General features: G+C 53.1%; 54 protein-coding genes and 2 pseudogenes (1 of these 56 running past the window's edge). 20 read left to right on the top strand and 36 right to left on the bottom strand.

The features are described 5' to 3' along the window. Positions 1–232: 232 nt before the first annotated feature. The 4 genes from RC73_RS08585 to RC73_RS08600 form a co-directional block, all read right to left on the bottom strand. Positions 233–613: a hypothetical protein gene (locus tag RC73_RS08585; protein ID WP_039034266.1), complete on the bottom strand. Its 381-nt coding sequence runs from the start codon at positions 611–613 to the stop codon at positions 233–235. Positions 614–714: 101 nt separating this feature from the next. Continuing rightward, positions 715–1,113 carry an SMI1/KNR4 family protein gene (locus RC73_RS08590; protein WP_039034267.1) on the bottom strand — a complete coding sequence of 133 codons (399 nt, stop codon included), beginning with the start codon at positions 1,111–1,113 and terminating at the stop codon, positions 715–717. A 70-nt stretch (positions 1,114–1,183) separates the two neighbouring features. Then, positions 1,184–1,441 (bottom strand): hypothetical protein, encoded by a 258-nt coding sequence (locus RC73_RS08595; protein WP_039034268.1) that lies wholly within the window; start codon positions 1,439–1,441, stop codon positions 1,184–1,186. 170 nt (positions 1,442–1,611) lie between these two features. Next, positions 1,612–1,998 carry a hypothetical protein gene (locus RC73_RS08600; RefSeq protein ID WP_039034269.1) on the bottom strand — a complete coding sequence of 129 codons (387 nt, stop codon included), beginning with the start codon at positions 1,996–1,998 and terminating at the stop codon, positions 1,612–1,614. 962 nt (positions 1,999–2,960) lie between these two features. On the opposite strand from RC73_RS08600, the gene RC73_RS08610 reads away from it, so the two are divergent. Both RC73_RS08610 and ybaK read left to right on the top strand, forming a co-directional pair. Continuing rightward, a complete protein-coding gene (locus RC73_RS08610) occupies positions 2,961–3,254 on the top strand; it encodes a DUF3144 domain-containing protein (RefSeq protein WP_025009906.1) in 294 nt (97 codons plus the stop codon). Positions 3,255–3,648: 394 nt separating this feature from the next. Beyond that, positions 3,649–4,122: a Cys-tRNA(Pro) deacylase gene (ybaK, locus tag RC73_RS08615; protein WP_028780679.1), complete on the top strand. Its 474-nt coding sequence runs from the start codon at positions 3,649–3,651 to the stop codon at positions 4,120–4,122. Between the two features lie 83 nt (positions 4,123–4,205). On the opposite strand, the gene RC73_RS08620 is transcribed toward ybaK, so the two are convergent. The 4 genes from RC73_RS08620 to RC73_RS08635 all read right to left on the bottom strand — a co-directional run bounded on the left by RC73_RS08620 (position 4,206) and on the right by RC73_RS08635 (position 10,791). Then, positions 4,206–5,465, bottom strand: a complete 1,260-nt coding sequence (locus RC73_RS08620; protein ID WP_039034271.1) for a glutamate-5-semialdehyde dehydrogenase — start codon at positions 5,463–5,465, stop codon at positions 4,206–4,208. Beyond that, positions 5,462–6,580 carry a glutamate 5-kinase gene (gene proB, locus RC73_RS08625; RefSeq protein WP_039034272.1) on the bottom strand — a complete coding sequence of 373 codons (1,119 nt, stop codon included), beginning with the start codon at positions 6,578–6,580 and terminating at the stop codon, positions 5,462–5,464. The genes RC73_RS08620 and proB overlap by 4 nt, the downstream gene beginning before the upstream one ends. A gap of 185 nt (positions 6,581–6,765) precedes the next feature. Further along, the gene (locus RC73_RS08630) at positions 6,766–8,058 is read right to left on the bottom strand and encodes an NCS2 family permease (protein ID WP_039034273.1); all 1,293 of its coding nucleotides are present in this window, start codon (positions 8,056–8,058) and stop codon (positions 6,766–6,768) included. Between the two features lie 1,206 nt (positions 8,059–9,264). Continuing rightward, the gene (locus tag RC73_RS08635; protein WP_039034274.1) at positions 9,265–10,791 is read right to left on the bottom strand and encodes a peptidase M17; all 1,527 of its coding nucleotides are present in this window, start codon (positions 10,789–10,791) and stop codon (positions 9,265–9,267) included. 211 nt (positions 10,792–11,002) lie between these two features. Here RC73_RS08635 and RC73_RS08640 point away from each other — a divergent pair, with 211 nt between their 5' ends. Beyond that, a complete protein-coding gene (locus tag RC73_RS08640) occupies positions 11,003–12,463 on the top strand; it encodes an aminoacyl-histidine dipeptidase (protein WP_039034275.1) in 1,461 nt (486 codons plus the stop codon). 221 nt (positions 12,464–12,684) lie between these two features. Here RC73_RS08640 and RC73_RS08645 read toward each other — a convergent pair whose 3' ends face one another. After that, positions 12,685–13,179, bottom strand: coding sequence for a Dps family protein (locus tag RC73_RS08645; RefSeq protein WP_039034276.1), 495 nt, complete (start codon positions 13,177–13,179; stop codon positions 12,685–12,687). Positions 13,180–13,540: 361 nt separating this feature from the next. Here RC73_RS08645 and RC73_RS08650 point away from each other — a divergent pair, with 361 nt between their 5' ends. Next, positions 13,541–14,923, top strand: coding sequence for a DUF3300 domain-containing protein (locus RC73_RS08650; RefSeq protein ID WP_039034277.1), 1,383 nt, complete (start codon positions 13,541–13,543; stop codon positions 14,921–14,923). A 142-nt stretch (positions 14,924–15,065) separates the two neighbouring features. On the opposite strand, the gene grxB is transcribed toward RC73_RS08650, so the two are convergent. The 3 genes from grxB to RC73_RS08665 are packed head-to-tail and all read right to left on the bottom strand — an operon-like array spanning position 15,066 to position 17,719. Further along, positions 15,066–15,716: a glutaredoxin 2 gene (gene grxB / locus RC73_RS08655; protein WP_039034278.1), complete on the bottom strand. Its 651-nt coding sequence runs from the start codon at positions 15,714–15,716 to the stop codon at positions 15,066–15,068. After that, complete coding sequence (locus RC73_RS08660) at positions 15,716–16,636, bottom strand: sterol desaturase family protein (RefSeq protein ID WP_052248094.1); 921 nt, start codon at positions 16,634–16,636, stop codon at positions 15,716–15,718. Before RC73_RS08660 ends, grxB begins: the two co-directional genes overlap by 1 nt. Before the next feature lie 21 nt (positions 16,637–16,657). Then, entirely contained in the window at positions 16,658–17,719 is a 1,062-nt protein-coding gene (locus tag RC73_RS08665) for a DUF2804 domain-containing protein (RefSeq protein ID WP_052248095.1), read from the bottom strand. Positions 17,720–18,060: 341 nt separating this feature from the next. On the opposite strand from RC73_RS08665, the gene RC73_RS08670 reads away from it, so the two are divergent. The 4 genes from RC73_RS08670 (at position 18,061) to RC73_RS08685 (ending at position 21,512) form a co-directional block, all read left to right on the top strand. Continuing rightward, complete coding sequence (locus RC73_RS08670) at positions 18,061–18,627, top strand: YajG family lipoprotein (RefSeq protein WP_039034334.1); 567 nt, start codon at positions 18,061–18,063, stop codon at positions 18,625–18,627. 65 nt (positions 18,628–18,692) lie between these two features. Further along, a complete protein-coding gene (locus tag RC73_RS08675) occupies positions 18,693–19,277 on the top strand; it encodes a peptidylprolyl isomerase (protein WP_028779732.1) in 585 nt (194 codons plus the stop codon). 67 nt (positions 19,278–19,344) lie between these two features. Next, a complete protein-coding gene (locus RC73_RS08680; RefSeq protein WP_025011704.1) occupies positions 19,345–19,665 on the top strand; it encodes a hypothetical protein in 321 nt (106 codons plus the stop codon). A 161-nt stretch (positions 19,666–19,826) separates the two neighbouring features. Then, positions 19,827–21,512 (top strand): MFS transporter, encoded by a 1,686-nt coding sequence (locus RC73_RS08685; protein ID WP_039034279.1) that lies wholly within the window; start codon positions 19,827–19,829, stop codon positions 21,510–21,512. Here the strand turns inward: RC73_RS08685 and RC73_RS08690 are convergent. Further along, entirely contained in the window at positions 21,509–21,994 is a 486-nt protein-coding gene (locus RC73_RS08690; RefSeq protein ID WP_039034280.1) for a YajQ family cyclic di-GMP-binding protein, read from the bottom strand. The two genes, RC73_RS08685 and RC73_RS08690, sit on opposite strands and share 4 nt — an antisense overlap. Before the next feature lie 145 nt (positions 21,995–22,139). On the opposite strand from RC73_RS08690, the gene RC73_RS08695 reads away from it, so the two are divergent. Together RC73_RS08695 and RC73_RS08700 are read left to right on the top strand one after the other, a co-directional pair. Beyond that, a complete protein-coding gene (locus tag RC73_RS08695; RefSeq protein ID WP_039034281.1) occupies positions 22,140–22,499 on the top strand; it encodes a VanZ family protein in 360 nt (119 codons plus the stop codon). A 4-nt stretch (positions 22,500–22,503) separates the two neighbouring features. Further along, positions 22,504–23,430 (top strand): ketopantoate reductase family protein, encoded by a 927-nt coding sequence (locus tag RC73_RS08700; RefSeq protein ID WP_039034282.1) that lies wholly within the window; start codon positions 22,504–22,506, stop codon positions 23,428–23,430. A 1-nt stretch (position 23,431) separates the two neighbouring features. Here RC73_RS08700 and RC73_RS08705 read toward each other — a convergent pair. From RC73_RS08705 to hemA, 8 genes and pseudogenes are all read right to left on the bottom strand, one after another. Then, a pseudogene (locus RC73_RS08705) lies at positions 23,432–23,881 on the bottom strand (EamA family transporter); the annotation flags it as partial. 152 nt (positions 23,882–24,033) lie between these two features. Next, positions 24,034–24,882, bottom strand: coding sequence for a 3-deoxy-8-phosphooctulonate synthase (kdsA, locus tag RC73_RS08710; RefSeq protein WP_039034283.1), 849 nt, complete (start codon positions 24,880–24,882; stop codon positions 24,034–24,036). 44 nt (positions 24,883–24,926) lie between these two features. Beyond that, positions 24,927–26,198, bottom strand: coding sequence for a DUF819 family protein (locus tag RC73_RS08715; protein ID WP_372239362.1), 1,272 nt, complete (start codon positions 26,196–26,198; stop codon positions 24,927–24,929). A 79-nt stretch (positions 26,199–26,277) separates the two neighbouring features. Further along, positions 26,278–27,069: a transglutaminase family protein gene (locus RC73_RS08720; protein ID WP_039034284.1), complete on the bottom strand. Its 792-nt coding sequence runs from the start codon at positions 27,067–27,069 to the stop codon at positions 26,278–26,280. Continuing rightward, on the bottom strand, positions 27,069–27,464 hold the full coding sequence (locus RC73_RS08725) for a SirB2 family protein (RefSeq protein ID WP_039034285.1): 396 nt from the start codon (positions 27,462–27,464) through the stop codon (positions 27,069–27,071). The genes RC73_RS08720 and RC73_RS08725 overlap by 1 nt, the downstream gene beginning before the upstream one ends. Before the next feature lie 156 nt (positions 27,465–27,620). Next, positions 27,621–28,466, bottom strand: a complete 846-nt coding sequence (prmC, locus tag RC73_RS08730) for a peptide chain release factor N(5)-glutamine methyltransferase (protein WP_039034286.1) — start codon at positions 28,464–28,466, stop codon at positions 27,621–27,623. 11 nt (positions 28,467–28,477) lie between these two features. Beyond that, complete coding sequence (gene prfA / locus RC73_RS08735) at positions 28,478–29,563, bottom strand: peptide chain release factor 1 (RefSeq protein ID WP_039034287.1); 1,086 nt, start codon at positions 29,561–29,563, stop codon at positions 28,478–28,480. A gap of 14 nt (positions 29,564–29,577) precedes the next feature. Further along, positions 29,578–30,828, bottom strand: a complete 1,251-nt coding sequence (gene hemA, locus RC73_RS08740) for a glutamyl-tRNA reductase (RefSeq protein WP_039034337.1) — start codon at positions 30,826–30,828, stop codon at positions 29,578–29,580. A 247-nt stretch (positions 30,829–31,075) separates the two neighbouring features. Between hemA and lolB the strand changes: the two genes are divergently transcribed. The 3 genes from lolB (at position 31,076) to RC73_RS08755 (ending at position 33,639) form a co-directional block, all read left to right on the top strand. Continuing rightward, positions 31,076–31,738, top strand: coding sequence for a lipoprotein insertase outer membrane protein LolB (lolB, locus tag RC73_RS08745; protein WP_411911935.1), 663 nt, complete (start codon positions 31,076–31,078; stop codon positions 31,736–31,738). Beyond that, positions 31,735–32,613, top strand: a complete 879-nt coding sequence (gene ispE, locus RC73_RS08750; protein ID WP_039034288.1) for a 4-(cytidine 5'-diphospho)-2-C-methyl-D-erythritol kinase — start codon at positions 31,735–31,737, stop codon at positions 32,611–32,613. Before lolB ends, ispE begins: the two co-directional genes overlap by 4 nt. A 78-nt stretch (positions 32,614–32,691) precedes the next feature. After that, on the top strand, positions 32,692–33,639 hold the full coding sequence (locus RC73_RS08755; protein WP_028779717.1) for a ribose-phosphate pyrophosphokinase: 948 nt from the start codon (positions 32,692–32,694) through the stop codon (positions 33,637–33,639). Positions 33,640–33,822: 183 nt separating this feature from the next. Here the strand turns inward: RC73_RS08755 and RC73_RS08760 are convergent, their stop codons facing one another. The 3 genes and pseudogenes from RC73_RS08760 to RC73_RS08770 form a co-directional block, all read right to left on the bottom strand. Next, entirely contained in the window at positions 33,823–34,113 is a 291-nt protein-coding gene (locus tag RC73_RS08760; RefSeq protein ID WP_039034289.1) for a hypothetical protein, read from the bottom strand. Between the two features lie 96 nt (positions 34,114–34,209). Then, positions 34,210–35,019 carry a hypothetical protein gene (locus RC73_RS08765; protein WP_039034290.1) on the bottom strand — a complete coding sequence of 270 codons (810 nt, stop codon included), beginning with the start codon at positions 35,017–35,019 and terminating at the stop codon, positions 34,210–34,212. Positions 35,020–35,036: 17 nt separating this feature from the next. Further along, positions 35,037–35,127: pseudogene (locus RC73_RS08770) on the bottom strand. Positions 35,128–37,598: 2,471 nt separating this feature from the next. On the opposite strand from RC73_RS08770, the gene RC73_RS08775 reads away from it, so the two are divergent. The 5 genes from RC73_RS08775 to RC73_RS21430 all read left to right on the top strand — a co-directional run bounded on the left by RC73_RS08775 (position 37,599) and on the right by RC73_RS21430 (position 42,046). After that, complete coding sequence (locus RC73_RS08775; protein ID WP_235369980.1) at positions 37,599–38,225, top strand: NADAR family protein; 627 nt, start codon at positions 37,599–37,601, stop codon at positions 38,223–38,225. Between the two features lie 112 nt (positions 38,226–38,337). After that, positions 38,338–39,471, top strand: coding sequence for a pyridoxal phosphate-dependent aminotransferase (locus tag RC73_RS08780; protein WP_039034291.1), 1,134 nt, complete (start codon positions 38,338–38,340; stop codon positions 39,469–39,471). A gap of 106 nt (positions 39,472–39,577) precedes the next feature. Further along, the gene (locus tag RC73_RS08785; RefSeq protein WP_039034292.1) at positions 39,578–40,036 is read left to right on the top strand and encodes a hypothetical protein; all 459 of its coding nucleotides are present in this window, start codon (positions 39,578–39,580) and stop codon (positions 40,034–40,036) included. After that, positions 40,033–40,443 carry a hypothetical protein gene (locus RC73_RS08790; protein ID WP_039034293.1) on the top strand — a complete coding sequence of 137 codons (411 nt, stop codon included), beginning with the start codon at positions 40,033–40,035 and terminating at the stop codon, positions 40,441–40,443. Before RC73_RS08785 ends, RC73_RS08790 begins: the two co-directional genes overlap by 4 nt. Positions 40,444–40,732: 289 nt before the next feature. Beyond that, entirely contained in the window at positions 40,733–42,046 is a 1,314-nt protein-coding gene (locus tag RC73_RS21430) for a methyl-accepting chemotaxis protein (protein ID WP_039034294.1), read from the top strand. Positions 42,047–42,310: 264 nt separating this feature from the next. Here RC73_RS21430 and gabT read toward each other — a convergent pair whose 3' ends face one another. From gabT to RC73_RS08850, 11 genes are all read right to left on the bottom strand, one after another. Beyond that, positions 42,311–43,582, bottom strand: a complete 1,272-nt coding sequence (gabT, locus tag RC73_RS08800) for a 4-aminobutyrate--2-oxoglutarate transaminase (RefSeq protein ID WP_039034295.1) — start codon at positions 43,580–43,582, stop codon at positions 42,311–42,313. Positions 43,583–43,629: 47 nt separating this feature from the next. Further along, a complete protein-coding gene (gene gabD, locus RC73_RS08805; protein ID WP_039034296.1) occupies positions 43,630–45,072 on the bottom strand; it encodes an NADP-dependent succinate-semialdehyde dehydrogenase in 1,443 nt (480 codons plus the stop codon). Positions 45,073–45,118: 46 nt separating this feature from the next. Continuing rightward, positions 45,119–46,405: an NAD(P)/FAD-dependent oxidoreductase gene (locus tag RC73_RS08810; RefSeq protein ID WP_039034297.1), complete on the bottom strand. Its 1,287-nt coding sequence runs from the start codon at positions 46,403–46,405 to the stop codon at positions 45,119–45,121. A 164-nt stretch (positions 46,406–46,569) separates the two neighbouring features. Next, positions 46,570–47,385, bottom strand: a complete 816-nt coding sequence (locus RC73_RS08815; protein ID WP_039034298.1) for an ABC transporter permease subunit — start codon at positions 47,383–47,385, stop codon at positions 46,570–46,572. Next, positions 47,382–48,281 carry an ABC transporter permease subunit gene (locus RC73_RS08820; RefSeq protein ID WP_037436682.1) on the bottom strand — a complete coding sequence of 300 codons (900 nt, stop codon included), beginning with the start codon at positions 48,279–48,281 and terminating at the stop codon, positions 47,382–47,384. Before RC73_RS08820 ends, RC73_RS08815 begins: the two co-directional genes overlap by 4 nt. Next, positions 48,278–49,414 carry a polyamine ABC transporter ATP-binding protein gene (potA, locus tag RC73_RS08825; protein ID WP_025009894.1) on the bottom strand — a complete coding sequence of 379 codons (1,137 nt, stop codon included), beginning with the start codon at positions 49,412–49,414 and terminating at the stop codon, positions 48,278–48,280. Before potA ends, RC73_RS08820 begins: the two co-directional genes overlap by 4 nt. 118 nt (positions 49,415–49,532) lie before the next feature. Then, positions 49,533–50,630, bottom strand: a complete 1,098-nt coding sequence (locus RC73_RS08830) for a polyamine ABC transporter substrate-binding protein (RefSeq protein ID WP_039034299.1) — start codon at positions 50,628–50,630, stop codon at positions 49,533–49,535. Between the two features lie 155 nt (positions 50,631–50,785). After that, positions 50,786–52,159 carry an aspartate aminotransferase family protein gene (locus RC73_RS08835; RefSeq protein ID WP_039034300.1) on the bottom strand — a complete coding sequence of 458 codons (1,374 nt, stop codon included), beginning with the start codon at positions 52,157–52,159 and terminating at the stop codon, positions 50,786–50,788. Positions 52,160–52,169: 10 nt separating this feature from the next. Beyond that, complete coding sequence (locus tag RC73_RS08840; protein WP_028780689.1) at positions 52,170–53,519, bottom strand: glutamine synthetase family protein; 1,350 nt, start codon at positions 53,517–53,519, stop codon at positions 52,170–52,172. Position 53,520: 1 nt separating this feature from the next. Continuing rightward, positions 53,521–54,285, bottom strand: coding sequence for a gamma-glutamyl-gamma-aminobutyrate hydrolase family protein (locus RC73_RS08845; protein WP_039034301.1), 765 nt, complete (start codon positions 54,283–54,285; stop codon positions 53,521–53,523). A 369-nt stretch (positions 54,286–54,654) separates the two neighbouring features. Next, on the bottom strand, positions 54,655–55,203 hold the full coding sequence (locus tag RC73_RS08850; protein WP_039034340.1) for a cupin domain-containing protein: 549 nt from the start codon (positions 55,201–55,203) through the stop codon (positions 54,655–54,657). A 209-nt stretch (positions 55,204–55,412) separates the two neighbouring features. On the opposite strand from RC73_RS08850, the gene RC73_RS08855 reads away from it, so the two are divergent. Beyond that, positions 55,413–56,720 (top strand): NAD(P)/FAD-dependent oxidoreductase, encoded by a 1,308-nt coding sequence (locus tag RC73_RS08855; RefSeq protein ID WP_039034341.1) that lies wholly within the window; start codon positions 55,413–55,415, stop codon positions 56,718–56,720. Positions 56,721–56,808: 88 nt separating this feature from the next. Continuing rightward, positions 56,809–57,030, top strand: coding sequence for a hypothetical protein (locus RC73_RS08860; RefSeq protein ID WP_039034302.1), 222 nt, complete (start codon positions 56,809–56,811; stop codon positions 57,028–57,030). A gap of 54 nt (positions 57,031–57,084) precedes the next feature. On the opposite strand, the gene RC73_RS08865 is transcribed toward RC73_RS08860, so the two are convergent. After that, on the bottom strand, positions 57,085–57,671 hold the final stretch of the coding sequence (locus RC73_RS08865) for an aldehyde dehydrogenase (protein WP_039034303.1). It continues 910 nt past the right edge of the window; only the last 587 of its 1,497 coding nucleotides appear in the window; its start codon lies off the right edge, out of view — the gene reads right to left on this strand; the stop codon is at positions 57,085–57,087.

Here is a 57,671-nt window from a genome sequence, read left to right on the forward strand (position 1 = left end):
TCTGTGATTTTTAACGTGACACAGAATTTTGAACACCCTCCATATGGCGTCCGACTTAGGGGCTTTAAAGTTGGTAATTTTGGTTGTTTTGTACTGCCTAACCATTACAGCAACAAATTAGGAATAACTCAGCCATAACATCACTTCATATTCTGGATAGCTAAATACCGCTGAAACCCTTGCCACACCTTAAACTGACCAAACCAACCAAAAGAGCCAATATCTCTAAACTTCATATATCATCAATTATCGCCTCCATTGTTAAGCTAAGCAAATTACCACCTTTCGCTTCAATATAACCACCATCAAGGTAATAGCAGAACAATTCTGAATCACGCATTAGATCGATAAAAACTGGATTGCCATTATCAGTTCCGATCGTAATGCAAGATCTGCATTGTTCAATGGTTAAAGGAGAACTACCGGAAACTTCCAATTGAGTTTTGATGAAGGCATAAAGCTGATTAAAGGTGTTGACAGTGTTTTTATCTATCGTGATTTCATCAATAAGCTCACTCTCCGGGAACAAATAGAACTCACTCCCTCTGTAACAGACAGCTTCAGCCGTATCAATACTATTGAGCCATTCCGCATAATAACTTGGCAATATCACAATTACTCCCCTTCAAAAAACAACATCTAAGCAATGTAAACAATTTTAACGAACAAAATAAATGACGCGTTGCGATTCAAACTTAATGCCATAGCCAGTTCTTAAACATTTAATCTACTCTCCGGCGAAACTTGATCACTTATCAGTTCAACAAGAGATTTAGCAACAAATTTGGCCTCGTCCCAGCCTAAATCACCACAATTAGCGATGTAATAGCCAGAAATTTCTCGCTGTTCAATTTTTGCTACGCAAATATTACCATTTCCATCCATACAAATAGGTATTGAGTTAGGCATATATTTCTTTAACTCGTATATATCCTCACCGAGTATTTCTATGATTGAGAAAAATTGCAGCTCTTTAAAACCAAAAAAGATGTCCGCCCCATTACTGTTCTGCCACCAATCATAAAACTCACTTGGTAAGCTCACACCAAAAGCCCCTTCAAGCTCTCTAATCGATTCTCTACTTACTCCCGGTGGTTTGTTTACGTATTCCATATCGTCCTTTATGCGTCACGCCGACAACAGCTAATCGTAGCGAGGTTAAGCCCAGAATGGGCAATACTAATTAGCCTATTATTGTATTTTTTTTACATATTTCATCAATTTCTTCTAGAACCAAGCTTAGAGAAGAGTTTTGTTCATTTTGCTTGAGTCTTTCTGCCAATGCTTTCTGAAGCGTTAGCAGCTCCTCTTTTCTGCAACGCAAATGCCAGATATCAGCCTTTGATGGTGCTCCCATTATTTTTGATTCTAGTAAGTTTGAAAGCTTAAAATTCCGGTGCAGGATCAGTGCGCCTATTTGTGAAATACTGAAATCTACCATTTGCTCTCTTTAACAAAAATCAAGCTATCCATTATAGAATGAAAAATTAATCTTCTTTCTGTCTGCATCCAAGCAGCGCTATATGGTTTAAGCTCTTTGAAATCGAAAGAGAGCCTTGAGTTGTAGAGCTTTGATGAAATCGAACTTATTTCAGTCGTGCTAACCTCTACCTAGGATTCATTGTCCACGTTTTTAAGCTTGGGTTTACTTGTTTTTTCCTTGCTTTTCATCCCGTTTTTTTGAGCTATAAAATACCTCAATGGACTAACCCTCAATTCTGTGATGATCAAAGAGGTAAACCCGAAAGCACTGACTGCAATCAGAAAAACATTCACAAAACTGATGGAAACTAAGGCTCCGTAAAGAGAAATAGAAAATAGAAACGTGTAGATGATACCGAGAGGTAAATCTCTAGTACCAACATCATATTGGCCTTTTGCCCAATCATAGGTAACCGATACCGGGTTGGTTAAGCCTCCTAAACGAATAATTATCGTATTACCTTGAATCTTGATATTGTACCCTTTGCTTTCTAGTTCATTGGCCAGTTCATTCATCAAGAAACTCCTTTTCCCAATTAAGGCATCAAAAAAATCTAGCAACCCACTAAAAGTTTATTTTTCGCTCAAACATTATTTGGTACTTGAGCATTCTTTGGTCAAAATCTAGTGTTCAACTATTGTTAGATATCCATTTTTCCTTTGAGCTCGGCGAAGACGTGTTAACACCGGGCAGAAGTTGGGCGCTTTAAACGCCGCAAACTCTCCTTTTTCGTATGCGATACCAGTTAACTCTGCTAGTTCAAACAAGACTGCTTCGCTATCAGCAACAAGCTCAGAATACCTCATGACCCAATTCAAACCTACTAACAGCTGTAGGGTAAGCATACGCGGTTTCCAAAGCTATTATCCACTAGGAATACGTATATCATTATGACTTTATTGATGTTTTCAATTTCACCAGCAGATTAACGCGAAAACCGTCGATAACAGGCGCGCTTTTGCGGAGCATTTTGCTGCAAGCATAGCTACCGCACGGATACGAAACTGACTTCGTCCCTGAAGATCCCCCAAAACCGCCGAGAGCAGCCCTGGAACTGTGTCAAGACAATATTCCCTATATGGCCTACTACACCAGGAGTTATAATCGCTTGCCGTTAAGAGAAAAAGCCTAAAATAAGCGGTTGAATTGTATCTACAATAACCAGATTGGGTGAGCGAAACAATCGCCAATCGGAAGAAATTAAGTAAAAGCGAAAAAAGGGAAAAGCACAACAAACAGGTCTGTCTGCCGACCCAGAGCACATAAGGGACTTGGTCGCACCTTCCTTAGCCTAGGGCACCTAAATGATTGGCTATTTGGGATAGTTAGTTGCTCTCTTTTGCGATTCAACTCATGCTTGTTTAGCTTTAGCAATCAGGAATGTGAAGCGGATTACAGCAGTTTGCAGCAAAACACTCTAGGGTAAGTTAACCCTAACAACGAGAGGCAAGCTCTCGGCTTTAAACAGGAATCTCAGATGTCTGATACAGATAAGGCGTTTTTTCAGCGTGCCAGTGAACTCATCGAGTTGGCTAACAAACAGAACCAGAATACTGAAGTCCAGACCGGTGAAGTCAGTGCCTCTTTCATGTATGCCCTGGCTCGTTACAATGCCTGGTTCGGCTCTACCGGTTTTGCCACCAAGGAGCAGATGCAGTCGAAGAAGCAAGAGATGATGGATTACTATATGGAGCGCTACAAGGAGATGCTCGAAGGCTCGATGGACGACTATATCGAGAATTTCGACCACTACCGCGCAACGCAGAAGTAAAGCCGCCATAGTCTTTCAAAATGCCCGGCCAGATGCCGGGCGTTTTATTTTGGAAAAATGGGTTAACTCATGTTTAAAGCCCTTCCCTGGCCTATCGATTTTACCAGCCTCGGATTAGCCCCTAACTCAGATAATCAGTAGCCGCTGATATCTGGGCTCATGTCTAAGCTATTTTCCAGACAATTGCTTGAGTTAATACTTAAGCTTTTATGCCGCTTTGTGGTCTTGCTCCTAAACTGAGTCTTAAAAGAGTGACCCGCAGTCTCGACCCTGAAAGGCTTGAGGCTTATGCTATGACACCTGTTTTGATAGTTAGACAGGTTTTGGCGCAACAGATATCCGGATTAAAACGCGATACGAAACTCTGCTCACGCTACAACCTAAGGAGACACTTGTGACACCCGCAATCGATCTCGCCACCAAGGCGGGGATCTCTTTTACCGTTCACGAATATCACCATGACAAGAATGCCCCTTCCTACGGCGAAGAGGCCGCCAGTGCGCTTGGACTGGATCCCAACAGGGTATTCAAGACTCTACTGGTCAGCAGCGATGAAAAGTCACCGCCACTGGCGGTGGCCCTGGTGCCGGTGAATCATCAACTTAGCTTGAAATGCGTTGCCAAGGCGATTAAGGCCAAGAAGTTGGTGATGGCCAATCCGCAATTGGCGCAGCGTTCATCCGGCTATCTGGTGGGTGGCATCAGCCCTCTGGGGCAGAAAAAGCAGTTACCCACAGTGATAGATGCCAGCGCCCAGGAGTTTGACAGCATCTATGTCAGCGCCGGTCGCCGTGGGCTGGAGATCTGTCTTGCCGCAGAGGACTTGGCCAAGCTCTGCCGCGGCAGTTTTGCGGCGATTAAGAGCTGAATCGTAAGCGGCCAAAGCAAAAGCCCCGCAACTGCGGGGCTTTGTTATATGTGGCTCTGAATACCTTTTACAAGAAGTAAACACTAACTTCTGGCGGTGTAATCACCGACACCCAACCACTTGTAGGTGGTCAGTGCTTCCAGCCCCATGGGGCCTCTGGCATGCAGTTTCTGAGTACTGACAGCCACCTCGGCGCCCAGGCCAAACTGGCCGCCATCGGTGAAACGGGTGCTGGCATTGAGATAAACCGCCGCCGAATTCACCTGGTTCATAAACTCGGTAGCGGCGATGATATCATCCGTGAGGATAGCCTCGGAGTGACCGCTGGAATAGCGGCGAATATGACCTATGGCCTGCTGGATATCATCGACCACCCGGATCCCCAGATTGAGGGATAACCACTCGGTAGCAAAGCTATCCTCGCTGGCGGCGGCCACTTGCTCAGCCCCAAGAATCGCCACAGTCTCAGGGCAGCCTACCAGCTTAACTCCGGCATCGACTAAGGCCTTGGCCACCTTGGGCAATGCCTCCTTGGCTATCTGCTTGTGCACCAACAGAGTATCCAGGGCGTTACATACGGTTGGCCGCTGCACCTTGGCATTGAGGATGACAGGAATGCCCTTCTCCAGATCGGCCGCCTTATCCAGATAGAGATGGCAGATGCCGATACCGCCGAGAATAACCGGGATAGTTGCCTGCTCGGCGCAGAGCCGCTGCAGCTTATCGCCGCCGCGGGGCACTATCATATCCACATATTGATCCAGCTTGAGCAGGCCGGTAACCAGGGTACGATCCGGGTTATCTATAAGCTGCACCGCATCTTCCGGCAAGCCACTGGCTTTAACGCCCTGGCGAATCGCCTTGGCCAGCGCCAGGTTGGATTTCAGGGTTTCCTTGCCGCCACGGAGGATCACCGCATTACCGGTTTTAAGGGCCAGCACGGCGATATCCACAGTCACATTGGGCCTGGCCTCATAGATAACGCCTATCACCCCCAGTGGCACGGCGCGGCGACACAGGCGCAAGCCGTTATCCAACACCCGGCTGTCATACTCGCGGCCAATGGGGTCGGCAAGGGCAATCACATTGTCGATATCGGCTATCACTCCGGCCAAGCGCGACTTATCCAGCAGCAGTCTGTCTATCATGGCCGCGTTGAGACCGGCCTCTTTGGCCGCGGCGACATCCTGCTCATTGGCCGCGAGAATAGCCGCTTCATCGGCCTTGAGAGCGGCAACGATATTGTGCAGCAATTGCTGCTTGGCGGTGCCGGAAAGATTGGCCAGGGCAAAGCTGGATTCCTTGGCCTTTTGCCCCAGTTGTTGCAGATATTCAGCTGTCATAAAACCACCATGTCGTTGCGGTGCACTATTGCATCACCATAGTCATAGCCGAGCAAGGATTCAATGTTATCTGAATGCTGGCCCGCGATACGTTTGAGGGCCACGGCGCTGTAGCGACAGATCCCCCGCGCCAGTTTACGGCCCTTGGGATCCAATAGTTGCACCGTGGCGCCACGTTCAAACTCGCCCTCGACAGCAATAATCCCCTTGGACAGCAGACTGCGGCCCTTTTCGGTTACCGCCCGCACCGCGCCTTCATCCAAAGTCAGTTTCCCCTTGGCCTTGGGTCCGGCAAGGATCCACTGTTTGCGGCTCTCCAGCGGGGTTTCGATGGCGCAGAAGTGAGTCCCCACTGACTCGCCGGCAACGATTTTTTCTATGGCGTCCGGATGATGGCCCGAGGCGATAACCACCTCGATACCGGCGCGGCGAGCTATGTCGGCCGCCTCCAGCTTGGTAGCCATGCCGCCGGTACCCAAACCGGAAACCGAGCCGCCGGCCAGTTGCCGCAGGCTGTCATCGATATTGACCACTTCGCTGATCAGATGAGCATTGGGATTATGGCGCGGATCGGCATCGAACAAGCCTTTTTGGTCTGTCAGCAGGATCAGCAAGTCGGCATCGCACAAAAGCGCTGCGCGGGCAGACAGGTTGTCGTTGTCCCCTACCTTGATCTCATTGGTGGCAACGGCGTCGTTTTCATTGATGATGGGGATAATATTCTGTTTCAGCAGCGCATTCAGGGTATCTCTGGCGTTGAGATAGCGCTCGCGATCGTGCAGATCCGCCCGGGTCAGCAGCAACTGCCCCACGTGCAGACCATAAATACTGAACAACTGAGCCCAGGCCAGGATCAACTGGCTCTGGCCCACGGCCGCGAGCAACTGTTTGTTGGCCATGGTATCCGGCAACTCCGGATACATCAGGTGCTCGCGCCCTGCGGCAATGGCGCCGGAAGTACACAAAACCACTTCGATACCGGCGCGCATTAAGGTCGCCATCTGCCTGGCCAGCTCGACCATATGGGCCTTGTCCAGGCGCTTGCTGCCGGAGGTAAGCACACTGGTACCCAGTTTTACCACTACCCGGCGGTAGCGTGTGTCACTCAAGTTCATCACTTGTATTTACTTAAAAAAGTCGGGGATAAATCTTATACCCAATCCGTCGCCGGATTCCTAGCGGCAGTCGGCATTCAAGCGGACAAAATCGTTATTTATTGCGATATCTCATACAAAAAGGGCCATACAAAGTATGACCCTTAATAAATGCAGTTTATAAAGCAGATGCTCGCGCTTTAGCCTTAACCGCCGTAGGCAAACTTGAGAATAAACAGCAGCGCCAGTGCCACCACCCCGGCATTGAGATCGCGAAAACGGCCGCAAAGAAGTTTAATCGCCGCAAAGGCGATAAAGCCAAAGGCGATCCCCGTGGCTATTGAGAAGGTCAATGGCATCAGCAGGCAGACCACCACCACAGGGGCGGCTTCGGTCAAATCTTCCCACTCCACATGCACCAGGCCAGACATCATCAGAATCGCCACATAAAAGAGGGTGCCCGCGGTTGCATAAGCAGGCACCATACCGGCCAGCGGCGAGATAAAGAGTGAAGCCAAAAACAGCAGCCCGACCACGACGGCGGTCAAGCCGGTACGGCCACCGGCGCTGACGCCTGAGGTACTCTCGACATAACTTGTGGTGGTCGAAGTACCCAGCATGGCCCCGGCAATAGTGGCAGCGCTGTCGGCGGTCAGGGCGCGATTGAGTCTTGGCAGGCGGCCCTTATCATCCAGGAAACCACCACGCTGCGCCACGGCCACCAAGGTGCCAGAGGTATCGAACAAATCCACAAATAAAAAGGCGAACACTACGGAAATCATGCTGATCTCCAGCATGCCGGAGAGATCCATCTTCATAAAGGTAGGCGCAATGGAGGGCGGCATGGATACCAGGCCACTATATTGCACATCACCAAAGGCCAGCCCTAGCAGAGTGATGGCCAGAATGCTGAGGATCACCGCCGCCTTATATCCACGCTGAACAAAAGCGATGATCAAGAAGAACCCCAATACCGACATCAGTGCCGGAAATGCGGTGATATCCCCCATACTTACCAGAGTCGCCGGATTGGCAACCACAATACCGGCACTCTTGAGGCCAATGAGCGCCAAAAACAAGCCGATACCTGCGGCAATACCGAGGCGCAGCGACATAGGAATAGAGTTGACCACCCATTCCCGAATTCGTACCAGGGAGAGGATCATAAAGCAGATCCCGGAGAGGAATACGGCGCCAAGCGCGGTTTCCCAGCTGTAACCCATTTCACCCACAACTGTATAGGTAAAAAAGGCGTTGAGACCCATTCCCGGCGCCAGGGCGATGGGATAGTTGGCCAAAAGCCCCATGACCAGACAACCTATCGCCGCCGCGATACAGGTCGCCACAAAGACTGCGCCCTGATCCATACCGGCATCAGCCAGCATTGAGGGGTTAACGAAGATGATGTAAGCCATGGTCAGAAAGGTGGTTAGACCCGCCACAGCTTCCTGCTTCAGAGAGGTTTTGTTTTGTTTTAACTTAAACAGTTTTTCCAACATGGAACCAGGTTCCTTGAATTTGAGTGTAGGGAGGTTTGTGACACTTCTTTAACGAGGTCATCGGCGGCAGATTATAGGGAGTTTGCGCTGATCAGACCAGCACCAGAGTACTTAGTCGGCCTGTGGTATCCATTAATTGCCCACCAGCTCACAATTTATTCACATTTTGCTGCGAACAAAAAAAAGCCTGCTCAAAGAGCAGGCCAAGACATGTATCAAGCACCCAAAAGGGAAAGAGTCTACCGCGCTAGCGGGTAACACCTGGCAACAGAAGCAAAACCTCTATTGCAACTTGAGTCTAAATACACCACAAAGTGGTGAACAAAGGTTGATGGATGATGGAACTACTTAAAGGGGTAGTCAGCCCTTAAAACTCATGGCGAACATGCCGCCGCGCAAAACCTGACAATCAAACCAGGTGTTGCTCCAATAAACTAGGTTGTTTTTGCCTGTGTAAGACATAGCCGATACTCCTAACAAAGTTGTGAAATAAATACTCTAGTGAAGCTTGGCTCGGTTCCCTGGAACTAGAGGTTCTCATATCCGTGGAGACAACTTGTCACTCATTTCCCTGGAGATAGTTATCCATCCTGGATTGACTAGAGGTGGAAGGCGCTTGCCTAACCAACGAGAGCTATTATAGCCATTTGTAATTTTATTACAAGTATCAAGGCTGAAAATTTAAAACACGCCTAAAAATGTAAGCCAATTACATAAACGTTACACAAGATTTACCCATGGCACTTAATGATACACTTCGAAACACAATGAATAAAAAATATTACCACTTGATTTTAAAGAAATAATAGCAAAACAAACCAAACCAACCTCATCCAGATTAAGTAAAATCTAACGCTGTAATTGACTGTCAGTCAGCGCCCAAATGTTAGTCTCCCAACGGAGGTAAAAGCGTGATCTCAAAGAGGTAAGACCAGTTAAGGTGAATTAGATCACCCGGTTATAAGATTGGCTAAAAATCCTTCTGAAAGTTTTCTGTTGTTTTCAGGGTTAGTAGTGGATGACGATTCAAACGGCTTCAAGTCAGCTCTGACCCAACCGCTTGCAGTGGAGAACTTAGACAAGATAGCGCCTAGCAAATATCGGGGCTAGGTAATGCCAATATAGCGGTCGCCAAATGAACAAAAGCCAACGGACAGAGTACAGGGATAACCCGGCCGACGACATCGACCGGGAGGCGTTGAGGGCTTACTCAGTCATATAGGCAAACAACCCAAGCAGCGGCGCCGCCGTAGGTTTGCCATAGAGGGGGTCACCTTCTGTGGCACTGCCGGCAATATCCAGATGACTATAGGCCATAGGCTGAGCGTCTTTTACCCCGTGTTGTGCCAATCCGGAAGCCTTTAGCAGGAAGGCCGCCGGATACTGGTGCCCTCTGGCGGTAACCGATGAGGGCGCATTATTGGAAGAAAGTAGCTCTGAGGCACCGGAAACATCACGCACCTTGGCAAAATCTTCCTTACGCAAACGGGACAGCTCCAGCCCCTCACCGTAACGCTCGGCGCTGGCTTGCAACCGCTTGGGCAATGCCTGTTGCTCGGCAACGGCGTTGGCTACTATCGCGCTGTAAGAGCCATAGGCTCGCACCACATGGCCGGTCAGCGTTGCCACAGAGAACAGCTCGGGCGCCGCACTGCCCTGCGCCTTTAAACGCAGATGGGACAGCAAGTCGGCCAGCACCAAGCGCCCTTCGGCATCGGTATTGCCGATCCTGACCCTGACACCCGAATGGGCGGTGATGATTTCGTCCGTGACAAAGGCTTCGCTGCCTATGCTGTTGCGTACCAGCCCCAGTTCGGCCACCACGCGAATGCCTTTGGGCTTGAGTAATGACAAGGTCTTCATCAAACCGGCCACGGCAGCCGCGCCGCCCTTGTCACGGCTCATACCGGCCATGGCGCCGCCCACTTTAAGATCGGCGCCGCCTGTGTCATACACCACACCCTTACCGGCAAAGAAATAACTGTGCTGGATGTCACCTTCGCCGCGGTACTCCAATTTAACGACTCTGGGCTGATGTCTGGCCACGGCAAAAGAGGCTCGCGCCACGGCGCTCAGCAAGGGATAGTCCCGCTCCAGAATGTCTCTGTCTTCCACGACCTGCAGCGACAGCCCTGAATCTTTGAAGGCATTGAGGCAGTAATCAGCAAAGGCAGGGGCGCCCATGCGCTCGGGCTCAGTGCCGCAAAGATCTCTGGCAAGGTTGCGACCGGCTTCAATGGCATTGAGCATGTCGGCATCGGCGCCGTTCAGCACCCCTATGGCTTCTATGCTGCCAAGGGCGGCACCTGCCTCACGGGCTTCCAATGGCTGCCATAGCTCCTGCGCCATTGCCAACGCCGCAACCAGATCGGCCTTGGCGTATTCATCGCCCAAGGATACAGGCTTATCGACCCACAGCAGCGGCCTTTTAGCTCCTGCGTCTCGGGCGATGGCGATACCTGCCCTGGCAGCATTGGCAAAGGCGCGCACATCGTCATAATCGCCAAGCGGCGCGACCGGGGCGATAATCAAGCGGCCACCGGCAAGCCCGGGAGCAAACAACAGGGTCGGGCTCTTGCCCACCCGTTTGTCGACTTGAGCTCCGTGGGAGGCCAGTATCGCCACCTCTTCGATTGGACACGCCGTCACATCGGCGCTGACCACCAGCAATGCATCCCAGCCTGCCTCACTGAAAATTGCATCCTGGTCAGTAACATCAATAAATTCAACCATGACCCATCCTAATTATTTTTTATTGGCGCCCAGCATTATTCCCTTTCCGGCGCCGGATTACCATTATCTGGCTGGCAAGTTTCGCTGCCACAAATAAACAATTGTCCCAACTGGGTTCTGCGCCCTTAGGCCGCTGTGTGATAGACTGGTGACAACTCGCGCTTGGCCCGTTCCAAGCCCGCCAACCAGACGAAAAGATCAGGAGTTTGCTGTGTCCAGTCTCAGCCAATTGCAACCTCAGCCGCTATGGCAGTGGTTTGAACAAATCTGTGCCATTCCTCACCCATCCAAGCATGAAGCCGCGCTCAGCCAGTATATTCAGAGCTGGGCCAAAGACCGTCAGCTTGAAGTTATCGAAGATAAAGTCGGTAACCTGATTATTCGCAAAGATGCCACTCCCGGGATGGAAAACCGCAAACCCGTGGTGATCCAGGCCCATATAGATATGGTGCCGCAGAAAAATGCCGATAAAGAGCATGACTTCGTCAAAGATCCGATCCAGCCCTGGATTGATGGCGACTGGGTCAAGGCCCAGGGCACGACTCTGGGTGCCGATAACGGCATAGGCATGGCATCGGCGCTGGCCATTCTCGGCAGTGACGATATTCCCCACGGGCCGCTGGAAGTGCTGCTGACCATAGATGAAGAAGCGGGTATGACAGGAGCCTTTGGCCTGGAAGCCGGTATGCTTCGCGGTGAAATCCTGATCAACACAGATTCAGAGCAAGAAGGCGAAATCTACATGGGCTGCGCCGGTGGCGTGGATGCCGAGATCGCCCTGCCCATGGTCTGGGAAGCCACAGGCGAGGGTTTCCAGGCATTCAACCTGACGCTCTCCGGGCTCAAGGGTGGCCACTCGGGGGTGAACATTCACCTGGGACGAGGTAATGCCAATAAGCTGCTGGCCCGTTTTCTGTTTGAACACAGCGAAAGCCTGCAGCTGGAACTGGCCGAATTCAACGGCGGCTCGCTGCGTAACGCCATTCCCCGTGAAGCCAGTGCCACTATTCTGGTACCGGCCGAACAAGCCACAGCGTTGAGCGAAGCCGCCGCGGCTTTCCAGGCGCTGCTTAGAGAAGAGCTGGCGGTTGCCGATCCGGCCGCTTGCCTGACTCTCACCGAAGTGCCGCTGCCTGCCAAGGTGATGAGCGAGCAGAGTCAGAACACTCTTATCGATCTGCTGCATGCCTGCCCCAACGGTGTCATGCGGATGAGTGACGAGATTGAAGGCGTGACCGAGACCTCACTCAACCTCGGGGTGATCAATACCAGCGAACAGGATGTCAAACTCCTGTGCCTGATCCGCTCCTTAATTGACTCTGGTCGCAGCCAGGTTGAAGGCATGCTGATCGCCCTGGCCAACCTGGCCGGTGCCGAGATTGATCTTTCCGGCGCCTACCCAGGCTGGAAGCCAGACAGCCAGTCTCCTGTAATGGCGATTGTGCGCGACACCTATCAGGACATCTACCATAAAGAGCCGGTGATCATGGTGATCCATGCCGGTTTGGAATGTGGCCTGTTCAAGGAGCCCTATCCGGTCATGGATATGGTGTCTATCGGCCCCACCATACGCTTCCCCCACAGCCCGGATGAAATGGTGAATATCACCACAGTGGGCCAATACTGGCAGCTGCTGTTGGCGGTACTGGAACGTATTCCCGAAAAGGCCTGATACCTTGATTAAGGCACTTAAGCCTTGAATAGATAGCGCCAAACGACTTGGCGTGGCAGCCAGGCGACAAGTGAGTGGCTCTCCATCAACATGGGCAAACTATGTGATTGGGGTAAGCGAACCTTGCCAACACAAATGCCACTTCAATAAAGGCTATTAAAAAAAAGCCGCACCGGAGCACTCCGGGGCGGCTTTTTGATGCGTAGCGCCTAGCGTTTAGGCTATTCCTCCAGCAAGCTACGCAACATCCAGGCAGTCTTTTCGTGGACTTCCAGCCTGCGGGTCAGCAGATCGGCGCTCGGCTGGTCATTGGCCTTGTCGATAACGGGGAACAGATCTCTGGCGGTGCGGGCCGTGGCCTCCTGGGCTTCAACCAGATGTAATATCATCTCATTGGCAGAGGGCACACCTTCCACTTCCTTGATGGATGCCAGGCGAACAAACTCTTTATAAGTCCCGGGCGCCGGATACCCCAGGGCGCGGATCCGCTCGGCAATTTCATCCAGCGCATTCCACTGCTCTGTGTATTGATCCATAAACATCTGATGCAGGCTGTTGAACTGTGGGCCTTTGACGTTCCAATGGAAATTATGGGTCATCAGATACAGGGTATAACTGTCGGCCAGCAGTGCAGAAAGCCCCGCGACAATTTTTTTACGATCTGCATCATTGATGCCTATATCTATAGTGGGTGCCTTGACTTTCTTGGTTGCCATATACACTCCTTTTGCTTGTTGGCGATAGTCGCACTCAATGGCGACTAAAGATAAATAGCTATAACAGGGTGGAGGCTTGCGCCCCCATAAACTGTGATCTACTACACAGTTTGTCCAGTTAGAGCTTCCCAATGGCTATCTAAATGACTGTTTTGATAAAACCACTCACAACCAGGGGCTGAACCAGAAAAAGACAAAATCTTTTGTCCATTCGCTGGATAATATTTAGCCCCCCCAAAACCTTCAGCTTATGTTCATCAAAGGCGACTTATCCTGAAGCCACTGATGGGGAATTGCGTCGCAAGACCTCAGTTAGCTCACTTGCCAGGCTGGTAACCATATCGGCCTAAAGGAGGCAACCATGAACAAGCTGAAAATCTGGCTGCAGCACAGTGTGCTTATCCTGTGTCTGTTTGGCCTGCCAACTACGGCGCTGCAGGCCGCCGAATCCGGCAGTGATATCCGGGAACCCGAGCTGATGCAGCTGCTCTCCCCTATCGCTCTCTATCCGGACACCTTGTTGACCCATATGCTAATCGCCTCAACCTATCCACTGGAACTGGTGCAGGCACAGCGCTGGCGCAAACAGCGCAGCCATTGGAGCAATGAACGCCTGATGGCCGAAGCCGAGAACCAGGATTGGGATCCCAGTGTGATGGCGCTTATCGCCTTTCCGGAAGTGTTGAACAAGATGAGCACAGATCTGGACTGGACCGCCCGTTTGGGCGAAGCCTTTATCGCCGATGAAGGCCGGGTGATGGATGGGATTCAAACCCTGAGACAAGCCGCCTGGGATGCCGACTCATTAAATGACCTGGGTAACCTTAACGTCAGACGCGACGAACGTCAGATAGTGATAGCACCGACCCGCACCGAGATTATCTATGTCCCTTACTACGACAGTCGCCGTGTCTATGGCCATTGGCACTGGAGCAGCTACCCACCTATCTATTGGGACCCTTTCCCCGGATATGTGCGCTACCACTCCAGTCCGTTTTACTGGCGCAGTGCCGGGGTCAGCATTTCATTTAACTTCTTCTTCAGCGCCTTTCATTGGCATGACAGAGTGGTCTGGGTCGATTATCGCCATAAGCACTATAATCACTACCGGCCGAGACTGGCCTATAGCCAGGGAGCCCAGCGCTGGAGCCATAACCCGCACCACAGACGTGGCGCCCATTATCGCCATCCAGGGCTGCAACAACGCTACAATAAGGCGGTATACAACAAGCCACACAAGCGTTATGAATCCCAGGCACGCAGCTTCAACCACAGCCAAAGGCTGCATCAGGACAGAAACGAGCAACAAAAGCAGTTGCAGCGAGAGTTAAAGCAGCGCAGAGAGCACAATAGCCGTGAATGGCGCGCCGCTGACAAGAGGGAGAAGATGCATAGGGGCGAGCCCCAAAAAGTTCGCCAGCTGTCACAGCAGCCGTCATATAGGAGTGCCAATAGCAGTGCCAACGCCGCCGACAAAACGATGCGGGTTAAACATCAGGCCAGAGACAGACAGTTGCAACAGGCCTCAAACCGGCACACTAACACTACTCATAGACAAGCTGAAAAGCGCCGGCAACAGGCAGATAAACAACATCAGCCTCAGAGACACTATCAGCCTCATAGTCAATCGAAGGTGCAGCATCAGCAGCGAGCTCAGCCACAGCGCCATCAGGCTGAGCGACGCCAGCCCCGCCGTGCTCAGGAGCACAGACAACGCTCAGTGCATCAACAAAGAGAGCGTTGAACAAAGAGAGTGCTGAAAAAGCTGAGTTGAAAAAGCCGGGTTAAAAGTAGCACTTGCCCTAAAGTGAAAACGAATGAAAAAGACAGGTCCAGCACTGGCCTGTCTTTTTTTGGGTGTAGTTGTATGACTCAGATGAAGGCGCTCAGACGGCTCTGTCGTCGTACAAGTCGATTTGAGTCAGCGCCGCCACCTCTTCGATATAGGCGCGCACTCTGGCCGGGAATACCAGCCCCTTGACCATGGTCAGGTTTCTCAGACCGGGGAACAGGTTGATATCATCAATACTCAACTTATTGCCCCGCTCCGACGGCAATAGCAGCCAGTCGAGCAGAGGCCAACACTTAGCCAGGCCCTCAAGATAATCGGCCGTTTGCGCAAGCGCTTTCTCGAAAGACATCTCTATCATGGCGCTCTTGTTTTGGGTAAACCAGGCAATCGCCTCTTGGCAGCCAAATTCAGGCAGGCCGAGCAACACACTGCGGGGATAGAGCAAGCGACTGCTGAAATAACCGGATGCCTCCTGCCATTGGCTGACAGCATCGGCCTGGCTGGCAATCGTAATAACCGGCTTACCATCCAGATTATCCAGATAACTGACGATATCCAGGCTCTCGGCCATAAAGCTGCCATCGGCTTTTTGTAAAATGGGCACCATATTGGCACCGACCATAGCTATTCTGGACTCCACATCATGGTTTTGCAGATAGACCCGCTCCACCGGCAACGCCTTAAGCCCCACCAGCATCATAGCCTTGACACAATAAGGACAATGGTCAAACACAAAAAGCTTCATCAGTACTCCTTAGCTTCCTTGGAACTGTCAGGGCCATCAGCATATCCTCCGAGGCCGGAGCTGGGCAACTCTTGACTGGCCGGCGGCGCAAACAGCAAACGCCAACGCTGCCTGAAACTAAGCCCGGGGCGGCTCACTTCCGCCAACATATCGCGCCATTCGGCAAAGGTGACTGTCACAGGATTAAAGCTGTTCACCGGCTTGGTAATACCATAGCGCACGGTTTCCCGCTCCGGCTCAAAGCTGCCGAATAATCTATCCCAAATGATCAACACCCCGGCGTAGTTCTTATCTATGTACTGAGGATTGCGGCCATGGTGCACCCTGTGGTGGGACGGCGTGTTGAATATCCACTCCAAGGGCCCAAGACGTTTGATGGCCTGGGTATGGACAAAAAATTGCAGTCCAAGATTAAGCAGCACCACAAAAACCACCCAGTTGGGGTCGAAGCCTATGATCACCAAGGGCAGCCAAAACAGCCACATGCCCGCCAATGGGTACATCAGGCTCTGACGAAAGGCGGTGGAAAAATTCATGTTTTCCGAGCTGTGGTGCACTACATGGGCGGCCCACATCCAGCGGCATCTGTGGCTGGCCCGGTGGAACCAGTAATAGCAAAAGTCCTGCCCCAGCATCAGCAGTAGAAAGGTCCAGCCATTCATCTCAATGTCGAACAAACGCCAGCCGAATAACCACAAATACAGTTTGGCCAGCAGTAACCCTGTGAGAATATCGGCGCCCTGGTGCATGCCTGCCAGCACAAAGTTACAGAAAACCTCCGCCGGCCGATAGCGGGCATTCTCAGGCAAACGTCTGAGGCGGTCACCGAAAAACCACTCCAATGCCATACAGATGAAGAACAGCGGCGCCAATACCAGCAGCAGCCATTCAGGGTGTGAAATAAGTAAATTGAAATCCATTTTTATTCCTTTTATTCCAGCTCACCACTTGGCAAAGTGATCTTCTGTCAGGCCGCTCTGCTGCACCAGCTCATGGCGCTTGCCCAGGGAGTCTTTGACCCAACCGGAAAACAGCCCGGTATACTGGCGAAAATTGCTTTTAAGCAGCCCCAGATTGAGCCTTTCGCTGCGGCACCCCAAGGGCGAAAATGCCAACTCCAGCTCGCCGCGCTCAGACCAAACTCGCCATTGGCCGCCGGATGCTGCCCTGCGGTCAAACTCAAAATGCACCGGCGACAGCAAATGCCTGGCACCATCAACCCAGAGCACGTTTTCACAAGAGCCGGTCTCGTTGACTCCGGCCGCCAGGTTTAGCCCCAACCCCTTGCCATCAATATCGGCATTGATAGAGGCCCAGCGCCAACTGGTTTCCCGGCGCATAAAGCCTGCGGAAAAGTCATAACCTGCTCTGGCATGCAGCAGCGGCTGGGGTTCATGATTGAAGGACAACTGGCCGTAGACCTTGAGGGCATTGTGTTTTTGGGTATAGGTCCAACCGCTGTAACCGGTTGGACTGCAAAGCGCCATCGGCAAGCTGAGCGGTTCGGGAATCAAGGTCATTTCCCCCTCAAGTGGCATTCCCTGTAGTTTAAGATCCAGGCTCAGTTGCCATTGTCCCTGCTCACGCCGAAAGTGAATGCCGCCCATACGGCTCTCCCCCTGCCATGGCGAACGGCTCAGGTTAAAACCAGCGGGCGGCCGCAGCAGATTCTGCTGATACATGCGACGACTCTGCAAATCAAACAGATAACAGAAACCACTGCCAAGATAGGCGATATCCGCCAAGGCAACGCCCAGCATCCATCTGGGGCTGTTAAGGCCAATAAACTCAAACTGCTTATAACTGCAGCGCTGTTTCAGGCGTGAAACCCTGCGGTCCATCTCATTGAACAGCTGAAAGTCTGCCAATCCCAGGCTTTTCGGCGGGCCGTCGAAATGCCCAAACAGAGGCCGGCCGTGAACATCTATCAAAGAGTCAGGCGCCGCCTGGGTAGCAACCCCTGATTGAGTCGTCGGCAAAGGCCCGGATTTCAATTCCAACATATTCCCAACAGCTGTTTTTAGAGCAATAACTTGACTCTACCCTGTCGCCGTCGGAGATTGAAGCCTTGAATGTTACAAAAATGAAAAAACCACTTGCAGAATACGATCTGGTTTACGATGTCATTCAGAAACGCTAACTGACAAAGACACCCCTTGATAATCTATACTAGCTGTTTCACGGGATTGATACTTGAGTTTGCCCCTTGGAGGCATACGCGCAAAGAACCCGCAAAAATCTCCCCCTGGCTGAACCAAAGTCGGCTATCTGCCATAAGCAGATGCTGGAAGCCAAACTCAAATCTGGTTATCCTGATGCCACCTTTTTACAGCTTCGGATTTTTATGAAACGGCTTGCTACCTTGATGCTGGGGTCGGCGCTGCTCTTTGGCTGCGCCAGTCATACCCCCAACTTTATTGCCCTGAGCCCTGAACTGCCTGCGGTCACGCCACAGACCTCGCTGGAGCCTGCTCTGGCGCTGCAAACCCTGGATACCCGCACCGCCAATTTTATTGTGCGATTCAATGAAGACGGCAAAGCCGCACGTCTGGTCAGCCCGGCCGAGCCACCCAGGGCCCAACTGGATCAACTGTTTCGTCAAGGTTTTGCCAAGGCCGGATACCGAATTGATCCCGCCAGTGGGAAAGAAGTGCAGCTGCAGCTGATTGAACTGCTCACTGATGTGGATGAATCCAGCTTCGGCTTCGAAGCCAAAACCAATGTCAGCATCAATCTGCTGGCGAAAAACAGCAGCCATACCCTGACCAAGCGCTATAAGGCCAAGGGGCTGCTCAAGGGGCCTTTCGGTGCCGACTTCGCCTCACTGGAACTGGACATGAACAAGCTGATCACCCAGTTGACCGGCGAAATACTCAACGACCCCGAGCTGCACAGCTTTTTGCAGCAGTAATTTATTGGGCCGGTCGGTGACTCACAGGCAGGCCCGTCTGCAACACTATGATAAGGAATCTGGTCATGAGCCGATGGATACTCGCAGCCGTATTGATGCTGACCAGTCAGCTGGCGCTGGCATTGGATATACAAAAAGACAATCTCTACCCTCAAGTGGAATTTGATACCAGCATGGGCAAAATCGTGGTCGAGCTTGACCGCACCCGGGCGCCCATCACTGTGGACAACTTTCTCACCTATGTGGTGCGCGGCGACTACAACAACACATTGTTTCACCGCATTATTGCCGATTTCGTGGTTCAGGGCGGCGGCCTCAGTCCCAAGTATGAAGAACTGCCGTCAGACAAGCCGATAGTCAATGAGTCGGGCAACGGCCTGTCCAACAGCCTAGGCACTATAGCCATGGCCAGAGAGAATGCCCCCCATTCGGCCACCCGCCAGTTTTACTTCAATGTGGCCGACAACAAAAAGCTCGACCCATCCTCCAGGCGCTGGGGCTATGCCGTATTCGGTGAAGTCAGCCAAGGGCTTGAAGTTCTGCAGAATATGGCGCTGGTAGAGACAGGCACCAACAGCACCTTGGGTTGGCCCGACGTGCCGGTCACCCAAGTTTTGTTGAAGAAAGCCACACTTCTGCCGAGAAATTAACCCCAGGCACGGCTCAGTATCAAAAAGCTGTCTATACTGAACCTGGCAAACATAAGGAGGCGATCTGATGACCCCGGAAGAGTTCATCGATGTGAAAGCGCCCCAACTGGCTCATTACGGCAAAGCATTCTTGAGCGACAAGCTGGAATTTAATGAAGTCAGATTGTATCTGTGGGATACCCTGGAAGAATGGCATCAGCTGAACTTGCAGGGGGAAGCGCAAACGGATGTCGAACGCGTATTTTGGCACTTGTTGTACGCCTTCGATAAATGGCCCGATTGGGTATTGCGCGGTAACCAGTTTTTGCGCCAGCAACTGGACGACTGCTGTGAATACCTGTTCGGTGGTGGCCCCATACCCGAAGGCTGTATCGGCGTCAGACCCTGAGACAGACGTTAATCTACCCCGCCCGAGTGACACTTTAATGACACGGGCGACCAATCCCCGGCTTTGCCGGGGATTTTTTATTGGGCAAACACCCAAGCACGCCTTGAAGTCGCAGGCGCAGGCTTTTACTCTAAGGCCTTTGACTCTCACCAAGCCGTGCCATGCCTCAATCTTTTTTTGCCAGCACCCGAGACGCCCTGAGTATCTATTTCCATAAGCGGGTACTCATCTTATTGCTGCTCGGTTTTTCCGCCGGCCTGCCGCTGATGCTGGTATTTTCCACCCTGTCTTTCTGGCTCAGGGAAGCCGGGGTAGACAGGGCCGCCATTGGCTATTTCAGTTGGGTGGCCTTGATCTATGCCTTCAAGTGGGCCTGGTCCCCCCTGGTCGATCGCATGCCCCTGCCTTTGTTCAGCCAACTTTTTGGCCGTCGCCGCGGCTGGATGCTGTTCTCCCAGCTATTACTGATAGCCGCCATTTTGGGGATGGCCGGCAGTGACCCCATGGAAGATCTCACCCATCTGGCACTGTTTGCGCTGATGGTGGCCTTTTCCTCCGCCACCCAGGACATAGTGGTCGATGCCTTTCGTATCGAGTCGGCGCCGGAGAAAATGCAGGCGGCACTGGCCGCCGCCTATCAGGTGGGCTATCGCAGCGCGATGATCATAGCCACGGCAGGCTCACTGACTATCGCCGCCTGGGTTTCTCCCGAGCCGGAAAGCTATGATCTCCAGAGCTGGCAAACCGCCTATCTGGTGATGGCAGGTTTGATGGGCATAGGCATACTGGCAACACTTTTTGCCAAAGAGCCGGCGGTGGATATCAGTTCGATAGGGGAAGAGGAAGCCATTCTCAGAGACAGACTCAGAGCCAATCTGGCACCCAGACTCTCTGTCTGGGCCGCGCCGGCCAACCTGTTTATCCTGCGCCATGGCAAGTTACTGCTCCTGCTGCTGGGGCTTTATTTCTGTTTTAGCCTGGCAGAGCCTTTCACCCAGGTACTGCAATCCTACTTTCCTAGTCAGGCCTTGAATACAGATACAGTCACTCTGGTCACTATGGGGCTCATTCTGCTGCTCTGGTTGCTGATCTTCGGCGTCAAAAGTAAAGACAGGGCGATTCAAGAGCGGGAAGCCAAGCAGCTGACCCAAGCCGGCACAGATAGGATGGCCGCCTTTATCTCCTGGCTATACAGTGCCGTGGCCCTGCCCTTTATCGATTTCTTTCGCCGCTACGGCAAGAGCGCGATTCTGATCCTTATGCTGATCTCCTGCTACCGGATCTCGGATATTGTCATGGGGATCATGGCCAATGTTTTCTATGTGGATATGGGCTTCAGCAAGGAGGAGATAGCCACCTTGAGCAAGGTCTATGGTCTGATCATGACCCTGGTGGGCTCGGCATTCGGCGGGGTGTTGTTGGCACGCTTCGGCACCATAAAAATCCTCTATGTCGGCGCCTTCCTGGTGGCCACCACCAATCTGTTGTTCGCCCTGCAGGCCATGGTGGGCTACAACGTGCCACTGCTGACCCTGGCAATTTCGGTGGACAACTTCAGCGGCGGTATCGCCACAGCGGCCTTTATCGCCTACCTTTCCAGCCTCACCAGCAGTGGCTACAGTGCCACTCAGTATGCGCTGCTGTCTTCGGTGATGTTACTGTTTCCCAAGTTTATTGCCGGCTTCTCCGGCGCCTGGGTCAACGCCTTTGGCTATGTAAATTTCTTTGTCAGCGCCAGCATCATAGGCTTGCCCGTGCTGCTGCTAATTTGGCTGGTGCAAAAAAACAGCCCGCCGAGGCGGGCTGATACTGCTCAGGATACGCTCAAGTCGCAGATTAACGACTAGTCGCGGAAATTATTGAACTGGAAAGGCTGGCCCAGCTCGGTATTACGGGCCAGCGCCATCACAGCCTGCAAGTCATCACGCTTCTTGCCTGTGACCCGTACCGAGTCGCCCTGGATTTGCGCCTGCACCTTTATCTTGCTGTCTTTGATCTGTTTTACCAGCTTCTTGGCCACATCAGCCTCTATGCCTTGTTTGAACTTAACCTTCAAAGAGAACATCTTGCCGCTGTGAATCGCCTTTTCATCCACTTCCATCGCCTTGGGATCCACATTACGACGGCTCAGTTGGGTTCTTAAAATATCCACCATCTGATTGCACTGAAAGTCCGACTCTGCCGACAGGGTCACTACAAAGTCTTTATACTCCACCGCAAATTCCACCCCACGGAAATCGAAGCGGGTATCCAATTCACGTTTGCTGTTATCCACTGCGTTACGCAGCTCAACGGCATCTACTTCTGACACTATATCGAATGAGGGCATTTCATCGCCTTTTACTTATCAGTCAAACCAATAGCGCCAGTCTACCCTAAGTTGAAGCAGAGCTGAATAAATCCAAGTCTGCTGATGACAGCCAGGCTTTATTTTGACTATGATGTTCGCCAAGCTTTCCAACCCTGCGTGATTTGTGATTAACCGACAGCTGCTGTTTAAAATTGCTTTGTTGATTGCCCTGGCGGTGATCAGCTACCTGGTTTTTTCCAAGCCTAACTACCCTCAGAGCATTCCTAACCTGGATAAAGTGGGCCATATCGGCAGTTTCTTTGCCCTCGCCTGGCTGACCTATCTGGCATTTCGCCCCCGCTGGTACTTAATGTTTGCCACCCTGGCCGGCTACGGCATTCTGATAGAGATGGTGCAATCCCGCCTGCCTTACCGCAGTGCCGATATGGCCGACTTTGTCGCCGATATGACCGGAGTCGTACTCTTCTACGTATCTCTCTGGGGCTATCGCAAGTATTTTGGCGCCGCCATGCTGAAGGAGTAACGGGATGCAGATAGGGATCCTCGGCGTTGGGGCCATAGGGCAACTGCTGGCGCAGCAACTGGCTGCAGCCGGTCTTGAACCTTGGTTATTACCCAGAGTGTTACCAACAGCCAACACCCTGCCATTGGCGCAGCAGGGCGAAGAACACGTCTATACCCTGGAGCTTGGCGACCAGAGTCTGCAAACATCGTTTCTGTGCCTGGCGCAGGACTCGAGCAAGCTCAAGCAGCTCGATCTCTTGCTGGTCACAGTCAAAGCCTATCAGGTTGAAGCGGCGCTGGAGCCTGTGCTGCCAAGACTTCACCCGAATTGTCGCATCCTGCTACTGCACAATGGACTTGGTCCTCATCAAAGTCTGGCCGCCAAGCTGAATGAGCGGCCACTGAGCCTGGGCACGACAAGTCAGGCGGCGCTGAGACTAAGCAGCAATCATATTCGCCAAACCGGCAGTGGCCTGACCCAGATAGGTGACTTAATCGGCGCCCCCATGCCAGAGGTGATGAAAACCGCTCTGCTCAATGCTATTCCCGGCAGTCAGTGGAGCAATGCCATTCTCGAAGCCCTGTGGCAAAAGCTGGCGGTCAATGCCGTTATCAATCCGCTGACCGCCATTCACAGAGTCAACAACGGTGCCCTGGCCGCCCCCGAGTTTGAGGGAACAATCTGCGCCATTCTCGATGAACTGTTACAGGTAGCCAAGCAGGAAGGCATAGCGCTGACGTTCGATGCGCTGCACGCCAGAGTCAAGGAAGTGATACGGCTAACCGCCGCCAACTACTCCTCCATGTATCAGGATCTCAAGCACGGCCGCAAGACGGAAATTGACTATATCAACGGTTACCTGCAACAGCGCGCCGAGCAATATGGGCTCTCGCTGCCAATCAACAGCGAACTGCTGGCCCAGATAAAGGCATTGGAGCCACACGGCTAAATCATCCCCAAAGCACCAATACCGCGGCCAGGGCAATCAATACCAGGCCGCCCATATCCTTGACCTTGACCCGCTGCTTGAGCCAAAGGCTGGAGAACAGCATCATAAAGAAGACTTCCGCCTGCCCGAGCGTTTTCACATAAGGCACGGCCGTGAGCGACATGGCGCTGAACCAACCTATGGAGCCCAGACAACTGCTGATGCTGATGGCCAGGGTCAACCTGGGCCTGTGCCAGAGTTTTTTAAGGGTTTCTTTATCTTTGATAAGAAGCCAGGCGAGCAGCAACAAGGTCTGCAGCAAAATAACCAACAAGAGTACCCAGGCGGCACGGTGAGGAAACGGCAAGCCCAGCACCAGGCTTGCTTCCCGAACCCAGAGCGAAGTCAGCGCCAAGGCGCTGCCGCACCCCAACCCCAGCAGCAGCGTCTTGAAGGACAAGCCTTTGAGCCCGAGAATGCTTGCCGATGAACAGCAAGCCATGACTGCAATGAAAAACGCCCGCAATCGCGGGCGTTTAAGGCTAACATGCTAGTTAAGTGATTCGCTATTCAACCAAGGGTGCAGCTTTCAGCAGCTTAGGTAAGGTTAACCAAGCGCTTGGCTCAGCGACTGGTATCCAGCGCCGGGAAAGACTTCACCAGCTCATCAACGGCCTTCATCTGGCTCAGATACCCTTCCAGTTGCTGCAGTGGCAAGGCACAAGGGCCATCACACTTGGCATTATCCGGGTCCGGGTGCGCTTCAATAAACAGCCCGGCCAGTCCCAGCGCCATACCGCTGCGGGCCAGTTCGGTTGCCTGGGCACGACGACCACCGGCAGAATCTTCACGGCCGCCAGGACGCTGCAGCGCATGGGTGGCATCGAAGATCACCGGGTAGCCGGATTGCTTCATCTCATCCATGCCCAGCATATCCACCACCAGGTTGTTATAACCAAAGCAGCTGCCACGCTCACAGAGAATGATCTCATCATTACCCGCTTCGTTGAATTTCTTGATGATATGCCGCATCTCATGGGGCGCCAGGAACTGAGGCTTTTTGACATTGATGATAGCCCCTGTTTTGGCCATGGCCACCACCAGATCTGTCTGGCGCGCCAGGAAGGCCGGCAACTGGATGATGTCCACGACTTCGGCCACAGGCGCGCACTGGTAAGGCTCATGCACATCGGTAATCAATGGCAGCTTGAAGGTATCCTTGATCTCCTGGAAGATTTTCAAACCTTCTTCCATGCCGGGGCCACGATAGGAGTTGACGGATGAGCGGTTGGCCTTGTCGAAGGAGGCCTTAAACACATAAGGGATCCCCAGCTTCTGAGTGACTTCCGCGTAGGTTTCGGCAATGGTCATCGCCAAGTCCCGCGACTCGAGTACATTCATGCCACCGAACAGCACAAAGGGCTTGTCATTGGCTATCTCGATAGCCCCCAGATGTATGGTTTTATTACTCATCGCAACTTCTCTCTTGAATGCCGCTCATGCGGCGTTAACTTAAATCAGCCGGCCACGGCCTGCAGCAACTGGCCACAGAGCCAGGCCATATAAGTGCCTAAAGCATAGCCGAATACCGCCAGCAGTACACCTACGGGTGCCAGTGCCGGATGGAAGGCCGCTGCCACTACGGGCGCAGACGCCGCGCCGCCAACGTTGGCCTGACTGCCCACCGCCATGTAAAACAGCGGCGCACGGATAAGCTTGGCCACCAGCAGCATCAATCCCGAATGCACCAACATCCAGATAATGCCCACCAGGAAGTAAATCGGCGTATCCAGAATTTGGGATACATCCATATGCAAACCGATTGTAGCCACCAGTATGTAGAGGTAGGCCGAGGCTATCTTGGAGGCGCCGGCCGCTTCCAAATGACGGGCCGGACTGAATGACAGCAGCAAACCTATAGTGGTCACTATCACCACCAGCCAGAAGAATCCGGAGGTCAGACTGTATTGCTCGGTCCAGGGATAGTTGGTTGCGAACCAGGGTGCCAGCAGATCGGCGCCAACATGGGCCAGACCGGTAATACCAAAGCCCACAGCCACTATCAGCATAATGTCGCGCAGGCTGGGAATGCGGGCGTTTTCGGCATGATATTGCTCCACCTTGGCCTTGAGGCTTTCAATGGCGCTGGTATCTGCACCTGTCTTGGCATCTATCTCCTTGGCCCTGGATGCCATAAACAGCAGCACGGCCATCCAGATGTTGGCGACTATCACATCGACAGTGACCATCACGGAGAAGATATTGCCGCCCACTTCATAAATCTCTTTCATCGCCGCCTGGTTGGCACCACCGCCAATCCAGCTGCCGGCGAGTGTCGTCATGCCGCGCCAGACTGCGTCCGGGCCGTGGCCAGCGGTCAATGTCGGGTCGATTGCCGACATAATAAGCAGGGCAATCGGGCCACCTATGACAATGCCCATGGTGCCGGTCAAAAACATCACTACCGCCTTGGGACCCAGCCCCAGAATGGCTTTGAGGTCGACGCTGAGGATCAACAATACCAAACAGGCAGGCAGCAGATAACGGGACGCCACATAGTAAAGTTTGGAGCTGCTGCCATCGACAATCCCAAAGGTATTGAGCAAGGATGGCAGGAAGTAACACAGCAACAAGGCCGGGATGAAACGGTAAAACTTTTGCCAGAAAGGATGGCTGCTGCTGTTGGTGTAAAAAACGAAGCCGAGAATGGCGGCCAGAATGCCGAGCGCGGTGGCGTCATTGGTCACCAACGCAGTCATTTCAGTGGCCGCCTGTGAGGTACTGCTCATAGGTCCTATCTCCCTTGCGATTGCAATTTATTGTTTTATTTTAATATTTATATTTTTATCACTGCCCTCGCGGGCAGGTTCAATGAAAGGTCTGAGGGTCGTCTCCCAATTCTCTGAGTTGCATCTTCACCAGCTCCACCACGGGGTCGTGTGGGCTGTTGTCGACAAAATACTGCAGATCGGCGCTGGCGACATGAATCGCCCCCAGTTGCTGGGCAATAAAGGCGCGCTCCCGATGCAGGCTGAGATCGTCGGCATGCCATTCAAGTAGCAAATTACAGCACTCCATCGCGACTTCAAACTCATGGGCAACTATGGCGCCCGCCTTGAGTTCATGCAGCATGCGGGTCATCAGCCTCTGGGTGCCAACCGGCTTGAGGTAAGACGCTTTTAGCGGCGCGCTGTTCCCAAGCTCACCGCGAACCAGGGCATGCAAGCGCTCTTTGCTGAGGCGCTCCCCCCGAAGCGGGTCGAGATAGATGAGTTCACCGGCCACGTGGCAGGCCAGCACTGTGGTGCCCGGCAGCAGCACAGGGTCGAATTTCAAGTCCAGCTGTTTGCCCAGCAACATAAGCACAGTTGCCAATGTGGTGCTGTTCCCCTGGCGGCTGAGAATACACTGGCCCAGATCGGCCGCCTGCCGGGAAAAATAGTCTTCCCTGGGGCCAAACCCCAGGTCCTTGTAAAACCAGTCCAGCAGCGCCTGGAAGCGCCGCTGCTGATCCACCAGATAATGGCTGAGCACTGAGCCGGACAGTTCCAGCCAGGCCCAGTTAGCCTGTTTGGCCAAGCCAAAGCCCAGATGTTGGCAAAGCTCAAATGCCGACTCGGGCAGAGAGAGTTCGTCTTGCTTAAGAGAATATTGTTGCATTACCCCAGAATTACCGCTTGTTTGAAGTGTGCCAGTTTTGCCGCATAAACCACCCAGCCCAGAGCACCGAGGAAGGCAAAGATCCGGAAGATCAGATTCCGGTTGGACTTGAGCGCCATCACGCCCAGCAGTATGTAAGCGACCACTGCGCCTATCTTCTCCGTCATCCAAGGATCAACGAAGGGATACTGCTTAATCATAAAACACAGAATCAATCCGGACAGCAGCAGGAAAGTATCGATCACATGGGGACCTACCTTCAGCAGTTTCTTGTCCATAATGGCTGACTGACGCAGCTTAAGCACGAAACGCACAATGAACAGCAATACGCTGACGGCGATTAGAGTCATGTGCAGGTGTTTAACTGCCGGATACAGGCTGTAAAAAGTTTCCATCGGATAGCTATCTGTAGGTGAACAAAGGCGACAGTGTACCCTATCGCAGTGCTCAGCACCAAGGCCAAGCCGCTGTCGAAAAGGCAGAATTAAGGCAGGAAGTGGGGACGATATTCGCGGTTTTCAAGCCCGGGCGTGACTCCCGGGCACAGAGACTCAACCGGGCCACAAACCCAGAGTACATCTTTCATTGGAGCCAAAATCACGCACTGTGGCCACCTGTTGATAACCGAGCTCGGCAAGTTTCTCCCTGAGTTTCACCGCTTGGGCATAACCATGCTCCAGCAGCAGATAACCGCCCGGCAGCAAGTGCTCCCTGGCATGGGCTGCGATATGGAATAGGTCGGCAAAACCCTGATCGGCGGCGGTCAAGGCGCTGCGGGGTTCAAAGCGCACATCGCCCATCTCAAGATGCTCATCATCCTCCTCAATATAGGGAGGGTTGGAGACAATCAGCTGGAACTTGCGCCCCTGAACCGCCGAAAACCAGTCGCTCTGAAGGATCTCCACCTGTGGCAACTTCAGGTTATCCCGGTTGGCACAGGCCAGCGCCACCGCGGCCTCGACCTTATCGACAGCAGTCACTCGCCAGCCTTGCCGTTCATGGGCCAGCGCCAGCGCGATAGCACCGGTACCTGTGCCGAGATCCAGCACGGCGATATCATCTGAAAGCGGCAGATTGAGCGCGGTTTCCACCAGGATTTCCGTATCCGGGCGCGGGATAAGGGTGGATTCATTAACGATAAAAGGCAGTGACCAGAACTCGCGCTCACCGACAATATGAGCCACAGGCACACCTTGGCTGCGACGCTGCACCATCAGGGTGAACTGCTTGTGTTGTTCGGCCGATAAGTTTCTTTCGGGCCAGGTATAGAGAAAACTGCGGCTCTTGCCCAAGCAATGCAGCAACAGGGCTTCGGCATCTGCATGGGCAGACTCGGACGATGCGGCCAGCATAGAAGAGGCCCATTGCAGGGCCTCGGCAATATTGAGTTTAGTCACAGACAGTCCTTTTATTCGTCGGACAGAGCCGCCAGCATGTCAGCCTGATGCTCTTGCATCAAAGGCTCAAGCAGCTGCTCCAGGTCTCCTTCCATCACCTCGTTGAGACGATACAGTGTCAGGTTGATCCTGTGGTCGCTCACCCTTCCCTGAGGGAAATTATAGGTACGGATCCGCTCTGAGCGGTCACCGCTACCCACCAGAGAGCGACGGGTAGATTCTTCGGCGCTGCGGCGTTTTTCATCTTCAGCCGCCTGCAAACGGGCCGCCAGTACGCTCAAGGCCTGAGCCTTGTTCTTGTGCTGTGAGCGCTGATCCTGGCATTCCACCACCAAACCTGTGGGCAAGTGGGTAATACGAATTGCCGAGTCGGTTTTGTTAACGTGCTGACCACCGGCACCGGAAGAGCGGAAGGTGTCGATACGCAGCTCGGCCGGGTTGATTTCCACCGCCTGGGCCTCGGGCACTTCGTGCATAACGGCCACGGTACAGGCCGAGGTATGCACCCGCCCCTGGGATTCGGTTTCCGGCACCCTTTGTACCCTGTGACCACCGGACTCAAACTTGAGTTTGCCGTAAACACCGTCACCGCTGACTTTGGCTATCACCTCTTTGAAACCGCCATGCTCGCCTTCGCTGGCGCTCATAACTTCGACCTGCCAGCGCTGGCTCTCGGCATAACGACTGTACATACGGAATAGATCGCCGGCAAAGATAGCCGCTTCATCACCGCCTGCACCGGCACGGATTTCCAGAAAGGCGTTGCTGGCATCATTGGGATCTTTGGGCAACAGCAGAATTTGCAACTCGCCTTCCAGCTGCTCCAACTGAGCGCGGGCCGCCTTGATCTCTTCCTGAGCCATCTCTTTCAGCTCAGGATCTTCCTCGGCCAGCATCTCCTGTGCGGTTTGCAGATCCGCCTGCGCCTGCTGGTAGGCCTTAAAGCCTTTGACCACATCTTCAAGCTGAGCATATTCCCGTGACAGGGCTCTGAACCTGTCCTGATCCGCTATGACACCTGCATCACTGAGCAAGGCCAATACTTCTTCATTACGCTCAAGCAAGCCTTCCAGCTTGCGGATAACGGATTCCTTCATTTAGCTCGCTAACCTTAGTGTTTATCCAAGCCGAGCGCGGTTCTCAATTGACCCAAAGCATTGAGATCCCCCTGACGACTGGCAGCAGTCAGGGCCTGGGTCGGAGCATGGATCAGTCTGTTGGTCAGGCGGTTAGCCAGTTCCAGCAGCACCTGCTCTGTGTCTGCTCCCTGTGCCAACTTGTTCATAGCCCGTTCAACCAGCTCATCTTTAATCGCCATGCTCTGGGTACGATATTCGCGAATGCTGTCGACCGATTCCAGTGAACGAACCCACTCCATAAACTGGTGTGAATGCTCTTCGGCAATGACTTCCGCTTGCTCGGCGGCCTCTCTACGGGAGGCCATATTCTGTTCGATTATGCTTTGCAGATCATCGACCGTGTAGAGGAAGGCATCGTCCAAATCACCGACTTCTGCCTCAATATCACGGGGAACCGCTATATCAACCAATAACATAGGTTGATGGCGGCGCTGCTTCAGCGCTTTTTCTACCATGCCCTTGCCCAGAATAGGCAGCGGACTGGCGGTAGAGGATATCACGATATCGGCCTTGGGGAGAAAATCTGGTATCTGTTCCAGGGTAATCGCCTGGGCATTAAACTCTTCGCACATGGCTTCGGCGCGGGAAATGGTGCGGTTGGCCACCACCATGCTGGTCACACCGTTTTCCTTCAGATGACGGGCAACCAGTTCTATGGTTTCACCGGCACCTATGAGTAGTACCTTGGTAGTCGCCAGAGAGGAGAAGATATGTTTGGCCATGCTGACGGCGGCAAAAGCTACCGAAACCGCCGCAGTACCGATTTCCGTTTCGGTGCGCACCTTCTTGGCCACGGCAAAAGTATTTTGGAACAGGCGATCCAGTGTCAGTGCCACTGTGCCTGATTCCTTGGCCTTGGCAAACGCCTGTTTGACCTGACCGAGGATCTGCGGCTCGCCCAGCACCAGAGAGTCAAGCCCGGATGCGACCCGCATTAAATGTTGCACCGCGGGTTGCCCACAGTGTTGGTAAAGGCAAGGGGCCACCTCTTCATGGCTCAGGCCATGATAGTCTTCCAACCAACGCACCACCTGCTCGGCATTTTCTGTATTGCAGTAAAGCTCGGTACGGTTACAGGTGGAAACGATGACGGCTTCCCCGCTCTGGGTCTCCTTGGCCAGGCTGCGCATGGCGTCATGGATCTTATCCGGGGCAAAGGCAACTTTCTCACGCAGGTCAACAGTGGCGGTTTTATGGTTTATACCAATTGCTACAAGGCTCATCTGAACTCGTTCTGGACTCTTGGCGTCGCTGTAGGATGCGGCCATTCTACTGAATTGGCCACCTTAAAAACAGAATACGCTTAACAAAACCGAATAAAGGTCTAACTTCTCAACCAATTTATCAATTAAGCTAAGCAGGTGCTGGCAAAAGCCACAAGGGCGACACCACTGGGGTCGACGCTTATTGGTATTCTGCCAAAGCCCTCGTATCATAGGCGGCCTACACAGTGAACAACAGATGATTATTTTGAAGTACTTCACAAAAACCTGTTTTACACCTCTGTCGGCACTGCGCTTGTTGTTGCCCTTATTGCTCCTTACGTTGCTCGGTGGTTGTAGCAGCTTGCCCGATACCCGCTGGCAGGCGACTCAAGTCAAGCACGCCAACCAAGCCAAGGCCTGGGAGCTGAAAGGCAAGCTGGCGGTAAAGACTCCTGAGGAAAAATTCAGCACTAATCTCTATTGGCTGCATACCCCGACGACGGAAGAGCTGAGACTCACCACCATGTTGGGCACCAGTGTGATGCTGCTGAAGAGCGGCCCGGATGGCGCCTTTTTGGAGCTGGACGGCGAAGTCTACCGCAACCGTGACCCGCAGCGTTTACTCGATGGCCTCAGCAGCTGGAGTATTCCGCTTAACGCCCTGCCCCGCTGGGTGCTTGGCCTCAGCGCCGCCGACACTGAACTCCTGCTCACAAACAATGACGGTAAACCCCAGAGCCTGGAAGATGGCAGCGTTAACCCGCCATGGCAGGTGAAGTACCTCAGTTGGCAGCAACAAAGCGGTGCCGATATTCCGCGCCTTCTCAAACTCAATCGCGGCGCACTCGAACTCAAGATCCAGTTAACCGAGTGGCAGGCGCTCGAAGCCCAGAGCACACTCATCACCAAGGAAAGCCAGCAGCCATGAGCCTCGATCACCCAAACCTCCAGCCCAATAGTCTTTCGCTTGGCTGGCCGGCCCCGGCCAAGCTGAACCTGTTTTTGCACATCAATGGCCGCCGCCAAGACGGCTACCATGAACTACAGACCCTGTTTCAGTTTCTCGACCATGGCGATCTGTTGGACTTTAAAGTCACCACCAATGGCGAACTCAAACTGCACTCCAATTTGGGCGCCGCTGTCCCGGATAGCGATAACTTAATTCTCAAGGCCGCAAAATCATTGCAGCAAGCCAGTGGCTGTGAAATGGGGGCCGAGATCTGGCTCGACAAGAAGCTGCCCATGGGCGGCGGTCTGGGAGGCGGGTCGTCGGATGCAGCCACGACTCTGGTGGCTCTCAATGCCCTGTGGCAAACCGGCCTGAGCGAAGCGGAACTTGAACAAATTGGTTTAAAACTCGGCGCAGATGTTCCTGTTTTCATTAAGGGCATGGCGGCCTTTGCCGAAGGGGTCGGCGAAAAACTTCAGCCGGTGAAACCGGCCGAACCTTGGTATCTGATATTGGTTCCCGAGGCCCATGTTTCCACTGAAAAAGTATTCCATGACCCTGATTTACCGAGAGATACTCCCAAGCTCTCTCTGGAGCAACTACTGAGCAGCCCCTGGCAAAACGATTGTCAGGAACTGGTGTGTCGCCATTACCCTCAAGTTGCCAAGGCCTTGGCCTGGCTGCTAGAATATGCGCCGTCCAGAATGACCGGAACCGGCGCCTGCGTGTTCGGGGAATTCGAAAAACAGCAACAAGCTCTCGATTGTCTGGCAAAGCTGCCGTCATCATTCAAAGGCTTTGTTGCCAAAGGGATAAATAGATCGCCGCTTCAGAGTCGACTGGCTCGCCTCTGAACAGTTTCTTCCGGGATAAAGCGCTGCAACCGTTTTATCCCAGCCACTAAAATAAAGCAAACGCCTGAGGTTCTTACAGTGCCCGACATCAAGCTCTTTGCTGGGAACGCTACCCCCAGTCTCGCCAAAAAGATAGCAGACCGTCTTTTTTGTAAACTCGGAGACGCAGAGGTAGGCCGTTTCAGCGATGGTGAAATCAGTGTCCAGATAAACGAAAATGTACGTGGTGCTGATGTGTTTATCATTCAGTCCACCTGCGCACCAACCAACGACAACCTGATGGAGTTGATCGTAATGGTTGATGCCCTGCGCCGCGCGTCAGCCGGCCGTATCACAGCCGTTATCCCTTACTTTGGTTATGCCCGTCAGGACCGCCGTGTCCGCAGCGCCCGTGTACCCATTACCGCCAAAGTGGTTGCCGATTTCCTCTCCAGCGTGGGTGTCGACAGAGTACTGACCTGTGACCTGCACGCCGAGCAGATCCAGGGCTTCTTCGATGTACCGGTAGACAACGTCTTCGGTAGCCCTGTGCTGCTTGAAGATATGCTGGCCAAGAAGCTGGATAACCCTGTAGTTGTTTCCCCCGATATCGGTGGTGTTGTTCGCGCCCGCGCCGTAGCCAAACTGCTCGACGACTCAGATCTGGCGATCATCGACAAGCGTCGCCCACAGGCCAACGTGGCTCAGGTAATGCACATCATAGGTGACGTTCAAGGCCGTGACTGCATCATAGTTGATGACATGATCGACACAGGTGGCACTCTGTGTAAGGCTGCTGAAGCCCTGAAAGAACACGGCGCCAACCGCGTCTTTGCTTATGCGACCCACCCGGTATTCTCCGGTAACGCCGCCAGCAACATAGTAAATTCAGTGATCGACGAAGTCATAGTCACTGACACTGTGCCTTTGAGCCCAGAAATGCTCAAGACAGGCAAAGTGAGCCAGCTGACCATGTCAGCGGTACTGGCCGAGGCTATCCGCCGCGTCAGCAACGAAGAATCTATCTCTGCCATGTTCCAGCACTAAGCTGACATGCAGAGTTAACAAGAAACGCACCTTAGGGTGCGTTTTTTTATGCTTGATATCTGGGTTGCCATTATATGGCCCATCAGCTGCGGTGCGGATAGGCAGAAAGCCTGAATGCCGTGAAGAGCAAGATGTTCGAGAGCGGCCATCTCGCACAGGCGATTTTGTTATTTTTTTATTTTGTTAACTGTTTTGTATTTGCTGATTATAGAATTCACAGCGTTCCTCTAAGCCCATAGACTTTGCAGCATCTTTGAGCTTTACCCAAATTTCTTCTGGAGGCTTACTTGTTGCCTCAAGTGCTGCTTCTTCTAGCATATCCAGTGCTAGTTCTAGCTCGTTGTGATCAAGGTATTCATCGTACTCGGCGATATATTTGCCAACACCCGGGCATTCACAAAGAACTGCACGAGCCTCACTCAACAAAGCGATAGTAATCTTCCACTTTTTTTCCAATTCTTCTCTGAAGCTCATATGACAGTTAACGCCGCATTAAGGTGTGAACGACGCTTGGCTATACTTGAGCGAAGCGAAACTGCCAAGCGTTGAGAATCACTCTTAAATGCTTTGTTAAATTCGATCTTTTACTAGATACCGCGCTTCAAATAAGTCATTTCTTTCAGATTCAGAGATACTTTTAAAGTTCTGGCTAATGAAGTAATCAAACTTACGCTTTTGGCGTTTTTCACCATTTACACCGATTACATTTTTATACACAACTTCTAAGTGCTTATCTTTGATTAAATTTGCAAATGACTCCAAATCTGTAATCGTTGGCGTCAAATGCTGGTCAACCCACCGTACAAACCTAATTGTCACAGCTATCATTGTTGAAAAGTCCTTTAAAGTAATAGAACCTCCATCAAAGTGCTTTAGAGTGTCAGAAATAGAAATAGCAGCATGATTGGCTTTAATACTGTCCTCGTGCTCAATCAGAATATTTCTGTAATGCTGCGAGAACTTCGATGTACTACCGTGAACAACCTTATTCCTCCAGCGAACAAGAAGCACAACTAAAGGCTCCCAATAAGCAGTCATACCAGAGAGTGCGCTCGATTTAGATAGTTGCGCTACTTTTTCAGCAGCCCCATCAATACCACCAATTTTCTTTACTACAGGAGCTTGGTTTTCGCATTCACTAATAAACTTGATGTAATCTAGCAATGCCTCTTCCACGAATACTAGTGCGGACTTTATAGCATGTGCCCTAGCTTGAAGCGCAGTCGCTTTGGGATCTCTTGGTTCCCAAGTTATCGTTAGGTCATTTGATTTTGTGACAGTACCATCAGCAACTCCGTCTAGCCCAACACAAATAGTATTGAGTAAGAATACTGAATCACCGACGGACTTTAAGAATTGTTTTAGTCCTTCGCTTTCCACGAAAGCCTCCGAAGAATTGGCGGTGCCGTTGGGAATCGAACCCAAGACCTTCTGCGATAAAACCGAAAGATAATAAGCAGACGTCCAAACCAACTAGACCGCAGCACCGAGATGAAAAGTATATGACACAGGAAACATAGTCAAATATTAACGTCAAGAATTTAACAGCTGTATAGTGCGCATGCGCGTTTTAGTCCTCGGAGGAGTGTCAACGCGCATCGCTATCTGTTTGTATTAGCTGGATATAATGCAATTTAGTCCTAATATCCCTTACAGCTAAACGCGCATGCGCGGTTTCCAAACCTATTATCTACCAGCTGTATTTTTTAACGTTATGAATTTAATGTTATTTTCTAAAATGTTACAGAAATAACGCGCAAACTTAGCTGCAAATTTCCAGCATTTTGTCGAGAAGGTCAATAATACTGTATAAAAATCAGTTCTGAGGTGCTTGTCATAAGCGCTTCAAGCTGTACAACCTATGGCCTTACAAAAAACGTCGAGTAAAGACATGGCTACCGCACGGGTCCAAACTCTGTTTGTCCCTGCATTCCGCTAAAATCGGAAAAGTGTTGCAGCTTTCGCCTTAAGCTTAAGGAAGTACTAAAACTAAGCGGTTGAATTGGTTATACAATACCCAGCATTGAATGTGAAAACAATTAGCCAAAGGTCAAGTTTTGACAAAGGCAATAAAACACTGATTTGGTTTGTTTTTGAAGCAGAATTGACTGGGGGTTTGCATTCTTCCCTGCTTTCAACGGTCACAGTCCCACCAGTGCCTGGAAATATGTGTATGTTTTTGGGCTTATGCACGATTTCAAATTCGCCTAATCATCAGGAACCTCAAATGCTAAAGGTATACACTTTTCCCGCTCGAAGCGGCCGCAGGGCGTTGATGACAATCGCGTAGCGAGGCATGGATGCCGAAGCAGCGCCAGTCGAATCAGGGATGAGCGTCTGGCGCGATAGCGAATTGGCATCATAAGCACAAGGGGTTTTCCGCTGCGTCGCGGGTCGCTGGGGGTTTGGGAAGGGGGCGAGTCGATACAGCCCCCTTTCCTCGGGTGTGGGGCGGTGAGTGTCGCATAGCGACATGCTTACGAGCGAGAGCCATAGATGGCGAACTGGCAGTTGTGCATGGATGCACTTGCTCCACGACTTTAAGCCGCTGGCACAGCGGCTATCATTGCTTTAAGCTCAAAATGGCCAAATAACATAGGTCGAGCTTCCGGCCACGATGTAGTCCATCACCTGCGGTGCGCTTTTCGCACAGGCAATCCTGTGACTCGCTGCGAGTACGTCCCTGTAAGCTCTGCCTCGCCATCCCTGGCTCGGAAGGTCACAGTTCCGCCTGTGCCTAGAATTAGGTGTATGTCTGCAGAACTCTCAAATATTTCAAGCTACTCCATTGTCACAGAATTGCACCAATTCCCCCTCGGTGTCGCCGACAGCCGTTGGCGCAAATAACGTGGCTGAGGCATGGATGCCGAAGCAGCGCCAGTCGAATCAGGGATGAGCGTCTGAAGCGGTAGTTATTTGCGCCATTAGGCCGAGGGGCTTTCGACACCGTGTGGGGCGGCAAGGGAGATCCAAGAGGGGATTGCTGTTGATCCCTTCTTGGTCGGGTGTGGGGCGAAGCTCCACGACTTTAGGCCGCTGCCACAGCGGCTATCATAGCTCCCAGCTAAAAGTTCCTAAGTTAGTACTGGCCGAGCTTCCGGCCACGATGTAGTCCATCACCTGCGGTGCGCTTTTCGCACAGGCGATCCTGTGACACGGTGAGAGTTGCGTAGCAACATGCTTTCGAGCGCGAGCCAGGGATGGTGAGCTGGCCGTTAAACAGGGAAGTTGCTGTGAATACGTCCATGTAGCCTCGACGAAAACGTCCCTGTTTTCGACGGTCACAGTTCCACCTGTGCCTGGAAAATGGGTGTATGTCTGTAGGTATATAAGCAATTTCAAGCAACGCTATGATTGCAGAATTGCACCTATTCCCCCTCGGTGTCGCCGAAAGCCGTTGGCGCAAATAACGTGGCTGAGGGCGAATGCTCGCCGGTGGCGAGTGTGCTTATGAGCGCGAGCCAAGGAAGGCGAGCTGGCCTTTATCCATGGAAGGATTTGGATGCCGAAGCAGCGACAGTCGAATCAGGGGCGAGTGTCGCCTAGCGACGAGCTCACGAGCGCGAAACAGGATGTTGAGCCGGGCCAGAGTCACATGGATGTGATTCTGAGCGTCTGAAGCGGTAGTTATTTGCGCCATTAGGCCGAGGGGCTTTCGACACAGTGTGGGGCGGCAAGGGAGATCCAAGAGGGGATTGCTGTTGATCCCTTCTTGGTCGGGTGTGGGGCGGTGAGTGTCGCATAGCGACATGCTTACGAGCGAGAGCCAGGGATGGCGAACTGGCAGTTGTGCATGGATGCACTTGCTCCACGACTTTAAGCCGCTGGCACAGCGGCTATCATGGCTTTAAGCCAACTCTTCACCGACCGTGAACATTCAAGAAATTTCGCTAAATTGTAAGCTAGTGTAGCATGACCTCATACACAACTTATAGAATTCATAGCAATCTCTGAGTTCAGTGCCAAGGCCTGAACTGACCAGGGTAAGAAAGTCTTTTGCAGGTAAAAAGCAACCAAGCATAGGAATCACTTTGAAAATTAGGACAAGAGAACAGTTGGTCGATTTCGTAGACCAAGGGAATAAGGTCAAGTACATATTCTTCTGGGGACACCAGGAGAAAGGAGAACAAATTTCCAAGAGTTGTTTTAGTCAATGGTATGACGCAAAGTTTGAAGAAGAAGGCAACGTCTTCATTACTGCGGAGCATTACATGATGTATCACAAGGCAAAGCTATTTGGTGATGACATTGCATGTGAAAGAATCCTCCTTGCCACCAACCCTGGCGCAGCCAAAGCTATTGGTCGGGAAGTTGTCGGGTTCAACCAAGAAGTCTGGGATGAGAGACGCTTTGAAATAGTGCTTAATGCAAACTTAGCTAAGTTTGCTCAGCATACTGAACTAAAATCGTTTCTGCTTAATACTGGAAACCGTATCTTGGTCGAGGCTAGTCCTGTAGATAAAGTATGGGGGATAGGGCTCGCTCAAGATCATCCTGAATCTGAAATTCCCAGGAGATGGAACGGCTTAAACCTGTTAGGGTTTGCACTCATGGAAGTTCGCGATCGGCTCAGAAAAGATCTCTGACAATCAAAAGCCAAAAGAATAACAAACTTCAAATAATGAATAAAAATTCATTTATTTTCTCTCCTCCTCTGGGTAGACTGAGTGCCCTCTTATCCAGAACATCATAATAAACATGCAATTAAGTCGTAGGCATTTTATTCAGGCCGGTTTAGCCGGTACCGCACTGGGGCTCAGTGGCTGCAGTAATTTTTCTTTATCTTCCCAAGAGCAGGCCCAAGCTACTGTCTCCAAGGGGCCCCTGGCGCTGAACTTCAATGAAAACCCGCTGGGGATGCCAAACAGTGCCCGGGAAGCCATTATGCAGCATATGGGCGAGGCGCACCTGTATCCCGACAGTGCCCGTCAGGCCTTGCTCAAGCGCCTGGCAAGCTATCACGGTATCAGCCAAGAGCAGCTCATCTACGGCAATGGCTCTTCCGAAGTACTCAAGTTCGCCATAGATGCCATGGCCAGCGCTCACTGCCAATTGGTGATGCCCAAGCCTACCTTTGACATAGTGGCCGACTATGCCAAGGCCCGGGGACTCAAGGTAACAGAAGTGCCGCTGACCGCCGAGCTGCAAACCGATATCGCCGCTATGCAAGCCGCCGTGGCCGCGCACTCTGGCCCTTCCATTGTCTATCTGTGTAACCCCAATAACCCAACTGGCCTTTTGCTGCCCAAGGCGCCGGTTGCACAGTGGCTGGCCAAGGCCAGTCCCGAGCTGCAGTTTATTATTGATGAGGCCTACGGCGAGTATGCCGGTAGCGATTTCCAATCCGCGCTGCCGTTCATCCAAAATGGCCAGAAACACACAGTGCTGACCAAGACATTCTCCAAAGCATGGGGAATGGCAGGACTGAGGGCCGGTTATGCCATTGCCGCTCCAGAAATGATAGCCGCCATGCAGGCCCAGGCGAGTTTTGACAACGCCAACCAGTTTGCCCTCTATGGGGCGGCAGCAGTGTTGGATGACAGCGCCTGGCTGGCGCAGACCCGCAGCAACAACTTAGAAGCCGGTGCCATTATCATTGCCACGCTCAAACAATTGGGGCTCGACTATCTGCCGCTCAACGCCAGTTTTATTTTCCACCGCATCAAGGGCAATAATGAAGACTATCGCAAGCGGATGCAGCAGGCCGGCATTCTGGTGGGCCGCACCTTCCCAGGGCTTGAAGGCTGGAATCGCTTGACCTTGGGCACACCAATGCAGATGCAACAAGTTGCCAAAGAGATGCAACGTCTGCGTTTGGAAGGTTTGCTCTAATTTCTCTTTCAAGAGCTGTTTCAAGCACTCTTTCAAGTGCTCTTTCAAGTGCCTTGACTTTTCGCTAGACTCGGACTTTCGCAGCCTTTTTCAGAAGGATTCTGATATGCAAGTCCGGCCCTTTCTGGGGGCGTTATTCGCCCTCGGTTTCTCCCTGTCGTTGCAAGCCGCCCCCGGCGAGCTGGTCATCAACAAAAATGCCAAACCCAAATCTTCAAACCGCTATATCGAAGCCGTTCATAAAGAGATCCCGGTAGCGGGAGCCAGTGAGGCCCAGGTTCGCTATGCCATTCTCGAAGGTATGCTCAGCACCAAGGGCTTTGCCTGGGTATACGAGGGCGAAGGTGAGGGCTATATCCTGGCCCGTTTCGACTATCGCGGCGACACTAATGTGATGCGCATTGAATACGACGCCAGCTATATTCAGCTTAAGTACCACGCCGCCCTGGGGGATTTTGTCTGCAAGAAGCTGATTGATGATATCTGCTACAAGAATGGCCGCGGCTATTACAACTACATCAAGAATCTGCGTCTCTCCATCGCCCAGGAGCTGAAAAAATCATGAAACGAATACTACTGCTGCTGAATCTGGTATGGCTGAACCCGGCTTCCGCCGAGACTGAATATCAATTGCAACGCTGGCAAAACCCAGTACCCACAGGCGGCTATGTACAGGATATCCCCGCCATGTTACAGCGGGCCGTTACCCGGGATAGCTGGGAACTGGAAACTGCCGCTGATGGCACCTGGCTCGCCCGGCTCAATAACTACAAGGGATACACGGTCGAAGTAGAAGTCGCACGACAGGCACAGAAACTGCAGCTTAGCCTGATCTCCAGCCGCTGCGATTGCAAAATGGACCAGGCCAAAATCGACAGCTGGTTAATTCGCCTCAGGCGCAATATCGCCCTCGAAGTCACCAAAGCCGCCAGAGATGAGAGTTTGCGACAAAAGCTGAAGGCCAAATATTAAGGGTATTCCCGTGATCGGCAAAGGTGTCGAAATCTTAAGTTAACAAAAACTTGCTAGTCTGTGCGCCGGCACCTTCCATGCCACACAGCACAGACTCCAAAGTGTGACAGTTGAAGCTTAATATCATTTACCGCTTTCACTCTGCCACACTTATGCTACCTTTCAGCGACGCTATAATAAGTAAAAATATGCAGCCTATCAGGAATAACGACTGCGAAATGGATCCTCGCCTCAGAATACGAGCCGACAGCAAGCTGCCGACTAAACCTAACAAGTGGGGATCTGTTTTATGTTCTTCAATAAATCGTCCAGACATGCGCTGGAACAATGTCAATTGCAGCTATCCAGGCAACTGGCAACAGTACAAGCCATAGAGCAGTCGCTTGCCTGTGTGGTGTTCACACCCGAAGGCACTGTGATAGAAGCCAATCGCCTGTTTGCCGAGTTGTTTGGCCTGGAACAGGAAAAGCTCAAAGGCATGCCTCACAAAAGCTTGTGTCAAACCGATTATGCCGCCTCAACCCAGTACCGCAGGTTTTGGGAGCAGCTCAGGCAGGGGAAAGCCGCTGCCGGGGTGTTTGAACGTCGCCATGCAGATGGCAGCAGCATCTATTTGCAGGCCACCTACTTCCCGGTGTTTGAGCAGGGTAAAGTCACCCGCGTCATGAAAATTGCCGCCGATGTCACCAACAGCCAAATGGAAACCGACACTCAAAAAGCAGTGGCCAACGCCCTGGATAACTCCCAGGCGATTATCGAGTTTGACCCCAAGGGCAATATCATTGAGGCCAATGCCAATTTTCTCGACGTCATGGGCTATACCAGGGCCGAACTGAAAGGACAACACCACAAGCTGTTTTGTGACGAGGCCTTCTACCGGGAACACCCCCATTTTTGGGAAGAGCTCAATAAGGGCCAGTTCAAGTCCGGGCTGTTTAAACGCTTCAATAAACTGGGGCAAACCGTCTGGCTTGAGGCCAGCTATAACCCGATACACAATGCCGCCGGTAAAGTAATCAAGGTGATTAAGTTTGCCAGTGATATCACCGCCAGGATAGAAAAGTCCCAGGCGATTAAAGAAGCGACCGAAATAGCCCACAGCACGGCGCTGAATACAGGTGCCACAGTCGAGCAAGCCATAGACAGTCTCGACAGGGTAACTGCTACCTCAAACAACATAACCTATCAGGTACAGCAGGCCTCAGAGGCGATAGCTCAGCTCAATGAGCAGTCACGCCATATCCAGGCGATAGTCTCGACCATCAGCGCCATTGCCGAGCAGACCAATCTGTTGGCGCTCAATGCCGCAATTGAAGCTGCCCGCGCCGGTGAACAGGGCCGAGGCTTTGCCGTTGTCGCCGATGAAGTCAGGCAACTGGCGGCCCGCACCAGTGAGTCCACCAAGGAGATAGGCTCTGTTGTCAGTCAAAATGGTCAGCTTACAGACAAGGCCACCCGGGAAATGGCGGCGGTGGCCGAAGCGGCCAACCAAGGTAAAATCCAACTTCAGGATGTCGCAGACCTAATGAGCGCGATTCTCGATGGTGCCCGTAATGTGGTTGATACAGTCGCGTCCCTGTCCGATGAACATCAGGGACATTGATTCGAAGGCTCATCCCGCTCCTCTAAAAAGCCCCCCCAGCCAAGGCCGGGGCTTTCGTCGGATCTTGAGTTTACCCAACGGTTCGTTTCGGCTATGTCGCAACTGCGCCAGCGTCAGGCACAATGCGCGTGCAGATAAAAAGTTAACAGCGACAAAATAGCCGCTTGGACAGGCCCAGCCTCAAGCAACTCAAATGAATAAGCCTCTTTTTTACTACTGACATAAAAAAGGGAAGCGCTGTGCTTCCCTATCATCCTTACCGGCTCAACTACGCAGTTGCCGGAAACACTCGGCAATAATCTCCAGCCCCTGCTGCAGATCCCTGTCACTGACGGTCAAAGGCACCAAGAGACGCAGCACATTGCCATAAGTGCCACAGGAAAGCAGGATAAGACCGCGCTCCCGCGCCAAGGTAAGGACTCGGGCGCAGTACTCGGGCTTGGGCACACCGTCTTCAACCAACTCCATGGCCACCATGGCGCCGAGGCCGCGAACATCGGCAATAAAGTCGTGCTCCTGTTGCAGCTTGCCAAGCGCTTCTTTAATGACAGCACCCACCTGCTTGGCCCGCGCCAGCAGCTGTTCCTTCTCGAAGGTTTCTATCACCGCCAGGGCGGCAGCGCAGGCAAGCGGATTGCCGCCATAGGTGCCTCCCAAACCGCCGGGGCCTATGGCATCCATCATCTCGGCCCGGCCGGTAATGCCGGAGAGCGGGAAACCACCGGCAATGGACTTGGCAAAAGTCGTGATATCGGCGGCAACACCCATCTGTTCCATGGCAAAGAAGGTGCCGGTGCGGCCGGCGCCCGTCTGCACCTCATCGGCAATCAGCACTATCCCTTCCTTGTCACACAGCTTGCGCAGCCGCGCCATAAACTCGGGGGATGCGGCATAGAAGCCGCCCTCGCCCTGCACCGGCTCAAGAATAATGGCGGCAATATCCGCCGGCTCGGCATCATTCTTGAAAATCTGCTCGATGGACTTCATCGCATCGTCGTCACTCACCCCATGCAGCGCGCAGGGATACTGGGCACGAAACACGTTGGCCTGCATCAACCCCATGCCCTTACTGTAGGGCGCCACTTTGCCGGTGAGCGCCAGCGTTGCCATGGTGCGGCCATGATAGCCTGAGGTAAAGGCGATGACGCCGCTGCGTTTGGTGTAGGCCCTAGCGACCTTGAGGGCATTTTCCACCGCCTCCGAGCCACTGGTAAACAGCGCCGACTTCTTGGCGAAATCCCCGGGAACCAGGGCGTTGAGTTTTTCGCAGACGGCCACATAACTCTCATAGCCCAGCACCATAAAACAGGTATGGGAGAAGTCTTCCAACTGGCGGGCAACCGCCTGCTTGACTCTGGGATGCAGGTGCCCGGTATTGAGCACGGCTATGCCACCGGCAAAGTCCAGATATTCGCGGCCCTCGACGTCCCATACCCGGGCATTTTCCGCCCGTTCCACAAACACAGGGTGTATCTGTCCCACACCCGGTGCCACTGCGGCCTGGCGCCGCACCATCAGAGAGTCATTGCTTATCATCCTGCTATCCTCTGTTGTTGTCCCGGCACCGCCGGGACATGGGTTAATCAGACCGAGAGGCAGAGATACTTGATCTCCAGATATTCCTCTATGCCATATTTAGAGCCTTCCCGTCCCAGCCCCGAAGCCTTGATGCCGCCAAAAGGCGCTACTTCGTTGGAGATAAGCCCGGTATTGATCCCCACCATTCCGTATTCCAGCGCCTCGGCAACTTTCCAGACTCTGGAGATATCCCTGGCGTAGAAATAGGCCGCCAAGCCGAACTCGGTATCGTTGGCCATGGCGATCACTTCATCGACACTGTCAAAGCGGAACAGCGGCGCCAGCGGGCCAAAGGTTTCCTCTTTGGCGACCCGCATGCTGCCATTCACCTCGGTCAAAATAGTGGGCTCGAAGAAGTTACCGCCCAGCGCCCGGCCGCCTGTCTTGACCCTGGCGCCTTTGGAGACGGCATCCTCAAGATGCTCCTGCACCTTTTTCACCGCATTCTTGTCGATAAGCGGCCCTGTGGTAATGCCGGACTCTGTGCCGACACCCACCTTGAGCTCGGCCACTTTGGCGGCCAGCTTTTCGCTAAAGGCATCGTAAACGGACGACTGCACATAGATGCGGTTGGCGCAGACGCAGGTCTGGCCGGCATTGCGGTACTTGGAGATCATTGCCCCTTCCACCGCAGCATCCAGATCGGCATCGTCAAACACGATAAAGGGCGCGTTGCCACCGAGTTCCAAAGACAGTTTCTTCAGGGTGGCGGCGCATTGCTGCATCAGATGAATGCCCACGCCGGTCGAGCCGGTGAAAGATAACTTACGCACCACGGCACTTTCGCAAAGGGTATTGCCTATCGCCTTGGCATCACCGGTGATCACGCTGAAGACACCGGGAGGAATACCGGCTTCAATCGCCAGGTAGGCCAGCGCCAGAGCGGTAAAAGGGGTCTGCGGCGCCGGTTTGACTATCATGGTGCAACCGGCCGCCAGTGCCGGTCCCGCCTTACGGGTGATCATCGCCGCCGGGAAGTTCCAGGGCGTAATGGCCGCAGTCACGCCCACGGGCTGTTTGATCACCAACAGGCGCTTGTCCTGTTGATGGCCGGGGATCGTATCGCCGTAAACCCGCTTGCCCTCTTCGGCAAACCACTCGATAAAGGAGGCGGCGTAAGCGACCTCACCACGGGCTTCTGCCAGAGGCTTACCCTGCTCTGTGGTCATCAGCAGCGCCAAGTCATCGGCGTGTTGATTGATAAGCTCGAACCAACGTTTGAGAATGCTGCTGCGCTCTTTGGCGGTCAACGCCCGCCAGGCCGGTAGAGCCCGCTCGGCGGCATCTATGGCTCTGCGGGTTTCAAATGCGCCCATCTCGGGCACACTGCCGATACGCTCGCCGGTGGCCGGGTTGAAAATATTGACCTTCTTGCCTGAGTCTGCGTCCAGCCACTGGCCTTCAATATAGGCTTGTTCACGCAGCAGCGCACTCTGGTTAAGTTTCATTGCGACTCCTTTAAATGGGCGCCAAGCGCCCTTGTACGGATAGGCATCAAATACCCAGTTTGTCCCTCAGGCTGTAATACCAGGCGCCGAGCGCAGAAAAGGGGACTCGCAGGGCATGTCCGCCGGGAAATGGATAATGGGGCAGGCTGGCAAAGGCATCGAAACGCTCCGCCTGTCCGGTCAGCACCTCGGCAATCAACTTGCCCGCCAGGTGGGTATAAGTCACCCCATGACCACTACAGCCCTGGGAGTAATAGATGTTGCTGCCAATCCTGCCGACCTGAGGCAAACGGGAGAGTGTCAGCAGAAAGTTGCCTGTCCAGGTATAGTCGATACGGACCCCTTTCAATTGGGGGAAGGTCTTGAGCAGCTTGGGCAGGATAATCGCTTTGATATTCTCCGGATCTCGGGCGCCGTAGACTACACCGCCACCATAGATCAGGCGTTTGTCGGCCGACAGGCGGAAATAATCCAGCAGATAGTTACAGTCCTCGACGCAGTAGTCCTGCGGCAACAGACTGTGGGCCAACTCATCACCCAAGGGTTCTGTCGTGATTACCTGGGTACCGCAAGGCATGGATTTGGCAGCAAGTTGGGGCAGCAGTTTGCCAAGATAGGCATTTCCAGCCACCACCACAAACCTGGCCTTAACCTGGCCATTGGCGGTATGTACTATAGGGTACTCCCCTTCGTCGATACGTACTACGGCCGAGTCCTCAAAAATTTTTCCACCGAGAGATTCCACCGCCCTCGCCTCACCCAGCGCCAGGTTCAGCGGATGGATATGGCCGCCACTCTTGTCCAGCAAGCCGCCGATATAACGGTCTGTATTGACCACCTGGCGAATGCCGGCATCATCCAACAACTGTAGCTGGTCTGTGTGACCATATCGCTCCCAGAGGGCTTTTTGCTGCTGCAGATGCCCCATCTGTTTGCTATTGATGGCGGCAAATACCCCGCCGTTTTTGAGGTCACAATCTATCTGGTATTTTTCGATGCGTTCGCGGATGATGCGGCCGCCCTCGAAGGCCATTTCGCCAAAGAGCTTGGCCTGCGCCTTACCGACAGTGCTTTCTATCACGTCGAGATCGCGGCTGTAGCTGTTGACTATCTGGCCACCGTTGCGGCCAGAGGCGCCCCAGCCCACTCTGGCCGCTTCCAATACCACCACCTTGAAACCGGCCTCCAACAGGTGCAGCGCCGAGCTGAGTCCGGTATAACCGGCCCCTATCACACAGACATCGGTTTCCAGCACCTCGCTTAAGCTGTTGCGTTCACGAGTGTCATTGGCCGAATCGGCATAATAAGAGGAGGTGTGGGCAGTGGCAGTCATGGTTATTCCAGCCTTTATGTTTGTTATTTTTAACACTTGCATCATCCTACACAGTTAAATCGACTAAAACCAGTAGAAAACGCATTATAAAACACAAATCGTTCAAAATTTAAAACACACAAAAGAGATAGCGGCGATGGCTGTCACAGCCAACCGCCGAATTGTTATTCCTCTGTTTGTCTGCTGCGGCGTTCGGCGCGGCGCGCCAGATACCAGGACAGGAAAGCGATCAGGGATACCACCAGAATGATCAATGTCGCCAGGGCGTTGATCTTGGGGGACACCCCGAGCCGCACCGAGGAGAACACCACCATAGGCAGTGTAGTGGCGCCAGGTCCCGAGGTAAAGCTGGCAATCACCAGATCGTCCAGCGACAGGCTGAACGACAACAGCCAACCCGCCATCAGCGCAGGAGCTATCATGGGCACAGTTATCAGAAAGAAGGTCTTCAGCGGTGTCGCCCCCAGATCCATTGCCGCCTCTTCAATAGAGAGATCCAGCTCCCTGAGGCGCGATGACACCACCACGGCCACATAGGCGGCGCAGAAGGTGGAATGGGCAATCCAGACTGTCATCCTGCCCCGCTCAGCCGGCCAGCCGAGCAGATCCGACATATGCACAAACAGCAGCATCAGCGACAGACCCGTGATCACCTCGGGCATAACCAAGGGCGCCGTAATCATGTTCGACAGCGTCAGCTTGGCCCAGGAGCGACGAAAGCGTGTCATCACAAAGGCCGCCATAGTGCCTATGATCACCGCCATGGTCGAGCTGTAGAAGGCGATTTGCAAACTGGTCCAGACCGCATCCAGTATCTGCTGATCGGCAAACAGCTCGGCGTACCACTTGGCGGAAAAGCCACCCCAGACAGTTACCAGTTTGGAGGCGTTGAAAGAGTAGAAAATCAGAATAAACATGGGGGCATACAGAAACACCAGCCCAATCCATAACATCAGGGTCGAGAAACTCAGCTTCTTCATATCTCTTTCTCCAGACTGCGGCTCTGATAGCGATGGAACAGGGTGATGGGCACAATCAGCAGCACCAGCATCACTATCGCCAGCGACGAAGCCACCGGCCAGTCACGGTTGTTGAAGAACTCCTGCCACAGCACCTTACCTATCATCAGCGAGTCCGGCCCGCCGAGCAGCTCGGGGATCACAAACTCCCCCACGGCCGGAATAAACACCAGCATGGAGCCGGCAATGACTCCGCTCTTGGACAGGGGCAGCGTCACTTTCCAGAAGGTATTGAGACTGCGGGAGCCGAGATCCGCCGCGGCTTCCAGCAGGCTGACATCCAGCTTCACCAAGGTGGCGTACAGCGGCAATATCATAAAGGGCAGATACGCATAGATGATGCCGATATACACCGCCAAATTGGTATTGAGCATCTGCAGCGGCTCATCAACAATCCCAAGCCCCAGCAGCAGGTTATTGATAAGCCCTGTGTTACTCAAAATCCCCATCCAGGCGTAGACCCGAATAAGAAATGAGGTCCAGGAGGGTAACATCACCAACAATAGCAGCACTGTCTGCAACCTGGCCGGCGCCCGGGCAATGGCATAGGCCATGGGATACCCCAGCAGCAGACAACCCAGGGTGGAAACCAGCGCCATCTTGAGCGAGTTGAGATAGGCCGAGTAGTACATGGAGTCGCTGAGCAGCAACAGATAGTTGCTCAGGTTGATAAATACCTGCAACACTTCGTCGGCATACTGAAAACTTGGCTCATAGGGCGGAATGGCAATCGCCGCGGTGGAAAAGCTTATCTTCAGTACTATGGCGAACGGCAGCGCGAAAAACAGCAGCAACCACAGATAGGGAAAGCCTATGGTCAGGTGGCGGCCTTTGAATCCTAACTTGAGCTTCTTCATGATCTTAACACCACGCCACTGGTGTCCTCCCAGCTGATATAGACTTCATCATCCCAGGTGGGATGATCGGCGCGGCGTTCACGGTTGGTCATGCTGCACTGGACTATCTGACCATTGCCAAGGCGAATGTAATACACGGAGAAACCACCGAGATAGGCGATATCGTGAACTATGCCCTTGGCCCAGTTGTATTGCTCTTCGGGCTGCTCGCGGCTTATCAGGGTTTTTTCCGGCCTGACCGCCAACCAGACATGCTTGTCCTCGACGCTGGTAGACACCCCATAACCCACGTAAAACGCCTGGTTCAGGCTCTCTGATTGAATGATCACATGGTCCACCTCATCGGCGGTGATCTCCCCCTCAAACAGATTCACTGTACCGATAAACTCGGCAATCATCCGGCTGTTGGGGCTTTCATAGATATCCATAGGCGAGCCGGTCTGGGCTATCCAGCCATCGCTCATGATGGCAATCCGCTCGGCCATGGTCATGGCTTCTTCCTGATCATGGGTAACCATGACGCAGGTCACCCCTACCCGCTCGAGAATTTCCACCACCTCCAGCTGCATCTGGGTCCGCAGTTTTTTATCCAGCGCCCCCATGGGTTCGTCCAGCAACAGGAGTTTCGGCCGCTTGGCCAAGGAACGGGCCAACGCCACCCGCTGGCGCTGACCGCCGGAGAGTTGATGCGGCTTGCGGCGGGCATATTTTTCCATATGCACCAGCTTGAGCATCTCCTGCACCCGCTGCTCGATTTCAGCCTTGGGTAACTTGTCCTGCTTGAGACCGAAGGCGATATTCTGCGCCACCGTCATATGGGGAAACAGGGCGTAGGATTGGAACATCATATTGATGGGGCGTTCATAGGGCGGCAGATGGGTAATGTCCTGACCATCGAGAAAAATGCGTCCTTCGGTAGGCTTTTCAAAACCGGCCAACATTCTCAAAAGAGTCGACTTGCCTGAGCCTGAGCCGCCGAGCAAGGCAAAGATCTCGCCCTTGTTGATGGTCAGCGACACATCATCCACGGCACGAACATCGTCAAAGAGCTTGCTGACCCGCTCGATTTTGAGCAGCACTTCATCCTGGGTTTTATTATTGGGTTTGACAGGAATGCCCGAGGTGATTGCCATAATACTTCTCCGCAAAATACCAAATGGGCGGCTCAGCGGCCGCCGCTGGTGGAACGAGTAAAGTTTGCCTGTACTACGCAATCAGACAATGAAGGGGCAGCTGGCCCCTGAGTTATTGTTATTGGCCGGATTTAACCTTGGTCCAAACCCGGGTCAGGGCCCGCTGGGCCTTGAGTGGACGAATTTCCCCCACATACAGGTTGTCCAGAGTTGCCTGTGGTGGATAGATGCCGGGATCGTTGCGGATAGACTCATCCACCAGTTTCTGCGCCGGTACATTGGGGTTGGCGTAGGAAACATAGTTGGAGATGGGGGCTATCACTTCCGGCCTGAGCAGGTAGTTGATAAAGGTCAGCGCATTGTCGACATTGCCGGCGTCGGCAGGGATGGCCAACATATCGAACCAGAGGTTGGCGCCTTCCTTGGGAATGGCATAGGCAATCTTGTTGCCGTTACCTGCCTCATCGGCGCGGGTAGCCGCCTGGAGGATATCGCCGGAGAAACCGAAGGCGACACAGATATCACCATTGGCCAGATCCGAGATATAGCGCGATGAGTGGAAATAGGTGATATAAGGCCGTATCTTGGCCAGCACTTCACCGGCCTTGTCAAAGTCGGCCGCCTTGGTACTGTTGGGATCCAATCCCAGATAGATCAGCGCCTGCGGCACCATGTCATCGGCCGAGTCCAGCATGGACATGCCGCAGGATGACAGCTTCTCGGCATACTTGGGGTTGAACATCAGTTCGAGCGAATCTGTGGGCGCATCCTCTCCCAGCAGCTCTTTTACCTTGGCGACGTTATAGCCTATACCGTTGGTGCCCCAGAGGTAAGGCACGGCATACTGGTTGCCCGGATCGGCCTTCTCCAGCTGTTTCATCAACTGGGGATCCAGATTCTGATAGTTGCTCAGCTTGCTTTTATCCAGAGGCTTAAAGGCCCCGGCCTTGATCTGCTTGGCAAGAAAGTTGTTCGAAGGCACGACAATGTCATAACCGGAGCGGCCGGAAAGCAGTTTGGCTTCAACTACTTCGTTGCTGTCAAATACGTCATAGATCACCCGGATCCCGGTTTCCTTCTGGAAGTTGGCCAGGGTATCTTCGGCGATATAGTCACTCCAGTTATACACCCGGACGACTTCTTCGGCCTGGGCCGTGGCAGCGGCCGCAAGACCTCCCAACAGTGCCACAGACGTTACTTTGGTCAATAGCTTCATGCTCTCTCCTTTTACGGGTAGCAGCGGTTGTAACCCGCCTTCAATTGTTAACTTATTGTCATTGTTATTAGTGTCACCAATGCTACTCCCTAAAACCCGCATCGGCGCCTTGGCAGCAAGGTATATCATGCCCTTACCGCCAATGGCAGGCAATCTTAGTCGTTCGATTTTTGTACGCTTGCGTAGGTCACATCGAGCGCTTGTTTCGCCTTTGTTACCAACTCATCGATTTGATCCTGGGTTATCACCAGGGGTGGCGCGATGATCATAGTGTCTCCCACCGCCCGCATCACCAAGCCACTGGCAATGGAGTGTTCCCGGCACTGAGTGCCTACCCCAAGCTCAGCAGCAAAGCGCTGATGACTCGCCTTATCGGCGACCAGTTCCAGCGCGGCCACCATGCCAACGCCGCGCACCTCACCCACCAGTGGATGCTGGGCCAAGACTTGCCGCAGCCGCTGCTGCAGATAAGGCGCGGTTTCCTCGGCCACTTTGGCGACTATGTTTTGCTGCTTCATCAGGCGCAAGTTTTCCAGTGCCACCGCGGCACTGAGTGGATGGCCCGAATAAGTGTAGCCGTGGGCAAATTCACCGCCCTTATCCAGCGCATCGGCGACTTTATCCGACACTATCACCCCGCCCATGGGGGCGTAGCCCGAAGTCATCCCTTTGGCTATGGTGATAAGATCCGGTGCAAGATCGTAATACTCGGCGGCAAAGTAACAGCCGGTGCGGCCAAAGCCGGTGATCACTTCATCGAGGATGAACAATATGTCGTACTTGGCGAGGATCTTTTTGATCTCCGGCCAATAGCTGTCCGGCGGGACTATCACGCCGCCGGCGCCCTGAATAGGCTCGGCAATAAAGGCCGCCACCTTGTCTTCACCCAGCTCGAGGATCTTGCTTTCAAGCTCGCGGGCGCAGCGAATGCCAAACTCTTCGGCAGACAGTCCCTGGCCTTCGCCATACCAGTAAGGTTGGGCGATGTGAACTATGCCTGGAATGGGCAGATCGCCCTGGGCATGCATACCACTCATGCCACCAAGACTGGCACCGGCAACTGTGGAACCGTGATAGGCATTGTGGCGCGAGATAATGGTTTTCTTCTCCGGCTTGCCCTGGATGTCCCAGTAATGACGCACCAGGCGCAAGTTGGTGTCATTGGCCTCTGAGCCAGAGCCGGTGAAAAACACCTTGTTCATATGAGGTGGTGCCAGCGCGGCTATCTCGGCGGCCAGTTCAATCGCCGGCGGGTGGCTACACTGAAAGAAGCTGTTGCAGTAAGGCAGTTCCAGCAACTGATGCGCCGCCACATCGGCGACGGAACGCAGGCCATAGCCCATGTTGACGCACCAGAGTCCGGCCATGCCATCGAGAATTTGATTGCCCTGTGAATCCCAGATATAGACGCCATCGGCGCGGGTAATCACCCGCCCGCCGGCCTGTTTCAACGCCTTGGGATCGGTAAAGGGATGCAAGTGGTGGGCATGGTCCTTGGCCTGCCAGCCTTGAGTCTGTTGTGATTTCATCTCTCCCTCCTTAGACAGTCAGCAGCAGGAATTCCCGCTCCCAGGAACTCACCACCCGGCGAAAATTCTCAAGCTCGGCGCGTTTGACCGCAACAAAACCTGTGGTGAAGTCTTCCCCCAGATATTTACGGCAATATTGGCTCTCTTCCATCATGGCCATCGCCTCTTCCAGGGTCTGCGGCAAAGAGATCCCCGAGCGGTCTTCGTTGGCCCGGCCCTGCACCGGCGTCGAAGGTTTCACATCTTCAACGATTCCCAAATAGCCGCACAACAAGCTGGCGGCAATGGCCAGATAGGCGTTGGCATCGGCCCCCGGGATACGGTTTTCAATGCGGCGATTTTGCGGTGAAGACTCGGGGATCCTCAGGCCACAGGTGCGATTCTCCTCGCCCCACTCCAGATTGACCGGCGCCGAGGTGCCCGGCAGGAAGCGGCGGAATGAGTTGACGTTGGGCGCCATCAACGGCAGAAATTCCGGCATAAAGCGCTGCAGCCCGCCGATATAACTGAGGAAGTTCTGGCTCATGGTGCCATCTTCGCGGGTGAAGATATTCTTGCCGGTTTCCTTGTCGATAACGCTCTGATGCAGGTGCATGGCGCTGCCTGGCTCATTGGTCACAGGCTTGGCCATAAAGGTGGCGCAGACGCCGTGCTTGAGGGCGGCCTCTCTCAGGGTGCGTTTGAACACAAACACCTGATCCGCCAGCGCCAGTGGATTACCGTGGCTGAAATTGATCTCCATCTGCGCCGTGCCTTCCTCGTGGATCAGGGTATCGATATCCAGCTCCTGCGCCTCACACCAGTCGTACATATCCTCAAACAGGGGGTCATACTCATTGGCGGCATCGATGGAGAAGGACTGACGTCCGGATTCGGCGCGGCCGGAACGACCAACCGGGGGCTTGAGTGGCAGATCAGGATCGTCACTGCGACTGGTGAGATAAAACTCCATCTCAGGGGCAATCACCGGCTCCCAGCCCTTATCTTCATAGAGCTTGAGCACTTTTTTCAATACGTTGCGCGGCGACAGCTCCAGCGGATTGCCCATCTTGTCATAGGTATCGTGGATCACCTGAGCCGTGGCTTCCAGGGTCCAGGGCAACATAAAGACCGCGTTTTCATCTGGCACGCAGACAAAGTCGATATCGGCGCTGTTGAGCAGACCATAGTAGGCCTCATCATCGACATAATCGCCGGTTACGGTTTGCAGCAGCACACTCTCGGGCAGCCGCATGCCCTTTTCATCGATAAACTTGTCTACCGGGGCAATTTTGCCGCGGGCGATACCTGTCATATCGCAGATAACACATTCAACTTCAGTTATTTTTTGTTCTTTTAAGAAGGCTTCAAGCTTATTCATATTATTTATTCCGCTGTTGCGCCCTAAGACTGCAAGCCTCCCCAAAGGCCTTAAAAATTGCGCTGTAGAAGGGGTTATTTCTGACCTGCCATTCCGGATGCCACTGCACTCCCAAGGCGAATGCCTTGGCGTCGGTGACAGAGAAGGCTTCAATCAGACCATCTGGAGCATGCGCTTCAGGCCGCAACCCCTGACCCAGGCGCTCCACGCCCTGAGTATGGACGGAATTAACCATCGCATGGCTACGGCCCCAGGCGTCGAAAAGCATCCCTCCAGGTTCTATGCTGACCTCGTGGGACAAGCCATACTGCACCTCCAGCGGCGCGCTCTTGTCTTCTCTGTGTTCAATAAAACCACCCACTTCATAGAGCTTCTGGTGCAAACTGCCGCCGTAAACCACATTCATTTCCTGAAAGCCACGGCAGATCCCGAGCACCGGCACTCCGGCCTCTATGGCGGCGCGAATTAAAGGCAAGGTAGTGTCATCCCGCTTGGGATCATGGTGGGTGCCCGGCTCGCTGGCCGGGCCTTGGTAATGATGAGGTTCAACATTGGAGGGGGAGCCGGTAAACAATATGCCGTCCAGACGTTCGAGCAGTTGTGTTATCGGGGTATCGGCCCCCAATGCCGGGATCACCAGGGGCCAGGCTCCGGCACCTTCGACCACGCCCAGGAGGTATTTCTCGCCAACAATATTGAAAGGATGCAGCCCCAACTGCTCATTGCATGCGGTTACACCCACCAACGCCATTGCTGCCTGTGCCATATCTCACCCCAAAACACTCAAATCCAGGTCTCAGTTTTGAACATCCACCAAAGCGAATGTTCATTTTTTCACACACTACACGGATTTTTTCGCACAGGCAAGAGGTTAATACCCTGTTAAGTATCGCCCCAACCAAAAACAACTTAAGCTATTGTTTTTATGTGAATAACCAGAAATTAGTTGCGCTTAACACAGGTGTAAACAAGCATGAACAAAGCAAAAAGTTGGCTTTGCATCACACTGGCTCAGCGGGCACCAATTCGGTGCACACGGGTTTTAACGGTCGATATTATTTACACTTTCAGGCAAATATGCTGCCCGAAGTGAATTTACGGGCAGCAAATCGCAATCAGCTGAGGAAATGGAAGATCAAAAGTTGGCAGGAGTGGTGGCACTGACCAGATGACAGGGTTCATCAAAAGGGTTGCGAAACCTGTGTGGTTGTTCGCTATTGAAATAGTAGCTGTCACCGGCCTCCAGAATAAACACCTCTTCACCGACCGTCAGTTCAAAGCGACCGGTAATCACCAGCGCCGCTTCTTCCCCTTCGTGGCGCAGCATCTCTTCACCCGTATCGGCTCCCGGGGGATAAGTCTCCGACATCACAGACATGGCACGGTTGGGGTAATCCCGACCAATAAGCTTGAACTCCAGCGGCCCAGTGCCTATGTCCAAAAGCTCATTGGAGCGATACACCACTTTTTGCTCGGTAGAGCCGTTTTCACCTATGGAGAAAAACTCCACCAGCGACATGGGGATCCCCGAAAGCACTTTCTTGAGTGAACTGACTGAAGGGCTGACACTGTTTTTCTCTATCATAGAGATGGTGCTGTTGGTCACCCCGGCGCGTTTAGCCAGCTCACGCTGGGACAGGCCTTTCATCTTTCTAACAGCCTTGAGGCTGGCACCTATATCCAAATCGCAAATCCCCCAAAAATCTCTTATCAGGCGGTTACAGGACACGGTCGGCAGCGGCTTCTGCACTAGGGCAACCAGGGTCCCGGTGAAATTGTTTTGTATTATATGACAAAAGCATGTTAAATAAAACGAACACTTTGAAGGCAAGAGTGCGACGACCGTCAGGTGTAACCAGCCGAGTCCAAACTTATAACAAGAACGGAGCCATGATGCCAATCCAGTCCCCCATTCACAGTGACAACTATCCCGCCTCTTTTTACCATGCGACCGCCAAAGAATTGTTTCAGCATCCCAGGCTGGAAGAGTCATTGGAGACAGATGTCTGCGTAATAGGCGCTGGCTTCAGCGGCCTCAACAGTGCCATAGAACTGGCTGAACGAGGCTTTGGGGTCACCATACTGGAAGCCAAAAAAGTGGGCTGGGGCGCCTCAGGGCGTAATGGCGGGGAGTTGATCCGCGGTATTGGCCATAATATTGAACAGTTTGAGCCGAGTATAGGTAAAGAAGGTGTGCTGGCTATCAAGCAGATGGGTTTTGAAGCCGTCGATATTGTCCGGCAACGGATCGCGCAATACCAAATCGATTGCGATCTGCGCTGGGGCTACTGCGATCTGGCGCTGAAACCAAGACATATGCAGGAGCTTGAACTGGAGCTTACCGAGCTTGAGCAACTTGGCTACCCACATAAGCTCAAGCTGTTGTCCAAGGAGCAGTTGCCCGAAGTCATAGGCTCTAAGCGTTATCTCGGCGCGCTCAGCGACATGGGCAGCGGCCATCTGCACCCTTTGAATCTGGCCCTCGGCGAGGCCCGTGCGGCCCTAAGCCTGGGGGTGAACATCTATGAAGACAGCGCCGCCACCGAAATCATCAAGGGCGAGCAGATACGGGTCAGGACTGAGGGCGGTGAAGTCCGTTGCCGCTATCTGATTTTGGCCGGCAATGCCTATATAGGTGCCAAACTCGAACCTCATATCGGCTGCAAGGTGCTACCGGCCGGCAGTTATCTGCTGGCGACCGAGCCCCTGTCGCAAGCACTTTGCGCTGACATTATTCCGCAGAATATGGCCTTCGCCGATATGAGCATAGCACTGGACTATTTTCATCTGTCGGCCGACAACCGTCTGCTATTTGGCGGGCTGTGCAACTACTCAGGCAGAGATCCCAAGGACATTTGCGCCGCGCTCAGGCCCAATATGGAAAGAGTCTTCCCGGCGCTCAAGGGCGTGAAAATAGATTATCAGTGGGGCGGCATGATAGGGATTGGCGCCAATCGTATGCCGCAGATAGGCAGGTTGCCGGATAGCCCCAACATCTATTTCGCCCAGGCCTATGCCGGGCACGGCGTCAACGCCACCCATATGGCGGGGCGTCTGCTGGCAGAAGCTATCAGTCAGCAGGCTGAGCGCTTCGATATCTTTGCCTCAATAGAGCATATGACCTTCCCGGGTGGCCCGGCGCTGCGCTCGCCCATTCTGGCGGCAGGCATGCTGTACCATAGATTCAAGGATCTATTCTGAACAAAGCCTATCTTGAAAAAGGCCTGTTTTGAAGACTAGTGTATGTTGAATAGGGAGTCATTTTGAAAATAAGTACAGCAAAGGCGTTGTGGCCGTCGTGAATACTCGCTTCGATATCAGCCGCATTCATACGCCGCAGGGGATTTTTCGCCTCAAAGGGGAACTGCAAGTCTCATTGCCGATACTCGTGTGCAGGCAGCTTGAAATTCTCGGCAGTGACGGTTGGCTGAAGTTGCGAGTCGAAGATAACCGCACTCAAGTGCTGCTCGATGCGCTGTTTGAACCTGTGCGTGAACATCTCAAGCCCTGAACTTAGCCTCTTTCCCCCCGTAATGCAGGGGGATTGTCTATTACAGCAAACCGATTAAATGGCTATCCAGGTCGCCTTAATCTCTGTGTATTTATCAAAAGCATGCAGCGACTTATCGCGGCCGTTACCCGACTGCTTATAACCACCGAAGGGCGCCGTCATATCGCCGCCGTCATAATGATTGATCCACACCATACCGCTTCTCAGCGCCTTGGCGGTTCTATGGGCCTTGCTGAGATCAGAAGTCCACACACCGGCCGCCAGGCCATAGATGCTATCGTTGCCTATGGCTATCGCCTGCTCCATTCCCTCAAATTCAATCACACTCAGTACAGGACCGAAGATCTCCTCGCGAGCGATACTCATCTGGTTATTCACTTCACGAAACAGAGTCGGCGCCACATAAACGCCACCGGTTTCAGCCATGAGTTGCTCGCCGCCACAGGCCAGCACAGCACCTTGCTGCTTACCCGCCTCGATATAACCGAGAATAGTCTGCAGTTGCTGCTGATCCACCACCGCGCCACTGACGGTATCCGGATCCAGCGGATGCCCCGGCTGCCAGGATTTGAGCTCGTCGATAATGAGCGCTATCAGTTGCTCCTTGACCCCGGATTCCACCAGCAGGCGCGAACCTGCGG

Origin of the sequence: Shewanella sp. ECSMB14102 (assembly GCF_000813075.1) — a bacterium.
GTDB lineage: Bacteria > Pseudomonadota > Gammaproteobacteria > Enterobacterales > Shewanellaceae > Shewanella > Shewanella indica.

What these genes read in the sequence shown, in the direction of transcription:
- RC73_RS08830 (WP_039034299.1), bottom strand. Translation starts at nt 50,630, where the DNA reads ATGAAGCTATTGACCAAAGTAACGTCTGTGGCACTGTTGGGAGGTCTT.
- RC73_RS08635 (WP_039034274.1), bottom strand. Translation starts at nt 10,791, where the DNA reads ATGGTTGAATTTATTGATGTTACTGACCAGGATGCAATTTTCAGTGAG.
- RC73_RS08665 (WP_052248095.1), bottom strand. Translation starts at nt 17,719, where the DNA reads ATGTTGGAATTGAAATCCGGGCCTTTGCCGACGACTCAATCAGGGGTT.
- RC73_RS08840 (WP_028780689.1), bottom strand. Translation starts at nt 53,519, where the DNA reads ATGAATAAGCTTGAAGCCTTCTTAAAAGAACAAAAAATAACTGAAGTT.
- RC73_RS08680 (WP_025011704.1), top strand. Translation starts at nt 19,345, where the DNA reads ATGACCCCGGAAGAGTTCATCGATGTGAAAGCGCCCCAACTGGCTCAT.
- prfA (WP_039034287.1), bottom strand. Translation starts at nt 29,563, where the DNA reads ATGAAGGAATCCGTTATCCGCAAGCTGGAAGGCTTGCTTGAGCGTAAT.
- RC73_RS08630 (WP_039034273.1), bottom strand. Translation starts at nt 8,058, where the DNA reads ATGTTGGAAAAACTGTTTAAGTTAAAACAAAACAAAACCTCTCTGAAG.
- potA (WP_025009894.1), bottom strand. Translation starts at nt 49,414, where the DNA reads ATGGCAATCACCTCGGGCATTCCTGTCAAACCCAATAATAAAACCCAG.
- RC73_RS08590 (WP_039034267.1), bottom strand. Translation starts at nt 1,113, where the DNA reads ATGGAATACGTAAACAAACCACCGGGAGTAAGTAGAGAATCGATTAGA.
- RC73_RS08820 (WP_037436682.1), bottom strand. Translation starts at nt 48,281, where the DNA reads ATGAAGAAGCTCAAGTTAGGATTCAAAGGCCGCCACCTGACCATAGGC.
- RC73_RS08835 (WP_039034300.1), bottom strand. Translation starts at nt 52,159, where the DNA reads ATGAAATCACAACAGACTCAAGGCTGGCAGGCCAAGGACCATGCCCAC.
- RC73_RS08815 (WP_039034298.1), bottom strand. Translation starts at nt 47,385, where the DNA reads ATGAAGAAGCTGAGTTTCTCGACCCTGATGTTATGGATTGGGCTGGTG.
- RC73_RS08855 (WP_039034341.1), top strand. Translation starts at nt 55,413, where the DNA reads ATGCCAATCCAGTCCCCCATTCACAGTGACAACTATCCCGCCTCTTTT.
- RC73_RS08785 (WP_039034292.1), top strand. Translation starts at nt 39,578, where the DNA reads ATGCAAGTCCGGCCCTTTCTGGGGGCGTTATTCGCCCTCGGTTTCTCC.
- RC73_RS08670 (WP_039034334.1), top strand. Translation starts at nt 18,061, where the DNA reads ATGAAACGGCTTGCTACCTTGATGCTGGGGTCGGCGCTGCTCTTTGGC.
- RC73_RS08645 (WP_039034276.1), bottom strand. Translation starts at nt 13,179, where the DNA reads ATGGCAACCAAGAAAGTCAAGGCACCCACTATAGATATAGGCATCAAT.
- gabT (WP_039034295.1), bottom strand. Translation starts at nt 43,582, where the DNA reads ATGATAAGCAATGACTCTCTGATGGTGCGGCGCCAGGCCGCAGTGGCA.
- grxB (WP_039034278.1), bottom strand. Translation starts at nt 15,716, where the DNA reads ATGAAGCTTTTTGTGTTTGACCATTGTCCTTATTGTGTCAAGGCTATG.
- RC73_RS08845 (WP_039034301.1), bottom strand. Translation starts at nt 54,285, where the DNA reads ATGGCACAGGCAGCAATGGCGTTGGTGGGTGTAACCGCATGCAATGAG.
- RC73_RS08595 (WP_039034268.1), bottom strand. Translation starts at nt 1,441, where the DNA reads ATGGTAGATTTCAGTATTTCACAAATAGGCGCACTGATCCTGCACCGG.
- RC73_RS08690 (WP_039034280.1), bottom strand. Translation starts at nt 21,994, where the DNA reads ATGCCCTCATTCGATATAGTGTCAGAAGTAGATGCCGTTGAGCTGCGT.
- RC73_RS08760 (WP_039034289.1), bottom strand. Translation starts at nt 34,113, where the DNA reads ATGAGCTTCAGAGAAGAATTGGAAAAAAAGTGGAAGATTACTATCGCT.
- RC73_RS08660 (WP_052248094.1), bottom strand. Translation starts at nt 16,636, where the DNA reads ATGGATTTCAATTTACTTATTTCACACCCTGAATGGCTGCTGCTGGTA.
- gabD (WP_039034296.1), bottom strand. Translation starts at nt 45,072, where the DNA reads ATGAAACTTAACCAGAGTGCGCTGCTGCGTGAACAAGCCTATATTGAA.
- RC73_RS08725 (WP_039034285.1), bottom strand. Translation starts at nt 27,464, where the DNA reads ATGGAAACTTTTTACAGCCTGTATCCGGCAGTTAAACACCTGCACATG.
- kdsA (WP_039034283.1), bottom strand. Translation starts at nt 24,882, where the DNA reads ATGAGTAATAAAACCATACATCTGGGGGCTATCGAGATAGCCAATGAC.
- RC73_RS08810 (WP_039034297.1), bottom strand. Translation starts at nt 46,405, where the DNA reads ATGACTGCCACTGCCCACACCTCCTCTTATTATGCCGATTCGGCCAAT.
- RC73_RS08620 (WP_039034271.1), bottom strand. Translation starts at nt 5,465, where the DNA reads ATGACAGCTGAATATCTGCAACAACTGGGGCAAAAGGCCAAGGAATCC.
- proB (WP_039034272.1), bottom strand. Translation starts at nt 6,580, where the DNA reads ATGAACTTGAGTGACACACGCTACCGCCGGGTAGTGGTAAAACTGGGT.
- RC73_RS08650 (WP_039034277.1), top strand. Translation starts at nt 13,541, where the DNA reads ATGAACAAGCTGAAAATCTGGCTGCAGCACAGTGTGCTTATCCTGTGT.
- RC73_RS08720 (WP_039034284.1), bottom strand. Translation starts at nt 27,069, where the DNA reads ATGCAACAATATTCTCTTAAGCAAGACGAACTCTCTCTGCCCGAGTCG.
- RC73_RS21430 (WP_039034294.1), top strand. Translation starts at nt 40,733, where the DNA reads ATGTTCTTCAATAAATCGTCCAGACATGCGCTGGAACAATGTCAATTG.
- hemA (WP_039034337.1), bottom strand. Translation starts at nt 30,828, where the DNA reads ATGAGCCTTGTAGCAATTGGTATAAACCATAAAACCGCCACTGTTGAC.
- RC73_RS08790 (WP_039034293.1), top strand. Translation starts at nt 40,033, where the DNA reads ATGAAACGAATACTACTGCTGCTGAATCTGGTATGGCTGAACCCGGCT.
- ispE (WP_039034288.1), top strand. Translation starts at nt 31,735, where the DNA reads ATGAGCCTCGATCACCCAAACCTCCAGCCCAATAGTCTTTCGCTTGGC.
- RC73_RS08610 (WP_025009906.1), top strand. Translation starts at nt 2,961, where the DNA reads ATGTCTGATACAGATAAGGCGTTTTTTCAGCGTGCCAGTGAACTCATC.
- RC73_RS08685 (WP_039034279.1), top strand. Translation starts at nt 19,827, where the DNA reads ATGCCTCAATCTTTTTTTGCCAGCACCCGAGACGCCCTGAGTATCTAT.
- RC73_RS08780 (WP_039034291.1), top strand. Translation starts at nt 38,338, where the DNA reads ATGCAATTAAGTCGTAGGCATTTTATTCAGGCCGGTTTAGCCGGTACC.
- RC73_RS08700 (WP_039034282.1), top strand. Translation starts at nt 22,504, where the DNA reads ATGCAGATAGGGATCCTCGGCGTTGGGGCCATAGGGCAACTGCTGGCG.
- RC73_RS08600 (WP_039034269.1), bottom strand. Translation starts at nt 1,998, where the DNA reads ATGAATGAACTGGCCAATGAACTAGAAAGCAAAGGGTACAATATCAAG.
- RC73_RS08675 (WP_028779732.1), top strand. Translation starts at nt 18,693, where the DNA reads ATGAGCCGATGGATACTCGCAGCCGTATTGATGCTGACCAGTCAGCTG.
- RC73_RS08715 (WP_372239362.1), bottom strand. Translation starts at nt 26,198, where the DNA reads ATGAGCAGTACCTCACAGGCGGCCACTGAAATGACTGCGTTGGTGACC.